The sequence below is a fragment of the Halarchaeum salinum genome, from assembly GCF_039520965.1.
GTDB classification, from domain to species: domain Archaea; phylum Halobacteriota; class Halobacteria; order Halobacteriales; family Halobacteriaceae; genus Halarchaeum; species Halarchaeum salinum.
In genome coordinates this window covers 55,853-103,092 of the sequence record NZ_BAAABL010000059.1, presented here as the reverse complement: position 1 = coordinate 103,092, position 47,240 = coordinate 55,853, and the positions used below count along the sequence as shown (strand labels likewise).

General features: G+C 67.3%; 42 protein-coding genes, 1 tRNA gene, 2 pseudogenes and 1 CRISPR repeat array (1 of these 46 cut by a window edge). Of the genes and pseudogenes, 18 read left to right on the top strand and 27 right to left on the bottom strand.

The features are described 5' to 3' along the window. Positions 1 to 151 precede the first annotated feature (151 nt). Entirely contained in the window at positions 152 to 1,081 is a 930-nt protein-coding gene (locus ABDZ36_RS10545; protein ID WP_211312137.1) for a sulfide-dependent adenosine diphosphate thiazole synthase, read from the bottom strand. Between the two features lie 84 nt (positions 1,082 to 1,165). Between ABDZ36_RS10545 and ABDZ36_RS10540 the strand changes: the two genes are divergently transcribed. Beyond that, complete coding sequence (locus ABDZ36_RS10540) at positions 1,166 to 1,873, top strand: DUF7537 family lipoprotein (RefSeq protein WP_211312138.1); 708 nt, start codon at positions 1,166 to 1,168, stop codon at positions 1,871 to 1,873. A 371-nt stretch (positions 1,874 to 2,244) separates the two neighbouring features. After that, the gene (locus ABDZ36_RS10535) at positions 2,245 to 2,658 is read left to right on the top strand and encodes a hypothetical protein (protein WP_211312139.1); all 414 of its coding nucleotides are present in this window, start codon (positions 2,245 to 2,247) and stop codon (positions 2,656 to 2,658) included. 128 nt (positions 2,659 to 2,786) lie between these two features. Here the strand turns inward: ABDZ36_RS10535 and fba are convergent, their stop codons facing one another. The 9 genes from fba to ABDZ36_RS14900 form a co-directional block, all read right to left on the bottom strand. Continuing rightward, on the bottom strand, positions 2,787 to 3,779 hold the full coding sequence (gene fba / locus ABDZ36_RS10530; protein ID WP_211312140.1) for a class II fructose-bisphosphate aldolase: 993 nt from the start codon (positions 3,777 to 3,779) through the stop codon (positions 2,787 to 2,789). Positions 3,780 to 3,870: 91 nt separating this feature from the next. Then, complete coding sequence (locus tag ABDZ36_RS10525) at positions 3,871 to 4,344, bottom strand: PTS fructose transporter subunit IIB (protein ID WP_211312141.1); 474 nt, start codon at positions 4,342 to 4,344, stop codon at positions 3,871 to 3,873. A 3-nt stretch (positions 4,345 to 4,347) separates the two neighbouring features. Further along, on the bottom strand, positions 4,348 to 6,036 hold the full coding sequence (gene ptsP / locus ABDZ36_RS10520) for a phosphoenolpyruvate--protein phosphotransferase (protein ID WP_211312142.1): 1,689 nt from the start codon (positions 6,034 to 6,036) through the stop codon (positions 4,348 to 4,350). A gap of 4 nt (positions 6,037 to 6,040) precedes the next feature. Further along, positions 6,041 to 6,319 carry an HPr family phosphocarrier protein gene (locus ABDZ36_RS10515; RefSeq protein WP_211312143.1) on the bottom strand — a complete coding sequence of 93 codons (279 nt, stop codon included), beginning with the start codon at positions 6,317 to 6,319 and terminating at the stop codon, positions 6,041 to 6,043. A 1-nt stretch (position 6,320) separates the two neighbouring features. Beyond that, entirely contained in the window at positions 6,321 to 6,785 is a 465-nt protein-coding gene (locus ABDZ36_RS10510; RefSeq protein ID WP_211312144.1) for a PTS sugar transporter subunit IIA, read from the bottom strand. Positions 6,786 to 6,842: 57 nt separating this feature from the next. Next, positions 6,843 to 7,952: a PTS fructose transporter subunit IIC gene (locus ABDZ36_RS10505; protein WP_211312145.1), complete on the bottom strand. Its 1,110-nt coding sequence runs from the start codon at positions 7,950 to 7,952 to the stop codon at positions 6,843 to 6,845. A gap of 73 nt (positions 7,953 to 8,025) precedes the next feature. Beyond that, positions 8,026 to 8,934 carry a 1-phosphofructokinase gene (gene pfkB / locus ABDZ36_RS10500; protein WP_211312146.1) on the bottom strand — a complete coding sequence of 303 codons (909 nt, stop codon included), beginning with the start codon at positions 8,932 to 8,934 and terminating at the stop codon, positions 8,026 to 8,028. Beyond that, positions 8,931 to 9,692 (bottom strand): HTH-type transcriptional regulator GlpR, encoded by a 762-nt coding sequence (glpR, locus tag ABDZ36_RS10495; RefSeq protein ID WP_211312147.1) that lies wholly within the window; start codon positions 9,690 to 9,692, stop codon positions 8,931 to 8,933. Before glpR ends, pfkB begins: the two co-directional genes overlap by 4 nt. Before the next feature lie 49 nt (positions 9,693 to 9,741). Then, positions 9,742 to 10,071 carry an ATPase domain-containing protein gene (locus tag ABDZ36_RS14900; protein WP_425545313.1) on the bottom strand — a complete coding sequence of 110 codons (330 nt, stop codon included), beginning with the start codon at positions 10,069 to 10,071 and terminating at the stop codon, positions 9,742 to 9,744. Between the two features lie 58 nt (positions 10,072 to 10,129). On the opposite strand from ABDZ36_RS14900, the gene ABDZ36_RS10485 reads away from it, so the two are divergent. Both ABDZ36_RS10485 and ABDZ36_RS10480 read left to right on the top strand, forming a co-directional pair. Next, complete coding sequence (locus tag ABDZ36_RS10485) at positions 10,130 to 11,041, top strand: solute carrier family 35 transporter (protein WP_211312149.1); 912 nt, start codon at positions 10,130 to 10,132, stop codon at positions 11,039 to 11,041. An 84-nt stretch (positions 11,042 to 11,125) separates the two neighbouring features. After that, positions 11,126 to 12,301: a glutathione-independent formaldehyde dehydrogenase gene (locus ABDZ36_RS10480; protein ID WP_211312150.1), complete on the top strand. Its 1,176-nt coding sequence runs from the start codon at positions 11,126 to 11,128 to the stop codon at positions 12,299 to 12,301. 114 nt (positions 12,302 to 12,415) lie between these two features. On the opposite strand, the gene ABDZ36_RS10475 is transcribed toward ABDZ36_RS10480, so the two are convergent. Continuing rightward, on the bottom strand, positions 12,416 to 14,296 hold the full coding sequence (locus ABDZ36_RS10475; protein WP_211312151.1) for a sensor histidine kinase: 1,881 nt from the start codon (positions 14,294 to 14,296) through the stop codon (positions 12,416 to 12,418). A gap of 189 nt (positions 14,297 to 14,485) precedes the next feature. On the opposite strand from ABDZ36_RS10475, the gene ABDZ36_RS10470 reads away from it, so the two are divergent. The 5 genes from ABDZ36_RS10470 to ABDZ36_RS10450 all read left to right on the top strand — a co-directional run bounded on the left by ABDZ36_RS10470 (position 14,486) and on the right by ABDZ36_RS10450 (position 20,583). Continuing rightward, on the top strand, positions 14,486 to 15,121 hold the full coding sequence (locus ABDZ36_RS10470) for an FAD-dependent oxidoreductase (protein WP_343749306.1): 636 nt from the start codon (positions 14,486 to 14,488) through the stop codon (positions 15,119 to 15,121). Positions 15,122 to 15,175: 54 nt separating this feature from the next. Continuing rightward, complete coding sequence (locus tag ABDZ36_RS10465) at positions 15,176 to 16,375, top strand: ABC transporter substrate-binding protein (RefSeq protein WP_211312152.1); 1,200 nt, start codon at positions 15,176 to 15,178, stop codon at positions 16,373 to 16,375. A 114-nt stretch (positions 16,376 to 16,489) separates the two neighbouring features. Further along, positions 16,490 to 17,398: an AEC family transporter gene (locus ABDZ36_RS10460; RefSeq protein ID WP_211312153.1), complete on the top strand. Its 909-nt coding sequence runs from the start codon at positions 16,490 to 16,492 to the stop codon at positions 17,396 to 17,398. Between the two features lie 98 nt (positions 17,399 to 17,496). Continuing rightward, positions 17,497 to 19,295: a CRISPR direct-repeat array (repeat unit 30 nt; unit sequence GATTCAGACGAACCCTTGTGGGTTTGAAGC). Positions 19,296 to 19,444: 149 nt separating this feature from the next. Next, positions 19,445 to 19,729, top strand: a complete 285-nt coding sequence (gene eif1A, locus ABDZ36_RS10455) for a translation initiation factor eIF-1A (RefSeq protein WP_211312154.1) — start codon at positions 19,445 to 19,447, stop codon at positions 19,727 to 19,729. 68 nt (positions 19,730 to 19,797) lie between these two features. Beyond that, on the top strand, positions 19,798 to 20,583 hold the full coding sequence (locus ABDZ36_RS10450; protein WP_211312155.1) for an HpcH/HpaI aldolase family protein: 786 nt from the start codon (positions 19,798 to 19,800) through the stop codon (positions 20,581 to 20,583). A gap of 90 nt (positions 20,584 to 20,673) precedes the next feature. On the opposite strand, the gene ABDZ36_RS10445 is transcribed toward ABDZ36_RS10450, so the two are convergent. Beyond that, the gene (locus ABDZ36_RS10445; protein WP_211312156.1) at positions 20,674 to 21,648 is read right to left on the bottom strand and encodes an amino acid kinase family protein; all 975 of its coding nucleotides are present in this window, start codon (positions 21,646 to 21,648) and stop codon (positions 20,674 to 20,676) included. A gap of 199 nt (positions 21,649 to 21,847) precedes the next feature. Next, complete coding sequence (locus ABDZ36_RS10440; RefSeq protein ID WP_211312157.1) at positions 21,848 to 22,951, bottom strand: Gfo/Idh/MocA family protein; 1,104 nt, start codon at positions 22,949 to 22,951, stop codon at positions 21,848 to 21,850. A gap of 160 nt (positions 22,952 to 23,111) precedes the next feature. Here ABDZ36_RS10440 and ABDZ36_RS10435 point away from each other — a divergent pair, with 160 nt between their 5' ends. Further along, positions 23,112 to 24,116, top strand: coding sequence for a zinc-binding dehydrogenase (locus ABDZ36_RS10435; RefSeq protein ID WP_211312158.1), 1,005 nt, complete (start codon positions 23,112 to 23,114; stop codon positions 24,114 to 24,116). 110 nt (positions 24,117 to 24,226) lie between these two features. Here ABDZ36_RS10435 and ABDZ36_RS10430 read toward each other — a convergent pair whose 3' ends face one another. The 4 genes from ABDZ36_RS10430 to ABDZ36_RS10415 all read right to left on the bottom strand — a co-directional run bounded on the left by ABDZ36_RS10430 (position 24,227) and on the right by ABDZ36_RS10415 (position 27,625). Then, positions 24,227 to 24,841: a trimeric intracellular cation channel family protein gene (locus ABDZ36_RS10430; protein ID WP_211312222.1), complete on the bottom strand. Its 615-nt coding sequence runs from the start codon at positions 24,839 to 24,841 to the stop codon at positions 24,227 to 24,229. Between the two features lie 192 nt (positions 24,842 to 25,033). Next, a complete protein-coding gene (mobB, locus tag ABDZ36_RS10425; RefSeq protein WP_211312159.1) occupies positions 25,034 to 26,209 on the bottom strand; it encodes a molybdopterin-guanine dinucleotide biosynthesis protein B in 1,176 nt (391 codons plus the stop codon). Positions 26,210 to 26,266: 57 nt separating this feature from the next. Next, the gene (locus ABDZ36_RS10420) at positions 26,267 to 27,205 is read right to left on the bottom strand and encodes a nucleoside hydrolase (RefSeq protein WP_211312160.1); all 939 of its coding nucleotides are present in this window, start codon (positions 27,203 to 27,205) and stop codon (positions 26,267 to 26,269) included. Then, positions 27,206 to 27,625 (bottom strand): CopG family ribbon-helix-helix protein, encoded by a 420-nt coding sequence (locus ABDZ36_RS10415; protein WP_211312161.1) that lies wholly within the window; start codon positions 27,623 to 27,625, stop codon positions 27,206 to 27,208. A 283-nt stretch (positions 27,626 to 27,908) separates the two neighbouring features. Here ABDZ36_RS10415 and trkA point away from each other — a divergent pair, with 283 nt between their 5' ends. Next, a complete protein-coding gene (gene trkA / locus ABDZ36_RS10410) occupies positions 27,909 to 29,246 on the top strand; it encodes a Trk system potassium transporter TrkA (RefSeq protein WP_211312223.1) in 1,338 nt (445 codons plus the stop codon). After that, positions 29,243 to 30,820, top strand: a complete 1,578-nt coding sequence (locus tag ABDZ36_RS10405) for a TrkH family potassium uptake protein (RefSeq protein ID WP_211312162.1) — start codon at positions 29,243 to 29,245, stop codon at positions 30,818 to 30,820. Before trkA ends, ABDZ36_RS10405 begins: the two co-directional genes overlap by 4 nt. Here the strand turns inward: ABDZ36_RS10405 and ABDZ36_RS10400 are convergent. Further along, positions 30,805 to 31,551, bottom strand: coding sequence for an Lrp/AsnC family transcriptional regulator (locus ABDZ36_RS10400; RefSeq protein WP_211312163.1), 747 nt, complete (start codon positions 31,549 to 31,551; stop codon positions 30,805 to 30,807). The two genes, ABDZ36_RS10405 and ABDZ36_RS10400, sit on opposite strands and share 16 nt — an antisense overlap. Positions 31,552 to 31,739: 188 nt before the next feature. On the opposite strand from ABDZ36_RS10400, the gene ABDZ36_RS14895 reads away from it, so the two are divergent. The 3 genes from ABDZ36_RS14895 to ABDZ36_RS10390 are packed head-to-tail and all read left to right on the top strand — an operon-like array spanning position 31,740 to position 36,594. Further along, entirely contained in the window at positions 31,740 to 32,840 is a 1,101-nt protein-coding gene (locus tag ABDZ36_RS14895) for an APC family permease (RefSeq protein WP_425545312.1), read from the top strand. Then, complete coding sequence (locus ABDZ36_RS14890) at positions 32,791 to 34,164, top strand: universal stress protein (RefSeq protein WP_425545311.1); 1,374 nt, start codon at positions 32,791 to 32,793, stop codon at positions 34,162 to 34,164. Before ABDZ36_RS14895 ends, ABDZ36_RS14890 begins: the two co-directional genes overlap by 50 nt. Before the next feature lie 60 nt (positions 34,165 to 34,224). After that, a complete protein-coding gene (locus ABDZ36_RS10390; RefSeq protein ID WP_343749305.1) occupies positions 34,225 to 36,594 on the top strand; it encodes an amino acid permease in 2,370 nt (789 codons plus the stop codon). A 302-nt stretch (positions 36,595 to 36,896) separates the two neighbouring features. Here the strand turns inward: ABDZ36_RS10390 and ABDZ36_RS10385 are convergent, their stop codons facing one another. From ABDZ36_RS10385 to ABDZ36_RS10375, 3 genes are all read right to left on the bottom strand, one after another. Beyond that, positions 36,897 to 37,973, bottom strand: a complete 1,077-nt coding sequence (locus tag ABDZ36_RS10385) for a DUF7350 domain-containing protein (RefSeq protein WP_211312164.1) — start codon at positions 37,971 to 37,973, stop codon at positions 36,897 to 36,899. After that, positions 37,966 to 39,237 carry a DUF7405 family protein gene (locus ABDZ36_RS10380; protein ID WP_211312165.1) on the bottom strand — a complete coding sequence of 424 codons (1,272 nt, stop codon included), beginning with the start codon at positions 39,235 to 39,237 and terminating at the stop codon, positions 37,966 to 37,968. Before ABDZ36_RS10380 ends, ABDZ36_RS10385 begins: the two co-directional genes overlap by 8 nt. A 64-nt stretch (positions 39,238 to 39,301) precedes the next feature. Beyond that, positions 39,302 to 39,511: a DUF7123 family protein gene (locus tag ABDZ36_RS10375; RefSeq protein ID WP_211312166.1), complete on the bottom strand. Its 210-nt coding sequence runs from the start codon at positions 39,509 to 39,511 to the stop codon at positions 39,302 to 39,304. Positions 39,512 to 39,584: 73 nt separating this feature from the next. On the opposite strand from ABDZ36_RS10375, the pseudogene ABDZ36_RS10370 reads away from it, so the two are divergent. Continuing rightward, positions 39,585 to 39,710, top strand: a pseudogene (locus ABDZ36_RS10370) (RNA-guided endonuclease InsQ/TnpB family protein); the annotation flags it as partial. Between the two features lie 25 nt (positions 39,711 to 39,735). Here ABDZ36_RS10370 and ABDZ36_RS10365 read toward each other — a convergent pair. The 6 genes and pseudogenes from ABDZ36_RS10365 to ABDZ36_RS10340 form a co-directional block, all read right to left on the bottom strand. Then, positions 39,736 to 40,023 (bottom strand): annotated as a pseudogene (locus tag ABDZ36_RS10365) (RNA-guided endonuclease TnpB family protein); the annotation flags it as partial. Positions 40,024 to 40,062: 39 nt separating this feature from the next. Then, positions 40,063 to 41,037, bottom strand: coding sequence for an aldo/keto reductase (locus ABDZ36_RS10360; protein WP_211312167.1), 975 nt, complete (start codon positions 41,035 to 41,037; stop codon positions 40,063 to 40,065). Positions 41,038 to 41,224: 187 nt separating this feature from the next. Next, positions 41,225 to 41,296: transfer RNA gene (locus tag ABDZ36_RS10355), tRNA-Gly, on the bottom strand. A gap of 103 nt (positions 41,297 to 41,399) precedes the next feature. Next, positions 41,400 to 42,053 carry a class I SAM-dependent methyltransferase gene (locus tag ABDZ36_RS10350; protein WP_211312168.1) on the bottom strand — a complete coding sequence of 218 codons (654 nt, stop codon included), beginning with the start codon at positions 42,051 to 42,053 and terminating at the stop codon, positions 41,400 to 41,402. 2 nt (positions 42,054 to 42,055) lie between these two features. Continuing rightward, positions 42,056 to 44,167 carry a type II secretion system F family protein gene (locus tag ABDZ36_RS10345; protein WP_211312169.1) on the bottom strand — a complete coding sequence of 704 codons (2,112 nt, stop codon included), beginning with the start codon at positions 44,165 to 44,167 and terminating at the stop codon, positions 42,056 to 42,058. 3 nt (positions 44,168 to 44,170) lie between these two features. Further along, the gene (locus ABDZ36_RS10340) at positions 44,171 to 45,796 is read right to left on the bottom strand and encodes a type II/IV secretion system ATPase subunit (protein WP_211312170.1); all 1,626 of its coding nucleotides are present in this window, start codon (positions 45,794 to 45,796) and stop codon (positions 44,171 to 44,173) included. 108 nt (positions 45,797 to 45,904) lie between these two features. On the opposite strand from ABDZ36_RS10340, the gene ABDZ36_RS10335 reads away from it, so the two are divergent. After that, the gene (locus ABDZ36_RS10335; protein WP_211312171.1) at positions 45,905 to 46,378 is read left to right on the top strand and encodes a DUF5793 family protein; all 474 of its coding nucleotides are present in this window, start codon (positions 45,905 to 45,907) and stop codon (positions 46,376 to 46,378) included. Positions 46,379 to 46,414: 36 nt separating this feature from the next. Beyond that, positions 46,415 to 47,240: the 5' portion of a phosphohexomutase domain-containing protein gene (locus ABDZ36_RS10330; RefSeq protein ID WP_211312172.1), read on the top strand. The gene runs 533 nt beyond the window's last position; only the first 826 of its 1,359 coding nucleotides appear in the window; its start codon is at positions 46,415 to 46,417; its stop codon lies beyond the right edge, outside the window.

The window sequence follows — 47,240 nt, the reverse complement described above, 5'->3', positions numbered from 1 at the left end:
TCGCGGCTTCGTGGATCGACGAGTATCTTGGCGGATACCTCCAGAAGTTACGCTAGGTACTAAGCGTCTTTCGGGCGCACAAGACCGAAGGTCTTGTGAACGCCCTAAAGAGCGGGATTCTCTCCTCGAAGAAAGGTAGAACGCGAGCGCGCTAGTCGTCCGCGGGCGAGGGCGACGCGCCCGGCACGTCGACGCCGGGGGCCTCGACGCCGAGCTCGTCGATGGCGACCTGGGCGGCGCGCTTGCCCGAGAGGAGCATCGCACCGAACGTCGGCCCCATGCGGGTGAGCCCGTGCGTCGTCGCCGTCGAGAGCCCGCAGGTGAGGAGCCCGTCGTGAATTTTGCCCGTATACTCGACGACCTTGTCCTCGGAGTCGGCGACCCACATCGAATCGTGGCCCGGCGAGTCGTGGCCCGGCGCGCCGTACTCGCCGTCCTCGGTGGTGTCCATGCCGGCCTCGTGTTCGTCGACGTGCTCGATACCGGGTGCGTCGACGACGCCACGCTCCTGGAGTTTGGAGACGACGACGGCGTCGTGACCGGTCGCGTCGATGACGAGGTCGGATTCGACCGCGATGGGATCGACGCACGTCAGTTCGCGCGGGAGGGCGTGGACGGGCGACCAGTTCATGACGATGCCCGACACTTCGTGGTCCTCGCGGACGACGATATCGGTGAACTCGGTCATGTTCTGGATCTTCGCGCCGGCGTCGCAGGCCGCATGGATGAGCGCCGAACACGCGTGCGGGCCGTCGGTGAGTTGGAGTCCGTCGGCTTCCTCGGCCTCCTCGTAGGGGACGCCGAGTTCGTCGAGGACGCGGTGAGCGGGCTCTCGAACGGTGAGCTTGTTCATCAGGAAACCGCCGAGCCAGAACCCGCCGCCCAGATAGTTGTTCTTCTCGACGACCATCACGTCGACGCCGCGCTCGGCGAGCTCCTTCGCGGCGACGAGGCCGGAGGGGCCGCCGCCGACGATGATGACCTCGGTGTCGGTGTAGTCGAGGAACTCGTCGCCCCACGAGCGGGCGATGGCGGTCGTGACCTGTGCTTCCGTCGCGTCGCTGAACCCTTCGAACGACATACAACCTAGTGTTACAACCAAGTATTTAGACGTGGCGATGGCGCGGCCCGAGCGATTTTGTGGCTCGGACGACACCACCGGGGCGTGCCACGACGCACCCTACTCGCCGCCGCGCTCGCCGCCCTCTGCGTCCTCGCCGGCTGTGCCGGCTTCCTTCCCGGCGGGCCCAGTGACGGCGGAGCGAACGCCACACAGCCCTACGAGACGCCGATATCGACGGCCGACGTGCAGACCGCCCTCGACGACGCCGGCAGCTATCGGGGCGTCATCGTCGAGCGCGACCACCGGGAGAACACGACGTTCCCGCGGGCCACGAGTGTCACCCGTCACACCGTCGTCGCGAACACCACCAGCGGCGAACGCCTCGTCCGGACCATCCTGACAAACCACGAGAACGACACGTTCGACAGGACGAGTTACCAGCCCGCCGAGGGCGTCGGCTACGTCAACCGGACCTTCGAGGGTGAGACGGAGTTCCGACTCGCCGGTCCCGACGCCCGCACCCCGGTCCGCGGCACCCTCCGCGCCGTCGGGAACGTCTCCTTCGCCTACAACGGCACCGTCCACCGCGACGGCCGGACGCTCCACCACTATCGCGGCACCGGGACATCGAACCCAGCGCTTCACCGGAACGGCTCCGACCCCCTCCGCTCTGCCAGCCTACTCGTCACGCCCGACGGCGTGCCGGTCGAGTTCCGCTTCGTCTGGGCCACCGACTTCGGCGAACTCACCGTCTCGCTCTCGCTCGCCGACCTCGGGAGCGCGAGCGTCCCCCCCCGTCGTGGGTACTGAACGCGAGCGCCGCCCTTGCCCCGACGACCGCGACAGCTCGCGCGCCGAACGCCTCGGCGACGCTCACCGCGATCGTTCCCGTTGACGACGTCGGGGAACTCAGCGTCGCACGCGCCCGCGGCGAAACCGATTTCGCGCTGTACGCGAACACGACCGTCTCACCCGTCCTGGCCACCAAGGGGACACGGAGCGCCGCGAGCGCGACGCTCACTGCCGGCTATAATGCCACACGCGTCACGAACGAGTCCACGCTCGCCGTCTACACGCCGCGGCGCTGGGGGAGCCTCGTTGCCCTCGACACCACCGTCGACGCGAGCGCGAACACCGTCAGCGCGCAGGTCGCCGGACAAAGCCTGACCGAGTACGCCGTCATGTCCCGGCCCGCCTACGAGCGCCGCCACGACTTCCTCACCGAGAACGTTACGCGGACGCTCCGCACGCCATCGAATGCGACGCTCACGCTCACCGCGCCTCGCTCTGCGTTCCATCCGGCGACGCGCGCACCGCTCCAACCGACCTCGGTTCCCGAACGATACATGAACGCGAGCGTCTCCCCCGCCGTCTTCGTCACTCCCGGTGCAGGGGCGACAACGCTCTCGCTTCCCTACGACGCCTCGCACGTCGCGAACGACTCCGACTTCGCGCTGATCCGGTCGCTCCGCTACGCGAACGATACGCACGTTGACGCGCGAATCGATACCGACGCGAACCGCGTGAATGCCACCGTCACCGAGAGTGGCACCTATCTCGTCATAAACGAGACGGAACGCAGCATGGCTTCCTGAGACGGCGACCGTGTCGAGATCGACATCGTCGCCTCGACGCTGTATTCTCGGCGTCGAAAACAGACGTGACGCGGCCGTCGAACTATTCACTAGGACGGCAGGGTAGAACGAGAAAAGAATCGGGGTCGTTAGGTGTAGCGGCTCTTGCCGGCGCTCCCGGCGAGCTCGGCGAGGTTCGCGTGGACGTCGGCGATGCGCTCGCGGATGTCGCGGCCGGCGACGCGCGGGTCGAAGACGTCCTTGTTCGGCGACCAGTCCGTGTCCTCGAAGAACGTGTCGCGGCTGTCCGGGACGCCCTCCGGCGGGACGATCTCGTCCGTGTGCTCGCGATAGAGGTCGAAGGCCGTCCGCGTGTACTCGTACTGGTAGCGCGTGTCCTTGTTCATCTTGCAGATGCCGTGCTGCATCATCTCCTCGACCTGCGAGGGCTGGAGCCCCGAGGAGCCGTGGAGGACGAGCGGCGTGTCGAGCCCGTGGTCGTCGAGGGCGTCGCGGATGTCGCGTGCGAGGTCCGGGCGGAGTTCGAGATCCTTGCCCTTCGCGACGCCGTGTTGGGTGCCCACGGAGATGGCGAGGAGGTCACAGCCCGTCCGCTCCACGAACTCGACGGCCTGCTCGGGGTCGGTGTAGTAGGCCTCCTCGGCCTCGATCTCGTCCTCGACGCCCTTGATCCGGCCGAGCTCGGCCTCGACGATGACGTCCGATCCCTTCTCCTCCGCCATCTCGACGACGCGCTTCGAGCGCGCGACGTTCTCCTCGAACTCCTCGTGGCTCGCGTCGATCATGATCGAGGAGGGGATGTCGAGGTCCATCTGGGCCTCGATGAACGCCATGTCCGTCTGGTGGTCCATGTTGAGGAAGACGCCGATGTCGCGCTGCTCGGCCATCACCTCGATGTAGTTGCCCATCGCCTTCAGGCCCGCCACCTCGTCGCCGTCCCCGGCGAACCGGCAGGCTCCAGCGCTCATCTGGACGAGGAGGTCCGAGCCGACGCGTTCCGCGCCGTCTAGCAGCCCCAGCAACACGTTCGGTTCCGCGATGTTGCTCGCGACGAGGCCGAAACCGTCCTCCAGCCCGTCGGCGTACACCTTCGAGAGTTCGTCGCCGCCGTAGAAACCCATCTGTGTTACCTCGTTCGGGTGGTTCCTCGCCATCCGTATAATTGATGCGGAAATGCGCAGAGTCGCGCAGAAACGAAAACTCCGAACCGAGTTAGCCGGAGAGCCACCGACGGAGCCGACGGAAGATCCCCTTCTCGGGGTCGCCGCCGCGCTTCGTCGGCTCCTCTGCTTCGCTCGTCGCCGCCGCGTCGCCCTCGTCCGTCTCTGCGTCCGCCTCCGTTTCACTTCCCGATCCCTCGCTGATGACGCCGGATTCGCCGGCCTCGGCGGCCTCGACGGCCCGTTCGACCATCTCCCCCGCGCGGTTGACGCCGGCCTTCACCGGCCCCTGCACGACCGGCTTCCCCTCGAAGCGGTCCGTCTGGACGGCCGTGTCGGCCGTGATAATGACCGCGTCGGCCGCGGCGATGTCGTCGGCGGTGAGCTCGTTCTCCGCGCCCATGGCACCCTGGACCTCGACTTTGATCTCGTGGCCCATCTCTTTGGCCGTCGTCTCGAGGTTCTCCGCCGCCATCTGGCTGTGTGCGATACCCGTCGGACAACTGGTGACTGCGACTAGCTTCATGCGTTACGTTATGAGTTCGATTACTTCGTCTTTACTGGCGGCGTTGAGCGCGCGCTCGGCAAGCGCGCTCGCCGCGTCGGTGTCGATCTCGGTCACCCGCGCTTTCACCGCCGGCACCGTCACTGCGCTCATCGACAGCTCGGTCAGCCCGAGACCGACGAGCAGTTCGGTCAGCTCGGGGTCGCCCGCCATCTCGCCGCACATTCCGACCCAGACGTCCGTCCCCTCGGCGGCGCTCGTCGTCGCGTCGATCGCGCGAAGCACCGCGGGCTGGCGGAAGTCGCCGAGATCCGCGACCGCGTCGTTGCCGCGCTCGGCCGCCATCACGTACTGTGCGAGGTCGTTCGTCCCGATGCTGAAGAAGTCCACGCGCCTGACGAGTTCGTCCGCCATGAAGGCCGTCGCCGGCGTCTCGATCATCACGCCGAACTCGGGGCGCTCCGCGTCGATGCCATCTCTTTTGAGGTCGCCGATGACCCGATCCATGACGGTCTCCGCCGCCACCACCTCTTCGACAGTCGTGACGAGCGGGAGCATTATCGCGAGGCTTCCGACGTCCGTGTCGGCGTCCGCGCGCAGGAGCGCGCGCAGTTGCGTCTCGAAGAGCCCGGCGTCCGGGCCGAGCGAGCGACGGATGCCGCGCTCGCCGAGGAACGGGTTCTCCTCGTCCGGCAGATCGAGGTAGGGGACGGGTTTGTCGCCGCCGATGTCGAGCGTCCGGACGACGACGCGGCCGTCCGGGAACGTCTCGATGGCCTCCGTGTAGGCCTCGTACTGCTCCTCCTCGTCGGGCGCGTCGTCGCGATCGAGGAAGAGGAACTCGGTGCGAAAGAGCCCGACGCCGTCCGCGCCGCGCTCTGCCGCGGGGGCGAGTTCCGCCGGCGTTCCGATGTTCGCCGCGACCTCGATCTCGCGGCCGTCAGCCGTCTCGACGGCCTCCTCGCGCACGTCGGCCTCCGTACTTTCGCTCGCGGCCGCGGCGGTGTCCTCGTCGGGATCGACGACGACCTCGCCCGTGTTCCCGTCGACGACGACCGTTTCACCGTCCGCGACGTCCTCCAGCGCCTCGCCGATACCGACGACCGCGGGGATGGCGAGCGAGCGCGCGAAGATGGCCGCGTGGCTCGTCCGCCCGCCCGTGATCGTCGCGAAGCCGGCGACCCGATCGGGGTCGAGCTGTGCCGTATCGGAGGGCGTGAGCCGTTCGGCGAGCACGATGCTCCCCTCGGGCAGCGCGGAGAGATCGACGCGTTCGCCGTCCGTGAGGAGCCGCAGGAGTCGATCCCGAACGTCCCGGAGGTCGTCCGCGCGTTCGGCCATCTTTCCTTCCATCCCGGCGAACTGGTCGATGAACGACGCGAAGGTCTCCTGGACGGCGTGGGCCGCGGGGAGTCCATCCTCGATGCGCTCGGCGACGCCGTCGGCGATCTGCGGGTCGTTGAGGAACTGAATATGCGCGTCGAACACGGCGGCTTCGTCCTCGCCGACGCGCTCGGCGGTGCGCTCGCGCTCGGCGTCGAGTTCGGCCTCGGCCTCGGCGACGGCGTCCTCGAACGCCGCCTGCTCCGACGCGGTGTCCACGTCTTCGGGGGCGGGCGGCTCCGGCAGGTCGGCGTCCGGCCGGTACCAGACGGCGGTGCCGACGCCGGCGAGCGGCGTGACGTCGATCCCCGTGAGTCGTCGTTCGCTCATGGCTTCAGAGCTCGTCCTCCGGCGTGGAGAGGAGTTCTTCGAGGGCGTCGAGGACGTCCTCGGCGTCCGAGCCCTCCGCGACGACGCGGAGCTTTTCGCCGCCGGCGACGCCGAGGCCGGTGACGGCGAGCATCGAGGACGCGTTCACGAGGTCGTCGTCGGCCGCGCCTTCGGGGCCGATGGTCACCTCGGCGTCGTACTCGTTGACGGTCTCGACGAACAGCGAGGCCGGGCGAGCGTGAAGGCCCTCCTCGGGGACAACCGTGATCACGCGCTCGGGCATCTCAGGCCACCTCCTCGATGATGATCTCTTGGACGCGCTCGGGCGTCTCGGCCTCGTGGAGCTTCTCGCGCGTCTCCTCGTGGACGAGCGAGCGCGAGAGGCTAGAGAGGATCTGCAGGTGGTCGTCGCTGGACGCCTCGGGGACGAGGATCATGAAGAAGAGCGTCGCGGGCTCGTCGTCCATCGAGCCGAAGTCGACGCCTTCGGTGGAGCGCGTGAATGCGAGTGTCGGCTCCTCGACGCCCGTCGTCTTCGCGTGCGGGATGCCGATCCCCATGCCGACGCCCGTCGTCGACTCCTCCTCGCGTTCGAGGAGGTCGGCGAGCGCCTGCTCGCGGTCGGAGACACGGCCGGCCTCGACGGCGAGGTCGAGGAGGTGTTCGATGACCGCTTCCTTCTCCGCCGGCGGTTCGTCGAGCGAGATCAGATCGACGTCGATCAGCGACTTCAGCTCAGTTTCGTTCATCGTTTGTGAGTGATGTTGCGCGGAGGGTAAGCGTTCCGCACTCGGATAATACGTTGGCTATACGTTGCCGACGCGCTCGTCGTACCCCGGCGTGATGACGTACTCGATGACCGCCGTGACGACGGCACCGACCACGAGACAGCCGAGGAAGAGGAACGGCTTGTTCGACAGCGGGATGACGAAGATGCCGCCGTGGGGCGCGGGCATCGTGACGCCGAGGCCCATCGCGGCGGCACCCGCGACGGCGGACCCGGCGACGATGCCGGGGATGACGCGGCCGGGATCGGAGGCACCGTAGGGAATCGCGCCCTCGGTGATGAAGGAGAGACCCAGCGGGATGGCGTTCTTCGCATTCTCGTACATCTCCGCGGGGTATTTCTCGGGGGCGACGAGATTCGCGAGCGCCATGCCGAGCGGCGGCGTCATCCCCGCGATCATCACGGCGGCCATCGGGCCGTAAATCTGCTCGCTGATGAGGCCGGTCGCGAAGACGTACGCGACCTTGTTGATCGGCCCACCCATGTCGAAGGCCATCATGCCGCCCAGGATGGCTCCGACGAGGATCGCCTGTCCGCCCTGCATTCCGCGGAGCCAGCCGGTCAGCGCGGCGTTGAGGATGGAGACGGGGACGCCGACGACGAACAGCATCACGGGGAGGAGCACGAGCGTTGTCGCGACGGGGATGATGAGCACGGGCATCATCGGCTCGATGAACTCGGGGACGGTGCGCTGCTTGAACCACAGCGCGACGTACCCGGTGATCAGGCCGGCGACGAGCGCGCCGAGGTAGCCGGCACCCGCCGCGCCGCCCTGAATCCCGATGATCTTCCCGGCTTCCTGCAGGACGTTCCCCTGCTGGATGAGATACGAGAGGACGAACCCGGGTGCGAGACCGGGTCTGTCCGCGATCGCGTACGAGATGTACGCGCCGAGGATCGGCACCATGATCGTGAGGCCGATGTTCCCAACCTGTGCGAAGAACCATCCGAGGGTCCCTGTCGCCTCGAAGACGTTCGTGACGTCGCCGAAGACGCTCGCGGACGCGTAGCCCAGCGCGAGGAAGATCCCGCCGATGGTGACGAACGGGATCATGTGCGATACCCCCGTCATCAAGTCGTCCTTGATGGAGGTCAGGTAGTCCCGATACGCTGTGGACAGATCTGCCATAGTCTGTCACGATAATTGTTCGACGGTGGTTAAAACCGTTCGGATATGCTCTCTTCTGAGCGACTTTGACCGATCACCGCCGATGGACATGCACGCCGTCGCGGACGTCCTCGATCCCGTCGAGGTCCGGAACGCTCGTCCCCGCCGTCCCGACGACCCGCGAGGAGACCGCGACGCCGGTTGCGAGCGCTGTCGCGTCGTCCGCACCACCGTCGTACGCCGCGAGCACGCCCGCGAGGAGTGAGTCGCCCGCCCCGACCGTGTCCACGACGTCCACGTCTAGTGCGTCCGCGACGAACGCCCCGTTCGGGCCGACGAGCACCGCGCCGTCACCGCCGAGCGAGGCGATCACGCGCTCGTACCCCGTTTCGCGCAGCGCCTCTGCGGCCGCGATGCAGTCGTCCACGTTGTCCGTGGCCATCCCCGTCGCGGCCGCCAACTCCTCGCGATTCGGCTTGCAGAGAGCGTAGTCGCCCGCCAGATCGGCCAACATCTCGCCGCCGACGTCCACCGTTGTCGCCCAGTCGCCGGCCGCCGCGAGCCGGTCGATGTCGTCGGCGCTCACGCCCGGCGGAAGGCTCCCGCCGACGACGAGCGACGGCGGCCCGCGTTCGCTCACGCGTGAGAGCAGGTCGTCGAGGGCGCGTTCGGAGACGTGCGGGCCGTTCTGGTTGATCTTGTACTCGCCGTCCGTCGCGAGGATCGTCTGGTTGAGCCGGGTGGACTCCTCAACCGAGACGAACGCCGTCTCGAAGCCCGACTCGGCGAGCTCGTCCGCCAACACTCGACCGAACGGCTCGCCTAGAAACCCGCTCGCGGCCGTCTCCGAGCCGAGTGCGTGGAGATACTGTGAGACGTTGATCCCCTTTCCACCCGCGTCGACGCGCGCGCCGTCCGTCCGGACGACCGTCCCGGCCTCAAGCGGTTCGTCGAGCTCGACCGTGTAGTCGAGCGCCGGGTTCGGCGTAACGGTGAGGATCACGTCGTCGCCTCCTCGGTGACGCGGACGCCCGCGGCGTCGAGCGTCTCCGCGAGTCGCTTCGGAAGCGCGGCGTCCGTGACGAGGTGATCGATGTCCTCGAACGTCGCGAACTGCACGAAACTCCGCTCGCCGACCTTCGTGGCGTCGCAGACGAGGACGACGCGGTTCGCCTTCTCCACCATCAGCTCCTTCATCCGCGCTTCGTTCTCGTTCGGTGTCGTGAGCCCCGCCTCGACGTCGATCCCGTTCGTCCCGAGGACGAGGAGATCGAAGTTGGTCCGCTCCATGAACGACTCGGCGGTCGGTCCGACGAGCGCGCGCGTGCGCTTGCGGAGCGTCCCGCCGGTGAGCTTCACCTCCTCAACGTTCTCCCCCAACTCGACGGCGAGCGGCGGCGAGTTCGTCACCGCGAGCAGGTCTCCCGGTGCGCGCCGGGCCACCTCGGTCGTCGTCGTCCCCGCGTCGAAGAAGACGACTTCGGTGTCGGCGAGCTCCTCGACGGCACGCGACGCGATGGCCTGCTTCGCCTCCAGGTTCTGGACCTCGCGCTCACCGTACGGCCGCTCGCTGGCGACCGACGACGTCGGTAGCGCCCCACCGTGGCTGCGCTCGATCAGTCCCTCCTCCGCCAGCGCCCGCAGATCGCGCCGGATCGTCGCCTTCGAGTAGTCGAGTTCCTCGGCGAGCTCCGAGACGGACTGGCCGTCGTGCGTCGACACCAGTTCCACTATCTTGCGTTTTCTCGCTTCCGGTAGCATTGCTAAACGTTGTCTCTATCGGGGGAAGACGTGCACCGCGTATAACTATTTATTTCCGACTCTGTTCGTTTCCGCGCGATCGTGGCCGAAACGGGTGTGCGTCGGCACCCGGTCCCGTCACTGCTACTGCCATATGCGGGCGAGCGTGTCCGTCACTTTGTCCCGACGTCGATCCCGAGCCGAGTGCGGCCGCGTTGGCGACGATGTCGTCACGCGACTCCTCACCGTGGATGAAGCGGACGGTCTCGCCGGCGTCGAGCCCCTCGCTGAGGAACTCCATGCCGAGAAGAGTCTTCTCCGTGCCGGGGTTCCCGCGGACGAGATACATTCGTCCGCCGACGACGCCCCCGCGGCCCGCACGGCGGCACCTCGGTTCCACTCCGAAGACGCGACCGGTGCCAGTGGGTCTTTCACCGCGTCGACCCTCGGGATTCCGTGTGGCGCTTTCGACGCCGTCCGTCTACGTGCTCGTCGTGCTCGCGGCCGCGCTCTGGGGGGCGAGCCCGGTCCTCCTCAAGCGCGCGCTGAATCGAGGCGCGCGGCCACGACAAGCGGTGCTGGTCGCGCTCGCCGTCGACACTGCGCTGGTCTCGACCGCGCACGTCATCGTCCACGGTTCCGACGCCCTCCGGGCGCTTCTCACCGCCGACCTGCGCGTTCTCAGCCTATTCGTGCTCACGGGCGCGCTCGGGACGGGGCTCGGTCGGCTGATCGGTCTCATCGGTCTGGAGCGACTCGGTGCGAGCGTCTACAGTGCAGCCCTCAGCGTTCGCCCCGTGTTCGCCACCGTGCTCGGCGTCACCGTACTGGGCGAACCCGTGACGCCCGTTCGGGTCGCCGGAGTCGGCATCCTCGTTGTCGGACTCCTAGTCATCGAACGTGCGCGGTCGCACGGCGGCGGCGAGCGCGGCGGGTGGCACCGGCGGGACCTCGTTCTCCCGTTCGTTGCAGCGGCGACGTACGCGGCGAGTCGGACGCTTCGACGGGCCGGGCTCCACGTCGGTGACGTCGACGTGTTCGCCGCCGTCGCGACGAACGAACTCGCAGGCCTGTTCGTACTCGCGGCCGTCCTCGGCGGCTCCTCCGGAACGGACGTGTTCACACCGCCCCGGGAGAGCGTAGCGTCGCTTGTGGGAAGTGGCTGCTGTATCGCCATCGGAATGGTCGCGGTGTTCGGCGCGCTCGCCGCTCCCGCCGGGCGAGTCGTGGTCGTCGACCCGCTCGTCGCGACCGTCCCCCTCTTCACCGTCGGCTTCGCGGCCCACTTCTTGGACACCGAGCGCATCACGGGCCGCATCGTCCTCGGAACGCTCGTCGTCGTCGCCGGTGCCGCGCTCGTCGTCCGGTGACGGCGGCCGTCCGGAGAAGGGGGCATTCACCGCCGTCAGGGTGCATCTATATCTATCATGGTCGTGTAGTGTGTACTGCGTATCATGAAAGGAGTTGTCTACCACGGAGAGCATCACGTCGAAGTCGACGACGTGGAGGAACCGACGATCCAGAGCCCGACCGACGCGATCCTCGACATCACGACGACGTGCATCTGCGGGTCCGACCTGCACATGTACGAAGGGCGTACGGACGCGGAGCCGGGGATCGTCTTCGGCCACGAGAACATGGGCGTCATCGAGGAGGTCGGTGACGGCGTCGACGGCCTCGAAGTCGGTGATCGCGTCGTCCTCCCGTTCAACGTCGCCTGCGGGCACTGTCAGAACTGCGAGGAGGGCAAGACCGGCTTCTGTACGAACGTCAACCCCTCCGGGGGCGTCCCGGCCGGCGGCGCGTACGGCTACGTCGGCATGGGTCCCTATCAGGGCGGCCAGGCCGAGAAGCTCCGCATCCCCTACGCGGACTTCAACGCACTCACGCTCCCCGGCGAGCCCGAGGACGAGTACGAGGAGTCCTTCGCGCTCCTCGCCGACATCTTCCCGACGGGGTGGCACGGTACCGAACTCGCCGACCTCCAACCCGGCGAGTCGGTCGCGATCTTCGGGGCGGGTCCGGTCGGCCAGATGGCCGCGTACAGCGCGAAGATCAAGGGTGCCTCGAAGATCTACATCGTCGATCGCGTCGGCTCGCGCCTCGACCTCGCGGCCGAACACTCCGATGCCGTCCCCATCAACTTCGAGGAGGGTGACCCGGTCAAGCAGATCGAGAACGACTTCGGCGGCGAAGTCGACAAGGGCGTCGACGCGGTCGGCTACCAAGCACTCGACCCGGACACGGACGTCGGGAGCGACGCCTACGACCCAGCCCGCGAGAACCCCGCCGTCGTCCTGAATCAGCTCATCGACGTCGTGAAGCCGAAGGGCCAGTTGGGGATCGTCGGCCTCTACGTGCCGTCCGATCCGGGCGCGCCGAACGAGATGGCCGCGCAGGGTCGCCTCGGCATCGACTTCGGGAAGCTCTTCGAGAAGGGCCAACAGCTCGGTACCGGCCAGTGCGACGTGAAGAAGTACAACCGCTACCTCCGCGACCTCATCGCCGAGGACGTCGCGGACCCGAGCTTCGTCGTCACCCACGAGACTGGCCTCGACGAGGCACCGGACCTCTACGAGCGCTTCGACAACCGCGACGAGGACGTCCTCAAGGTCCTGTTGAAGCCGTAACGTGGTCTGCGCGGTGGTCACCGGCCGACCCGTTTTTCTCACTGTACGAGAAACGAGCCTCCGCGTGTGTTATGGTCCGGTACTGGCGGATGCCGAGGGGCGCGTCCGGATCGACTACTCGTCTGCGACCGGGAGACGCACGGTGAACGCCGCGCCGCCGAGACCGCCGGGCGCGTCACCGATCGTGATGTCGCCGCCGTAGGAGTCGACGATCCGCTGACAGATGTTTAGGCCGACCCCGGTGCCGCTGCTCGCCTCGCCCTTCTCGCCGAGTTCGAAGACCTCGGCGCGCCGATCGGAGTCGATGCCCGGTCCGTTGTCCGCGACGGTGACGCGGAGGGCGTCGCCGTCGCGTTCGGCGCTCACGCGTACGTGCGGGGCGTCGGCGGTGTTGTGCTCGACGGCGTTCGCGAGCAGGTTCTGGAAGACGTCGGCGAGCAGGTCGTCGGCGAGTACGTCGTCGTCGGGAAGCGGCGTGTCGACCTCGAAGGCGGCGCTCTGATACGTCTCGCGGGCGTCGTCGACCTGCGCCTTCATCACCGCCGCGGCCGACATCGGCGTGAGGTCGTGGTCCTCGCCCTCGACGGCCTTCATCAGCGAGCGCATCGTCTCGATACGTTCGCTCATCTCGTCGGCGCGCTCCGCGACGGTTTCGAGGTATCGTTCGCCCTCCTCGTCGACGTGCTCGTCGAGGAGCGACGCGCGGGCGTCGATGACGTTCGCGTCGTTCATCAGGTCGTGACGGAACGTCCGGTTGAGGAGTTCGAGGCGCTCGCGCTGATCGCGCAGGCGGTCCTCCCGTTCGAGGCGCTGACGGGTCTCGCGGAGATGCGTGCCGAGGAGTTCGGCCGCGGTGATCTGTGAGTCGCGCAGCGTCGATTCGTCCACGCCCGCCTGCAAGACGGCGTCGTCGCCGACCGGAACGGTAAGGACCGTCCGGCCGTCCTCGTCGGTACGCGTGATCGCCCCCCCGTCGGAGGGAACGGCCCCCGTCTGAACTCGCTCGATGCTCTCGCGGTCGAGGGCCGTCTCGGCACCGCGCCCGGCGACGATCTCGCCGTCGACGACGATGCAGGCCTCGTCGAACGCGACGGTCGAACGCAGGGCGTTGAGCGTCCGTTCGTACGCCGAGTCGACGGCGTCGACGGTCGCGAGGTCGGAGGCGATGCGGTGGAGGTGCTCGAGGCGCTCGCGGGCCTCGGCCTCGCGGGCCAGTTCGGTCTGCTCGGTGATGTCGGCGACGCGGAGGTGGACGCGGACGCCCTCGTCGTCGGCGTCGACCGGCGTCACACTGACGCGGTAATCCCGGTCGTCGCCGGCGTCCCACTCGTACTCCAGCGTCCCGTCGATCCCGCTCTCGCGGACGGACTCAGTGCTCAGGGTGCGCGGGGCATCGGCCAGGATGTCGTCGGCGTTCCCGTCGAAGCGCTCGCGGAAGGCGTCGTTGGCGGCCTCGACGGTCGCGTCGCCGTTGAAGCGGACGGTCGCGATCGGGTCGCTACTGTTCTCGTAGAGCGCGGAGAGCCGATCGCGCTCGGCTTCGAGTCGATCTCGGTTTCGCTTGCTCCGGGCGTTGTAGACGCCGACGCCGAGCGCAACATCGGCGCTTAACACGATGCCGTCCATCGCGATGATGTACGGCTTGAGGTCGCCCTGGAGAGAGACCTGCACGAAGAGAATCCAGCCCATGACGACGGCGTGGCCGACGACGATGGCGATGACCCACTCTGCGGCCCCGTAGACGTACTCGTCCTCCCAGTCGCGCCGGTAGAGCCAGACGCCCCCGGCGGCCAGTGTGCCTGCGAGGACGACCCCGATCCCGTTCTCGATCAGCGCCGTCCAGAGCGGCTTGAACGGCGGGTTCGTCCAGTCGTCCCAGATGTCGAAGAGCGGCGGGAGGAGGAGGAGGGCACCGAGGATGGCGACGATCAGGACGGCCGCACGCCGTCGCAGGTTCGAGGTGGCGAGCCACCCCTCCCCCGGTGTCGGTTTCACTACTCTGAGTATTCAGATATAGTTTCAAAAATCTGTTGGGCAACAGTATTGGTCGTGGCGCTCCGTGCTCACTCGTCGCGTCGTCCTTCCTCGCTTCGATCCGTGTACACCGATATCGCGACGGCCGCCGTCTCGGCCCGTCTCGCCCCAGACGCGTCGTTTATCCCGCGCTCGGTCCTACCGCCGATCATGCCAACACTCACGGTCGCGGCCGTCGCCGACGTCGGCCCGCAGACGGTCGCCATCGAACTCGACGCCCCGGCGTCGTTCGACGCCGCCCCCGGCCAGTTCGTCCTCGTTCGCCGTCCCGGCGACGACGACGCCGGCTACTACACGATCTCCTCGCCCGACGTGACCGAGACGTTCGAGATCACCGTCGGCTACCCCGAAGACGAGTCCCCCGAGGAGTCCCTCGGCACATGGCTCGCGCAGCGCGACGTCGACGACGAGATCGAGATCGAGGGACCGCTCGGGAACATCGAATACCGCGGCGAGGGCGACGTCGTCGTCTACGCTGCCGGACCGGGAATCGGTCCCGCGGTCGGCGTTGCTGAGCGCGCAATCGAGGCGGACCACGACGCGACGGTCGTCTTCCGCGGTGAGCACCCGCCGCACCGAGCGCGACTCGACGCTCTCGACGAGGCGGGCGCGACCGTCGTCGTCGTCGACACCCTCGATGAACTCGACACCGACGATCCGAGCGTCCCCACATCCGCGATCTACGTGTTCGGCTTCGACGACTTCGTCGCGGACGTCAAGGCGCTCCTCGACGCCGCCGACCGCGATCCCGCCGAGGCCGCGATCGAGAGCTTCGGCCCTGCCTGACGTCCGCGAGCCGAACCCGGAAACGTTAACCGTTGGTTTAGGCTACCCTAAATTATGGCAGACCGGACGCCACACAGAACGCGGCGCGCGTACCTCGCCGGTGCGGGGGCCGTCGGGAGCGCCCTCCTCGCCGGCTGTATGGGCGGCGAGAACGACGACGCAACGACCGAGACGTCGACGAGTACGAGCACGGCCACCACTACTGGGAGCGGGTCGTACACTGCGAGTATTGCGCCCGTTGGCGAGGTCGAGTTCGACAGCATCCCGGAGAACGTCTTCACCATGTATCCGCAGTACGCGGACATGCTCGTCGCGCTCGGCCACGGCGACACCGTCAACTCGCTGTTCGTCCCCGAGATGTCCGGGACGACGATGAACTACTACTACGAGCACCTCGATGGGGTGTCCTTCGACTGGGAAGGCCTCCCGAACCCCTACGACAACTTCACGAAGGAGTTCTTCTACAAACTCGACAGCGACGTCCACCTCCTCGGGCCCGCGTGGGCGAGCACGCAGAAGAACTGGAGTCGCGACGACGTCGACGACGTCGTCGAGAACGTCGGGCCGTTCTTCGGCAACTTCTACAGCGGCACGCACAACGCGCCCCCGAAGGCGTACGCCGACTCCTACGAGTATTACACGCTCTGGGAGCTCTTCGGGCGCGTCTCGGAGGTCTTCCGGGAGCGCACGCGTTTCGAGCAGTTAAACGCCGTCCACACCGACCTCATCGACCACATCGAGGCGAACCTCCCGCCGAAAGAGGAGCGCCCGACCGCTGTCCGCGTCACCCTCGGCGACGGGCAGTTCTGGACGTACCACCTCAACCGGCCGGGCTTCTGGCTCGCCGACACCCGTCCGCTCGCCGCCATCGACGCCTTCGGCGACGAGGAGTGGGACGGCCTCTGGGGCTCCGTCGGCTACGAGACGATGGTCGAGGCCGACCCCGACGTCATCCTTCACCTCTGGGGGATGACCTCGCGCTACGACATGGCGAACGTCCGCGAGCAGCTCCGCGCCGATCCGGTCGGCAAACAGCTCTCCGCCGTGCAGAACGACCGCGTCTACGCACAGGGGATGCGCTATCAGGGCCCGCTGATGAACCTCTTCCAGATCGAGATGACCGCCAAACAGCTCTACCCCGACGTCTTCGGTGAGTGGCCGGGCTACACCGACGGCGAACCCTATCCGCAGATCCCCGCCGACGAGCAGCTCTTCGATCGCCAGCGCGTCGCCGAGATCGTGACCGCGAACTGATCGACGAAACGGCCGCACTCTGTCCCCGCCTCGGTTCGCATCGCCGTAGCCCGCTCCACCGCCGCAGTCAGGAGAGAGCGAAAACGACAAGCGGCTTCCACGCTACCCCCCCGTATGGGTCTGGCCTCCAATCTACTCTATCTGTTCGGGCTCCTCGGCACCGGGCTCGTGGCCCGTCGCGTCGGGCTTCTCACGCCCACGCGCGCTGACTACCTAACGCGCTTCGCGTTCTATATCGCGCTCCCTGCGCTTATCTTCGACTCGACCGCGACCACCGATATCGCTACCGTCTTCTCGCCCGGTATGATCGCCGCATTCGTCCTCGTCGAGCTTGCCGTCGCCGCCATCGCGTGGGTCGTCCATCGGCGCGTCGACACAGCCGCGAAGCGTAGTGTCGCCATCGTCCAATCCTACCACGGCAACTTCGGGTTTCTCGGTCTCCCGATCGTCGCGATGTCCCTCGGTGCGGCCGCCACGGCGAAAGCCAGCGTTCTCCTCGGTATCGGCTCACTCGTCCAAGTCCCGCTCACCGTCCTCGTCCTCATGACGATCAACGACGCCGACGCCGACCTCCGAGACGAACTCGTCGGGATCGCGCGCAATCCCGTGATCGTCACGCTCGTCCTCGGCCTCGGGTTCGCCGCGTTCGGCCTTCCCGTTCCCGACATCGCCACGACCACCCTCGGGTGGCTCTCCCAACTCGCGCTTCCCGTCGCACTCCTCTCCGTCGCGGCCTCGCTCACCCTTGATCCCGACGGCGTCGACATTCCCACCGTCAGTGCCGTCGTCGCGCTCAAGGTCGTCTGTATGCCCGTCCTCGCGTTCGTCGCGTTCACACTCCTCACGAGCGATCCCATCACCGTCTACACCGGCGTCGTCATGCTCGCCATGCCGACCGCCATCTCGACGTTCATCTACGCGACACAACTCGGCGGCGACACCCGCCTCGCCTCCGCGAACGTCTTCATTACCACGATTACGTCGCTCGTCGCCGTCTTCGCCTTCCTACAGTTCGTCCATTAACCATCGACCCCCCGGGAGATTGGGGTGAATCGCGGGTCGACGGAAACGACTTTGTGAAACCGGCTGTATGAGGACATACACCGCCTGAAATAGGGCGGGATTCAGACGAACCCTTGTGGGTTTGAAGCTCATTCTTGAGTAGTGTCGTGACGGTTCCGGGCGGGATTCAGACGAACCCTTGTGGGTTTGAAGCTGCTTTCGCGGCCAGGGTCATAAATCCTTGCAGGTTGATTCAGACGAACCCTTGTGGGTTTGAAGCCAGGATGCGGACGGCGCGGCCGTGAAGATCGACCCGATTCAGATTCAGACGAACCCTTGTGGGTTTGAAGCTTGTGGCCGGAGGTGGGCTGAATGACTGACTCCGTGATTCAGACGAACCCTTGTGGGTTTGAAGCAGCGACGCCGGGGTGCCGTGTGCGCATCTCTGTGTGATTCAGACGAACCCTTGTGGGTTTGAAGCGGCCAGGTCCAATCGGGCGAACTCGCGCTCAGCGACTTGATTCAGACGAACCCTTGTGGGTTTGAAGCACTTGGTGTCCGGGGGGTGCGGAAGGGGTGGAAGGATTCAGACGAACCCTTGTGGGTTTGAAGCTCGATCTCCTGCTTGAGCGTCTTCGTGACGTCCGGCGATTCAGACGAACCCTTGTGGGTTTGAAGCGTGACAATGGGCTGCGTGTACCCATCTTCCTTGATGGATTCAGACGAACCCTTGTGGGTTTGAAGCCCTGAGACTCGACGCCGAGAATCGAACTCGGCTGATTCAGACGAACCCTTGTGGGTTTGAAGCGCTTCGGCGATCGGCTGTACCGCCGAGGATAGGTCGGATTCAGACGAACCCTTGTGGGTTTGAAGCGGCCTCGACGGTCGCATCGACTGGGTGCCCACCGAGATTCAGACGAACCCTTGTGGGTTTGAAGCGCTCGCCGTCGCCCGGTCCCATCGGCTTGCGAGGATTCAGACGAACCCTTGTGGGTTTGAAGCAGGCTCGTATCCCATGCGCGGTTGCTCTTGTTTGGGATTCAGACGAACCCTTGTGGGTTTGAAGCCCAGTTTGCGTTTGCGGGCGATGCGCCGGCCGCCCGATTCAGACGAACCCTTGTGGGTTTGAAGCTCCGCTCATTGTTGGAACCTCGGTGTGAACGCCGTGATTCAGACGAACCCTTGTGGGTTTGAAGCGCACGCACACAAACACACAAGCAGAAATAGGCGGTCGATTCAGACGAACCCTTGTGGGTTTGAAGCACCAGCTCCTGGAAGCGGGTGTCGAATGGCGATGGATTCAGACGAACCCTTGTGGGTTTGAAGCGTGCCTGCCAATAATGGGATATGGGAGAGACAGGTGGATTCAGACGAACCCTTGTGGGTTTGAAGCACGCTGTCGCTCTTCTCGGACGCGGTCGTCTGCCACGATTCAGACGAACCCTTGTGGGTTTGAAGCGAGCCCAACTTCGAGATGAAGGCCATTCGCGCCTATCACGCTCGATTCAGACGAACCCTTGTGGGTTTGAAGCCTCGTCCCGTGCAAGCTGTCGGGCGGTCGCATCGGATTCAGACGAACCCTTGTGGGTTTGAAGCGTCGTCGACACGGCTGCCGGGACCATACTGCAGGGATTCAGACGAACCCTTGTGGGTTTGAAGCTCGTCAAGTCGCGGGGGATCGCCCAACCCTATCGCAGATTCAGACGAACCCTTGTGGGTTTGAAGCAACGTCACCGATGAGGCCAGTATCACGACGACGGATTCAGACGAACCCTTGTGGGTTTGAAGCCGTGAGTAGCCTTCGAGTCGGCCGCGAGCGGGGAGGATTCAGACGAACCCTTGTGGGTTTGAAGCGTCGACGTGTAGAGGCGCGCGATCGAGACGCCGCGATTCAGACGAACCCTTGTAGGGTTAAATCGATCCGCTACGGCCGATTTCTGCGATCCCGACGGCGTGACTACGGCGTCCCATGTATCCAGGGCTGGCCCGCCCACGACGCTGTGGTATCGTGTCCCGCGCGATGCTCGAAGGGGAATCGTTTAACCGTGTAGCTGGCCTATTGTCTGTATGAGCGACAATCAGGGCCGTCGGAACCTCAGAATGCCCGACGACAACCAGGTCTTCGCGGTCGTCACCGAGATGCTCGGTGGGAGCCGCGTCCAGCTCCGCTGTGCGGACGGCGAGGAACGGATGGGACGCATCCCCGGCCGAATGAAGTTCCGGACGTGGATCTCGGAGGGTGACGTCGTCATCGCGGAACCGTGGGACTGGCAGGACGAGAAGGCGAACGTCGAGTGGCGCTACGACGACGACGCCGCCGAGCAGCTCCGACAGGAAGGCCACATCCAGTAGCGTGGCCGCGTTGCGGTGCGCGCCGCCCCGGCCCGGATCCTTTTGCGATCGCCGTGTGTCGTCCCGACGTGGACCCTCGACACAACGACCTTCGACGGACACTCGACGACGACACGCCGGCGTTCGGCGTTCTCGACAACACGTACAGCCCCGCGGTCGTCGAAGTCGTCGGCGAACTCGGCTTCGACTTCGTGTGGGTCGACTTGGAGCACGGCGGGCCGAGTCCGTGGGACGCCGACGCGCTCGAAGGCCTCCTGCGCGCGGCCGAACTGACCGACACGGAACTCCTCGTCCGCGTCCCCGAGGCGAACCCGGCGATGGTGCGCAAGGCCCTCGACGCCGGGGTTCGGAACCTCTTCCTCTCGCGCGTCGAGGCCGCCGCGGAGGTCCGCGACGCCATCGCGGCGGCGAACTTCGAGTACGACGGCAATCCGGGTCGACGCGGGCTTGCCGGCCCGCGATCCGCGCGCTACGGACTCGCGGACGACTACATCGGGACCGAGGACGAGGAAGTCCTCGTCGGTGTGACGATCGAGACCATCGAGGCGGTCGAGAACATCGACGAGATCCTGTCCGTCCCCGAACTCGGCTTCGCCTTCCTCGGGCCGAACGACTTCTCCGTCGCGTACGGCTCTCCCGGCGACCTCGCCGATCCCGAGGTCGAGGCGGCGGTCGAGACGGTGCGCGACGCCGCGATCGAGCACGACGTGACCCTCGGCGGGCTCACCTTCGGGATGGACGACGCCGTCGCGAAGGTCGCGGACGGCTATCGGCTCCTTCACGTCGGGAGCACGCTCGGCGCGCTCACGGGAACGTTCGGCGACTGGCACGAGCGATACGAGAACGCGCAATAGCGCGTTGTCGGGACCCGCGAACGCTGAACGGAGTGAGGTGTGAGCCGACGGGGAGGCGCGCGACGAGTAGCCGCGCCCTCCTCCTTCGACTCACGCCGGTCGGACGGTCGTGCCAGCCTCGCCGTCCAGCGCGTCGCCGAGCGACGCAGGATCGGTGACGATTGCGCGCCCGCCGGTTTCGTCGACGAAGCGTGCGCACGCGCTTACCTTCGGTCGCATGCTGCCGGCAGGGAACTCGCCCACCTCGCGGAGCGCGCGGAGTTCGTCCGGCGTCGCCTCACGGATCGGCGTCGGGTCGTCGCTCCCGTAGTCCTGATACACCGCCTCGACGTCGGTGAGCATGACGACGGTATCGGCGTCGACGACATCCGCGACGAGCCGCGTCGTGTGGTCTTTGTCGACGACGGCGGGGACGCCCTTGTACTCGCCCGGCTCTCCGTGCTTCCTCTCTGCCGTCCCGCCACTCGCATTCGTCTCCTCGTCGGTCGCCCCGCGCGGAACGACCGGAACGCCACCGCCGCCGCCGCAGATGACGGGCCCGGCATCGTTCGCGACGAGCGCGGCGAGGTGGTCGGCCTCGAGGACCTCGATCGGGTCGGGCGACGGGACGATGCGCCGGTATCGCGTGTCCCCATCCCCGTGGACTGCGGTCGTCCGGAACTCCTTCTCGGCGGCCTCGTCGGCGGTGTAGTACGGCCCGACCGGCTTTGACGGATCGTCGAAATCCGGGTCGTTCGGGTCGACGCGAACGCGTGTGACGAGCGGTGCGGGCGGCCCGCCGAAGGCGTCGCCGAAGCCGGTCTGGAGAAGGTAGCCCACCTGTGCCTGCGTCTCGGCGACGAGGACGTCGAGGGGTTCGGCCTCACCAGTTGATTGCTCCTCGGCGAGGAGTCGGTTGCCGACCTGCGGGCCGTTACCGTGCGTGAAGACGAGGTCGTGCCCGCGCTCGTGGAGGGGCGCGAGGGCGTCGCGTGTCTCGCGGATGCGCGCGCGCTGCTCGGCGACGGTCCCCTCGCCGGAGCGGAGGAGGGCGTTCCCGCCGAGCGCGACGACGAAACGGCTCATACGCGAGTCGGGGGCCGCAAGCAGGAAGGCGGTTGCGGCCGGCGGGACGTAACGTTATGTGCGCCGAGGCGAAAGGCGCGCCTGTGTCCGCCCTCCATCGACGCCCACTGGTCGTCGGCGCGGCCGTCGCGCTCGCGGTCGGCGGCGTCGCCCACTACTGGTTCGCGGACGCCTGGCTCACCGGCGCGCTCACCCTCTGTTACAGCGACACCCACTCCCGGCGCTCGTCGCTCGTCCCGATGGCCTCGATAACGCGCTGGACGTCGCGGCCTGTCCCGAAGTCCGGGTCGTAGTCGTCGCCCGCCGCCGCGGCGGTGAGGAACGCGGCGTTCTCGTGGACGAATGTGTGCTCCCACCCGATAGTGTGGCCGGGCGGCCACCAGTGCTCGATGTAGGGGTCGTCCTCGTCGGTGACGAGCACGCGCTCGAAGCCGCGATCGTCGCCGCGGAGCACGTCGAGTTCGTTGAGCCGTTCGAGGTCGAAGCGGATCGCGCCCGCCGTCCCCTCGATTTCGAGGGCGTTCGTGTTCTTATGCCCGGTCGCACAGCGCGTCGCCTCGAACGTCGCCGTCGCGCCGTTCGCCAGCTCCGCCTGCGCGCTGAACGCGTCCTCGACCGTGACGGGCCGCGACTCCCCGTCCTCATCGGGGCGCTCCTCGACGAACGTCGTGCAGTTCCCGCTGATCGCCGCGATATCATCGACGAGGAACTGGACGAGGTCGATACTGTGCGCGCCGAGGTCGCCCAGCACGCCCGACCCCGCGCTGTCGGCGTCGAGTCGCCACGACCACGGCGCGTTGGGATCGACGAGCCAGTCCTGGAGGTAGCGCGCGCGGACGTGTCTGATCTCGCCGAGGACGCCGTCGGCAATCAGTTGCCGGGCGTACTCGATGGCGGGGACGAACCGGTAGTTGAACGCGGTCGCGGCGACGGCGTCGCTCTCCGCCGCGGCGTCGGCCATCCGCTCGGCGTCCGCGAGCGTCGGCGCGAGCGGTTTCTCGCAGAGGACGTGCACGTCGTGTTCGAGCGCGTAGATCGACGGCTCGACGTGGACGTGGTTCGGCCCGAGATTGTAGAAAACATCGACGCGGTCGATCGTGTCCCGCCAGCCGGTCTCGACGGCGGCGAAGCCGAAGCGATCGGCGGCGTCGCGCGCCGCATCGGCGTCGCGGCCGCAGAGAACGTCGAGAGAGACGTCCGGGGCATCGGGGAAGAACATCGGGAGACGCTGGAGCGCGTTCGCGTGCGCCTTCCCCATGAAGCCGTAGCCGAGGACGCCGACGGAGAGCGTGTCGGTGCTCATGCAGGCTCTTCACCCGGGGGGAGCGTGAAAGTGACGCACGACGAGGGACCGACAGGCGAAACGACATACCCTCGCGGCCGACCCCCGGCACCGGCGGCGAGAACACGCATCGGTCGCCGCGACCGCCGCTTATTCCGCGCGGGCGCTCGAAGCGTGATTCATGTCCACGGAGATGACCGCACACCGGATCGCGGCGTACGGTGACGCGGACGCCTTCAAGACCGAGACGGTTCCAGTCCCGGAGCCGGATCCCGGCGAGATCCGCGTCGAGGTCGCGGCCTCAAGCGTCAACCCCGTCGACTACAAGATTCGACGGGGCGACATTCCGGATTTCGCGCCGGAACTCCCGGCGACGCTCGGCTGTGACGTTTCGGGCGTCGTCGACGCAGTCGGCGAGGGCGTCGAGGCGTTCGACGTTGGCGACGAGGTGTATGGGATGCCCGGCGGGGCGGGTCGACAGGGTGCGCTCGCGGACTACGTCGTCGGCCACTCGGGGACGTTCGCACACGCGCCGTCGTCGATCCCGCTGGCCGACGCCGCGTCGCTCCCGGTCGTCGGGCTGACGGCGTGGGAGATGCTGACCGACAAGGCGGCGGCCGGCCTCGGCGACGAGGTACTCGTCTACGGCGCGGGCGGCGGCGTCGGGCACATCGGCGTCCAGCTCGCCGACTGGCTCGGCTGTGAAGTGACAGCAACCGGCTCGACAGCAGTGAAACGCGACTTCGCGGCGACGCTCGGTGCGGACGCGACCGTCGACTACACGACGACCGACGTCGAGACGTACGTCGCCGAGCACGCGAGCGGCGGCGGTTTCGACGTCGTCTTCGATCCTGTCGGTGATGACCATCTCGCGACGTCGTTCGAAGCCGTCCGCCCGTACGGTGCAGTCGTGACCACGGAGTCCAGCGCCGCGGAATCGCTCTCGCTCGCGCCGATGCACGCGAACTCGCTCGAACTCGGCGTCGTACTCGTCATCCTTCCCGTCCTCCTCGGTGAGGGCCAAGAACGCATCGGCGAGGAACTCGCGGACCTGGCGACGCTCGTCGACGACGGCGCGATTACGCCACACATCGACGAGCGCTTCGCGTTCGCGGACGTGGCCGACGCACACCGCCGCGCGGAGAACGGCGACTTCCGCGGGAAGCTCCTCCTCGTGAACGAATAGCGCCCGGAGAATCACACCGGTCCGTCCGCAGTATCACGGGTCTAATCGGGGATATACTGCTGTTTCCGGGGTTTTCTCTGACAGCGGACGCATCGGCTATTTGGGGTGGCTTAGCGACGCCGCCAGTGACGACCGAGACGCTGTGCGGTCGGGAGGTGCCAGTCGAGCGAGACCGCGAGGAGTCGCGTGCAGACGGTGACACTTGCACAGAGTGCCGCGGCCGGCCCAGGGGAGCCGCCGATGCTCGCGGCCAGCCAGTACGCGACGCCGCCGAGGACCGCACAGCTGGCGTAGAAGTCGTCGAAGAGGACGAACGGCTGGCGACCGAGGAGGAGGTCGGCGAGCGCGCCGCCACCGACGGCGTTGATCGTGGCGACGGCGACGACACCGAATCCCGAGACGCCGACGTTCGTCGCGACGATCGCGCCCGCGGTCGTGAACGCCGCGAGGCCGATCGCGTCCGCGACGAGCGTCGCCGGATGTTCGTCGGCGGCGTCGAGGACGATATGCGCGCAGACGGCGAGCGCGACGCCGAGCAGCGCGAGCGAGATTTCGCCGAACGAACGGAGGACGAGCGGGACGCGTCCGACGAGGACGTCCCGCGTCGCGCCGCCCGCGAACGCCGTCGCGAGGCCGACGACGGTGACGCCGAACAGATCGAACTCCTCGCGGATCGCCTTCGTCGCACCGACGAGCGCGAACGCGACGAGGCCGACGGCGTTCATGACGGCGAACGGGCGGACAGGGACGGCGGCGACGACGTCCGACAGCACGCTCGATCCCACGGCGTCGGTGCTATTGAGGCCACCGTTCGATGGATGTCGGGCACGGTGCGCATCGAGTCCGTCGTGCGTCCGGTCCGTCGTGCGTCCGGTCCGTCGTGCGTCCGGTCCGTCGCGCGTCCGGTCCGTCGTGCGTCAGTCGCGGTAGTCGCGTTCCGCGACTGCCCGAACCGGCGCGCCGTCCGCGTCGATCGCCAGCGGGTACGCCCGAAGGGTGAAGCGCTCCGGGACCGCATCACGGATCGCGAGGTTCTCGAAGACGAGCTGTTCCGCCCCGAGTAGGCGCTCGTGTGCGGGGACGCCGGTCGGTTCGTCCGGTCCGGCGTTCGCCGTCGGTGTCGGATCGGGGCTGAACGTGTCGAGCGCGAGGTGATAGCCGTGCTCGACGCACCACGCCGCGGCGTCGGCGGTAAGGTACGGGTGGTCGGCGTACTCGGGTGTTCCCCATTTCTCGGCCCATCCCGTGTCGAGGACGAGCACGTCCGCGTCGTCGGGCGTGGGGAACCGTTCGGGGCCGATGGCCTCGCGGGCGTCAACATCGAGCGTGACGCGTCGCGCGTCGAGTCGGAAGTCCGCGAGGTCGAACGCGCCGAGCGTCGCCCCGTCGGGATCGACGTGCCGTGGTGCGTCGACGTGCGTACCGGTATGCGTCCCGAACGCGAGTGCGGAGACGCGATAGCCGTCGTCGTCGTGCGTCGCCGCGGCGTCGATCGACACCCCGGGATCGCCCGGATAGACCGGCATCCCCGTCGCGAGTTCGTGCGTGAGATCGGCGGGGGCCGGGGTGGCTCCGTCTCCCGTCGGGGGCATCGCGTCGATGTTCGTCGCGTCGGCGCTTGCCACGTTGTCCCGGTTCGCGCCGGCCGCGAGGACCCGCGCCGCGAGCGCGTCGCTGTCGGCGTCGTCGGGACTCGACACACGTTCGAGGACCGGATCGGCGTACGAGGTCGCTCCCGGGTCGCCGACGACGAGTTTCGGTAGCGTTGACCCCGAAAAGCCCTCGGCGAGCACAGCGTCAACGTCAGCCCCGAACTCGGCGAGCGCGCGGTCGAGAGCGGCGTCCGGTCCGCCGTCGTCCTTTCCGACGGGCTGGAACGACGCAGTGAGATCTGGCGTGACGCCGACGACGCGTGCCGCGCCCGCCGTCCGGTGCCGGTGGGTGTCCTTGCCGGGATCGTCGAGTTCGACGGCATGATGGATGCCCTTGACCGTGCCGACGGTCGCGCCCGCGCGATCGAGCGCCGGGACGAGGCGCTCGACCAGCGTGGTCTTCCCCGCGTCGCTCTCGCCGACGATACTGACGACCTTCATGGCGTCGCGTACGCCGCGGTGACGGGTAAGGCGTTCGTCGCAGGGCGAACGGTGGCGTTACTCCGTCTGTTCAGCGCGCGCGGCATACGCTGACAGCCCCTCGTCGACGACCTCGCGGTAACGCGCGTCGTCGATGTCGAGCGCGACCGCGGTGTTCGGGGCTTCGTCGTAGACGCCGTGTTGGTCGCAGACGACCGAGCCGTGCGAGGGGCCGCCGCTCGTGTCGATCTCGCAGTAGTAGTCCGCAAAGTCGAGTGTGTCGGGATCGACGAGGTCCGCGAGCACGGCGGCGTCGTGGATCGACGGCCCGGTCTCGTCGACGTCGATGGCGTCTGCTGGGTAGCGTAGCCACGCGGCGATCGTCTCGAAGACGCCGCCGCGCTCCTCGTACGACTCGATCCGCTCGAAGGGGATCGTCGCGTCGTTCGTCACGTCGAGGCCGACCATTCGCGGATGGGCATCCTGGACGACGCGGCTCGCTGCCGCCGGGTCGTTGTGGAAGTTCGCCTCCGCGACCGGCGTCACGTTGCCGCCCGCGAGCGCCGCGCCACCCATCACGTAGATGTCGTCGACGATCTCGGGGAGTGTAGGCTCCTTCGCGAGTGCGAGCGCAAGGTTCGTGAGCGGCCCGACAGCCGCGATCGTTAGGTCGTCGCCGTGCTCGCGGGCCTGCCGCACGATGACATCCGCGGCGTGCTCGTCGCCGATGTTGCCGCTCGGATACGGGAGGTCGCCGCGGATACCGCCCCCGCCGTGGATCCACTCGGCAGTCGCGAGTTCGTCGACGAGCGGCCGGGCGCATCCGCGCGCGACGGGGACATCGTAGCCGCCGAGTTCGAGGATCGCGCGGGCATTATGCGTCGTGTTCTCGACGGTCGTGTTCCCGCAGACCGTCGTGACGCCGACGACGTCGATCGCGGCGTGTCCGAGTGCGGCCGCGAGCATCACCGCGTCGTCGCACCCGGGGTCGGTGTCGAAGAGCACTTTCCGTGCCATCTACGCGAACGGGCCGACCTCGTCGACGGGCGTGACGGAGTAGTCGACGGTGAGCGTGTCCTTCGTCGCGCGGATCTTCCCGACAAACGTCGAGATGGTGTCGAGTCGCCCCTCGAGGATGAACAGTTCCATGCAGTGGTGGTCGCCGACGTGGCTGTGGAAGTTCGCGGCGACGATCGACTCGTTCTCGTGGCGTAGGTGCATCATCTTCTCCTCGACGTTCGTCGTTTCGTAGTCGAAGAGGACGGTGACGACGGCCATCAGGTCGCGGTCCTCGAGGCGTTTGTCCTCGAACTCCCCGAGAAGGTTGCGTGCGGCCTCCCGGACGACTTCTGAACGACCCGTGTAGCCGTGTTCGTCCGCGAACTCGTCGATTCGATCGGCGAGTTCGTCGGGCATCGAGATGGAGACGACAGCCATTGTTAGTAACTCAGGTAGTGGTCGGTGATAAGGATTTGTAGACTCCCGTTGGATGAGCAACATCGTCCCGGCGTTCGGAATCACGAGACCGATGGCGAACTACGCGGGGTTCCCCGCCACGAGGACGGCCGTCATGACGATCCTGCTGTGGGTCGATCGCACCGAGATCATTCCGGTGCCCGTCCTGGTGACGCCGTCGTTCTGTCAGTTCGTACCGTCGGTCGAAACCCACTTCTTCCCGGCACGTTTTGGAAGCCGGTATGCATACACGGAGGGGTCGGCGATGCGCGTGCTGATCGTCGGGGCCGGCGAGGTCGGCTCCAGCATCGCCGCGGACCTCAGTGAGTCACACGAGGTCGTCGTCGTCGACGTCGACGCCGACTACGTCGAGCAACTCCAGTACGACCTCGACGTGCTCCCCGTGCAGGGTGACGGGACCGATCCGGACGTCCTGGAGGAAGCCGGGGTCGCTGACGCCGACATCGTCATCGCGTCGACGGACGACGACGAGACGAACCTCGCGATCTGCGGGACGGCGGCGACACTCGCCGACCCATTCACCATCGCGCGCGTCCAGAAAACCGCGTATCTGCGGACGTGGCGACGGACGCAGCGGGCGTTCGACGTCGACTTCATGGTGTGCACCGACCTCCTGACCGCCCAGGCCATCGTCCGCCTCATCGAGTTCCCGACCGCGACGGACGTCGATCCCTTCTCGTCCGGGCGCGTCCAGATGGCGGAGTTCGAAGTGGCCCCCGAGAGCGAGATCGCCGGCCAAACCGTCCAAGAAGCCGATCGGTTCGAGTCGCTGACTTTCGCGGCGATCGTCGAGGACGGCGAGGCCACCATCCCGGCGGGCGAGACAGTGCTCACGGGGGGGTCGAACGTGCTCGTCATCGGGACGCCGGACAGCGTCGAGTCGTTCGCCGCCGCGGTCGCCCCCGCGAGCGCAGCCGCGGGCGTCGACGACATCGTTGTCGTCGGCGGCGGACAGCAGGGATTCCTCGTCGCCGAGCACCTCGAAGAGCGCGGTTTCCGGCCTCGGCTCATCGAGCGGGACGAGACGCGCGCGCGTGACCTCGCCGAGCAGCTGCCGAAGACGACCGTGATGGCACACGACGCGACCGACGCGGACTTCCTCGCCAGTGAGAACGTCGGCGAGGCGGACGTCGTCATCGCCTGTCTGGACAGCGACGAGAAGTGTCTGCTCGTCTCGCTGCTCTCGAAGCGTCTGGGCGCACAGCGGGCGATCGCGTCGATCGAGACACCGGAGTACGTCTCGCTCTTCGAGACGGTCGGGATCGACGTCGCCGTGAACCCCCGCGAGATCACGGCTGAGGAGATCACGCGCTTCACGCGCGAGCGCCGTGCCGAGAACGTCGCAATCGTCGAACCGGGTGGGGCGGAGGTCCTCGAGGTCGAAATCGACGCAGAAAGCGTGCTCGCCGGCCGCCCGATCCGCGAGGCCGTCGCCGACCTTCCGAGCGAGATCGTCGTCGGTGCGATCACGCGCGACGACACCGTTATCACGCCCCGCGGTGACACGGTTGTCGAGGTTGGCGATCACGTCGTCGTCTTCGTGCCGACGGGCGCGCAGGCGGCGATTGCGGAGCAGCTATGACGGGACGCGCAGTCCGCGTCGACTGGCGGGCGAGCCTCGCGCTCGTCGGGAGCGTCCTCACCTACCTCGCCGTCCCGCTCTGTTTCCCGCTCGCCATCGCGCTCTACTACGGCGACGGCGGGCTCGTCGCGTTCGTCGTCACGATCGCGGTGACGCTCCTCGTCGGGTTCGGACTCGGCCGTCTTGACGACGACCCCGACATCGGCGCGCGCGAGGGGTTCTTGATGGTGTCACTGACGTGGCTCGCGGTCGCGATCGTCGGCGCGATCCCGTACCTGATTGAGGCCCACGGGATTCCCGGCGTCGTCGCGGCGACCCACCCCGAATCGGCGCTCGGCAATCCCGCCTATGCGCTCTTCGAGTCGATGAGCGGGTTCACGACGACGGGCGCGACGGTGCTCGGGAGCATCTCGTTCGACGCGCACACGCGCGCGATGATGATGTGGCGACAGGAGACCCAGTGGCTCGGCGGCATGGGGATCGTCGTCCTCGCCGTCGCCATCCTCCCGAAGCTCTCCGTCGGGGGCGCACAGCTGATGGAGGCGGAAGCACCCGGCCCCGGATTGGAGAAGTTCACACCGAAGATCGCGGAGACGGCGCGCGCGCTCTGGGGACTCTACATGGGGCTGACCGCCCTCGAAATCGCCCTCCTCTACGGGCTCCACCTCCTCGGCCCGGTCGTCGACGCGCCGCTCGCGCCGAACATGACGTTCTACAACGCCGTCGCGCACGGCCTGACGACGATGCCGACCGGCGGGTTCTCGCCAATGGCGCGCAGCATCGAGGCGTTCAGCGCCGTCGTTCAGTGGGTCATCGTCCCGTTCATGATCGCGGCCGGCGTCAACTTCGCGCTGTTCTGGCACGTCTGGACCGGCGAGCCCCACCACCTCCGCGAGGACGCCGAGTTCCGCGGGTACGTCGGCCTCCTCGCCGTTGCCACCGCGATCGTCGCCGCGCTCCTCTACACGGACGCCGGCCTCGCGGGGATCGCGGGCGCTATCGAGCCGTCGCTCCGCCACGCCGTCTTCCAGGTCGCGTCGTTCGTCACGACCACGGGCTACGCGAGCATGGACTTCAACGCGTGGGGGACGCCCGCGAAGTACATCCTCCTCGCCCTGCTGTTCGTCGGCGGTTCCGCGGGCAGCACCGGCGGTGGTATCAAGATCGTGCGCTGGCTCGTCGTTCTGAAGTCCGTGCGGCGCGAGCTCTTCACGACCGTCCACCCGGACGCCATCAAGCCCGTTCGACTCGGCGGGATGGTCGTCGACGAGTCCGCCGTGCGGGGCATCCAGGCGTTCACGCTCTTCTATCTCGCCCTCTTCGCCGTCGCCAGCGTCCTCGTTATCGCGAACGGTGCCGCCGTCGACGGCGGGATGACGGTGCTCGAGGGCGTCAGCGCGACCGCCTCCACGCTGGGGAACGTCGGGCCGGGATTCGGCGCGTTCGGCCCGATGGACAGCTATCGGCCGTTCCCGGACTCGACGAAACTCTTCATGGTCGGGCTCATGTGGGTCGGCCGCCTCGAAGTGTTCCCCGTGCTCGTGCTGCTGACGCGCTCCTACTGGACGTCGTGAGCGCCGAAGGCGCGGAGGGTGTCCGTCGGGACGCCCTGCGTGGAGAAGAGACGGACCCGATCACCCGGTTCGAGGGCCGTATCGCCGTTCGGCGTGACGCTCGTCTCGTCGCGTTCGAGCGCGACCACGAGGACATCCTCGCCGACGAGCCCGTCCGCGTTCGCCTCCTTCAGCGTGCGCCCGGCGATCGTGGCCTCGTCCGCGACAGTGACGGTCAACACCTCCTCGTCCGCAGCGACGCCGAGTGTCCCGTCCGCGCCCGTTTCCGCCTCTTCCGGCCCGAACGCGTGGTACGGGTGGTGGCGTTCGGCGCGCATCAGGTCCTCATCCTCGATCTCGACGCCGAGGTTCGTGAGCTTCCGGGAGATCCGTGAAAGGTCCGCAGTGTCCGTCCCGACGGCCTTCACGCGAAGGTTCCCGCGTCCGGTCATGGCCTCGCGCACGCCGATGACGCCGGGCACGCTCAGCACCTGCGCGGCGAGGCGTTCCTGCTCCGCGGCGGTCGTCGTGCAACGTAGGAGGCCTGTGAGCCGCCCGCCGACACGCTCGTAGTCCACATGGGCGTGGTAACCCGTGATGACGTCCGCCTCCTCTAAGCGCTGGATACGGTTGCGCACGGTGCCGGGCGAGACGTCAGCCTCGCGTGCGATATCGGCAGCGGTCGCCCCCCGCGCGTCGCGCGCCAACCGGTAGAGGATCAACTCGTCCAGTTCGTCGAACTCCGAACTCACTCATATACCTCTCTCCGGATTCGGTAAATCCGTTCCGGTCGGACCCACCTGGATTCTGGAAAGCCTAAAATAGACTGCATATAGTACGCTTACAGTAATTTTCCTAGTGCTTTATGAGCTATCGGAAACACCGTGGCGGATATGCAGTTCGCAGCTCCCCGACGTGGCGCACGCCGCGGTGGTACGCGATGAGCGATCCGGCCGGCGACGTCGAGACCGAGCTAAGCCGCGATATCGGACTCGTCGGCGCTGTCGCTATCGGCGTCGGGACGATGATCGCCGCCGGTATCTTTGTCCTCTCCGGCCTCGCCGTCTCGAACGTCGGCGCGGCCGCCATCGTCGCGTTCCTCCTCGCGGCCGTCGTCGCGTCGTTCACCGCGTTCGCGTACGCCGAGTTCGCCTCCATCTACCCCGAGTCGGGCGGGGGCTACATGTACGTCGCGAACGTCTTCGACACCGACCTCACCTACATCGTCGGCTGGTCGATGATCCTCGGCTACCCCGCGTCAGCGGCGTTCTACCTCGCGAGCTTCTCCGACTGGTTCTACCGCTTCATGTACCCCGCACTCAGTATTCCGGATGCGCTGCCATTCTGGATCCCCGGCCTTCTCATCCTCGCGCTCCTCGTCGGCGTCAATCTCAAAGGCACCGAGGAGACGGGTATGTTCCAGATCGCCATCACGGGCTTGAAGGTCGCGCTCATCGGACTCTTCCTCTACGGCGGCTTGCAGGCGTTCGACGCGAGCGCCATTACGGTCTCGCTCGCCGAGAACATCACGCACGTTCGGGACATCGGGATGACGAGCGCGCTCGTCTTCATCACGTTCTTCGGCTTCGAGGCGATCGCGACCAACGCCGAGGAGATCAAGAATCCCGGCAAGACCGTTCCGCGCGCGATCTTCTTCAGCATGGGCTTCGTGACGGTCGTCTACGCGCTCGTCGTCCTCGTCATCGTCATCGCCATCCACGACCCGCAGTTCCTCTCCTTCCTCGCCGAGAAGGCCGGCCTCGGGAGTGCGGCGGCCGCTGAGCAGTTCATCGCCTCGAACGGCGAGATCGCGATGGGGCGCGCCGCCCAATACTACCTCGGCGACGTCGGTTTCTACGTCATCATCGTCGGCGCGCTCCTGTCGATGCTCTCCGCCGCGAACGCCACCATCCTCGCCGGCTCACGCGTCAAGCTCGCGATGGCGCGCCGCGACCACCACCATCCTCGCCGGCTCACGCGTCAAGCTCGCGATGGCGCGCCGCGACCACCTCCCCAGCCAGTTCGAGGACCTCCACCCTAGTCTGAACACGCCCTACAAGTCCGTCCTCCTCACCGGTGGGCTCATCCTCTTCTACGTCGTCGTCTTCACCGTCCTCTTCGGCGCGCCGCCCGGCACCGAGGGCGACGCGAGCACCGTCCACGTCGCCGGCTTTACCCTCCACCTCGGACTGGAGGCGCTGACGCACTTCGCGGACTTCATGCTCCTCGGCGGGCTCGTCGTCGTGAACCTCGCCGTCGTGCGCTCCCGGCGGAAACACCCCGACATCGACCGGGGCTTCGAGGTGCCGTTCGTCCCGTGGGTGCCCGCCGTCGCCGTCGTCGCGAACCTCGTCCTCCTGTTGAACGTCAGCCCGACGAGCTTCGTTATTGGCGTCCTCGCGGAAGTCGTCGGCGTCGCCTTCTGGTTCACTGTCCTCTCCGGAAGGTCGGGCGAGCACGCGGAGCGCGAGACGCCCACCGTCGTCAGCGAGCGCCAACCCGCCGAGCGCGACTACCGCATCGTCGTTCCCGTGGCGAACCCCGCGCACACCGAGCAGCTCGTCGGAACCGCCGATGACATCGCGACGGCGCGCGACGGTGAAGTCATCGTGATGTCCGCCGTCGTCCTCCCCGATCAGACGCCGCTCTCCGAGGGACGGCAGTTCGTCGACGAAAAACGTGCTGTGCTCGATAACGCGATGGCCATCGCTGAGGACGCCGACGTCCCCGTCTCCGGCGTCGTCCGCATCGCCCACGACCCCGCGGACGCCATCCTCAACACGCTCGAACAGCACGACGCCGACGCCGTCCTCATGGGGTGGAGCGGCACCGCGAATCGGCAGCGCGATGTCGTCTTCGGGAGTACCGTGGACGACGTCGCCGAGCAGGCCCCCTGTGACGTGCTCGTCGAGGAGACGACCGGATTCCGCGAGGACATCGACGAGATACTGCTCCCGGCGGCCGGCGGCGCGAACGCCGCGCTCTCCGCGGACGTCGCAAGCGCTGTCGCCCACACCGACGACGCCACCGTCCGCGTCGTCCACGTCGTCGCACCGGACGCCGACGAGGCGGCCCGCCGGGAGGGGGACGCGCGACTCGAAGCTGCTCTCGATCTGCTCGGTGACGGCGTCACGACCGAGGCAGCGCTCCTCGAAGGCGATGACGTCGCGGACACCATCGTCGCCGCGACCGCCGAGGCGGACCTCACCGTCCTCGGCGCAACCCGCGAGGGCGCTGTCGAGCAGTTCCTCTTCGGGTCGATTCCCGAGACGGTCGCCCGGCGTGCCGAGAGCCCCGTCATCGTGACGAAGCGCTCCGAGGGGATTCGCGGCTGGGCTCGACGGCTCCGTGACGTCCTCCGGTAAGCGCTGCGCGCTATCCACAGGTCAGTAGCCTTTTGCCGTCGACACTCGACGCCACGAGTAATGAGTGAAGACGCCAGCGGGGGCAACGTCGAGACGGAGCTCTCCCGGGACATGGGACTGCTCCCCATCACCTTCATCGGCGTCGGAGCGATGATCGGTGCGGGGGTCTTTGCCCTCACCGGTCAGGCGGCCGGCCTCGCCGGCCCCGCGCTCCTCCTCGCGTTCCTTCTCAACGGTATCGTCGCCTCGTTCACCGCGATGAGCTACGCCGAACTCGGCGCGGCCTTCCCGCGCTCGGGCGGCGCGTACAACTGGGTGAGCGAGGCGCTCCCGCGTCCATGGGGCTTCTTCACTGGATGGGCGAACTGGTTCGCGCAGGCCGTCGCCTGTGCGCTCTACTCCGTCACGTTCGGTGTCTTCTTCATGGCGTTCGTCAGCATCATCATCACGGGCGGTGCGACCACCGAGGGCGCGCACTTCCTCGGGATCGCCCAACACCTCTGGGCGAAGGGCCTCGCCGCCGTCGTCGTGGGGTTCTTCGGCTACATCAACTACCGGGGTGCCGAGGAGACCGGCACGATCGGCATCGTCGTCACCAGCGCGAAGATCGTCATCCTTGCGGTCTTCGTGCTCTTCGGCGCGTTCGCCACGTTCGAGAACCCGAACTGGACCGCGAAGTTCATCGGCGAACACGGCTTCTTCGCCACGGGCGCGTCCGGCGTGATGGCCGCGATGGGCTTCACCTACGTCGCCTTTGAGGGGTACGACATCATCGTGCAGTCCGGTGAGGAGGTCATCGACCCCGGGGTAAACATCCCGAAGGCCATCTTCTACTCAATCGTCGTCGTCATCCCGATCTACATCCTCGTCGCGTTCGCCGCCATCGGCGGTATCGACGTCACGCAGCACATCCTCGAACTGGCCGGCCTTACGGACCCGAACACGCCGACGTACCTCATTCTCGGGAACCTCGGCGAGCTCGGCATCATTCAGGCCGCCGGTCAGTTCGTTCCCTACGGGCTGCCGCTGCTCCTGATCGCCGGGCTCGCGGCGACGATGAGCGCGCTGAACGCGACGCTCTACGCCTCCTCGCGCATCGCGTACTCGATGAGCCGCGATAAGCTCCTGCCGGACCCGCTCTCCGACATTCACCCGGAGACGCGCTCGCCGTACTACGCCATCGCGGCGTCCGCGGTCCTCATCGCCATCATGGCGCTCTCGTTGCCGATCAACTCCGTCGCGTCCTCGTCGTCCGTGATGTTCCTTCTGCTGTTCTCGATGGTGAACATCGCGCTGATCTTCATGCGGCGCAACCGCCCCGACCTCGAACGCCCCTTCGAGGTGCCGGGCTTCCCGTACACGCCCGCACTCGGTATCGCCTTCCAGCTCATTCTCGCGCCGTTCCTCCTGCAGTCGCTCGGCCTCGGGTTCGGCGAGGAGGGGTTCATCTCCCTCGTCACGATAGCCATCTGGTTCGCCATCGGGATCGCCGTCTACTACGGGTACAGCGAGGCGCGCGAACGCGAGCGCATGGAGGAGGAGGCACCGGCGGTCGTCCACGAGCGGACGCCGACCGGCCGCGAGTCACAGATCCTCGTGCCGATTGCGAACCCCGAGCACGCAGAGCAGTTCATGCGCACCGCCGTCGACGTCGCGACGGACCGTGACGCCGAGATCCTCGTGATGAGCGTCGTCACCGTCCCCCAGCAGACGCCGCTCGAGAAGGGCCGCCAGTTCGTCGACGACAAACGCGCGGTGTTGGAGGAGGCGATGACGGTCGCGGAGGACGCGGATGTCCCCGTCAACGGCACCGTCCGCATCGGCCACGATGTCTCGCAGGCAATCCTCAACACGATCGAACAAGAGGAGAGCGACGCCGTCCTCCTGGGGTGGCGCGGGCGCTCGCGTCGGCGTGACTTCGTGCTCGGGAGCAACCTCGACACGGTCGTCACCGACGCCGACTGTGACGTCCTCGTCGAGAAGGTCGGCGAGAGCGCTGACGGCGACGTCGACTCGATCTTCCTCCCGACGGCGGGTGGCCCGCACGCCGAACTCGCTGCGGAGGTCGCACGGGCCGTCGCGCGCACCGAAGCCGCGACCGTCGAGGTCGCACACGTCATCGCGCCGGATGCGACCGAGGACGAGCGCGCCGACGCCGAGGAGCGCATCGAGAGCACGATGGCCGTCCTCGAAGACGTCGATGCGGAGCGCGCACTCCTCGATGGTTCGGACGTCGCGGACACGATCGTCGATCGTTCGAGCGCACACGACCTGACGATCGTCGGCGCGACCCGCGAGAGCCTGCTCCAACAGCTCACCTTCGGCGCGATCCCCGAAGAGGTCGGCCGCCGCATCTCGACGCCGGTCGTGATGACCAAGCGGAACCTCGGAATCGGGAGCCGGGTTCAGCGGTGGTTCTCGCGAACGTAAGTGAGGGAGAACTCAACGGAGCGTCGCTCCGCGTTAGTTCAGTCGGACGTAGCCCGACTGAACCCAGTATCCGGTGGGTTACGCTGGTTCTCGCGAACGTAAGTGAGGGAGAACTCAGCGGAGCGTTGCTCCGCGTTAGTTCAGTCGGACGTAGCCCGACTGAACCCAGCGGGACGAAGTCTCGCGTTGGTTTTCGCGAGCGGACGCGAGCGAAGTGCGTGGCCGGTCCGAACGTAAGTGAGGGAGAACCAAATGCTGTTTTCCGCTCACCACATCGGGCGGGAATGTGTTCTGTGAGCGCGTCACGCGCCGAGCGTGACGCTCGCTGTGTCGAAGAACGCGGTCTCGTAGCCCTCGTGGCGCGAGATCTGGGGCGGGAGGTCGAGGCTGACGGTCGCGCGTTCGATGTCGCCGCCGATCGTGACGCCGTAATGATGGCCGAGGTCGGCGTCGGTGGTCTCCGTGAGGTCGTATCGCTCGCCGTCGACGCGAGCGCTGAATCCCGCCATCGGGAGTGGGTAGCGGTTGTACGGCGTGCGTGGGGAGACGGCGAGATAGGTGTCGCTCTCATCGCCGCTGAATCGGGTGGCGTCGTCGAGGACGGTCGCGACGACGGCCGCGTCACCCACCGTCCCGGTCCCGAGGGGGCGGCCGGGGAGCGCGTCGGGCTTCGGGAGGGTCGAGTCGGGGAGCATCTCCATGTTCATCGGGTCGACAGCGCCGCGTTCGCCCGCGCGGTCGAGCGTTCGATAGGCGATGGCGTCGAGTTCGGCGGCGGAGTAGGCGAGCGAGAAGTCGAACGTCGCGGAATCGGGGGCTGCGACGCCGCCGGTACGCCGGACGGCGGGCGCACCGACGCGGACGGAGACATCGTACGTCCCGCCGCCGGGGAGCGCGACGTTGTCGCCGAAGTGGAAGCCCATTCGCTGGGAAAGCATCGGCCACGGGGCGTTCGACGTGACGACGGCTCCGTCGTCGGCGAACCGGAGCATCGGGCTCAGATCGGTGAGTCGCTGGCCGGTCTTCGTGTCCCAGACGACCGGCATGACGTGGATCTCGTCGCCGGCCGTGGGGGACGCTTTGGGCGTCTCGTCGCCGGTGACGAGCCAGAACGTCTCCGGCACCGTGTACGTGAGCGCGCAGGCGTAGCCGTTCGCCTTTTGCATGCCGCTCATCGCCATTCCGTCGACGTGCGTCGGGTAGTAGACGGCGTCGGGGCGATCGCTGAGTGGCGTGCTCGTACGTGACCCGCCGTTCTGCGTCTCCTCGTTGGTGAGGTTCAGCGAGGAGCAGCCGGCGAGGCCGGCGAGCGCGCCCGCCCCGAGCGTCGCGAGGAACGCCCGCCGGGACCCGGACGCATGGCGTGCACGCCTACGCATCGCCACGGGGGGTCGGGAGGGCGCGTTTCGAGCGTGGGGGAACGAGGTAGTTTCCGCGGTTCGCGATGTCCATGTACTGGAGGATGCCGTTGTTGGTGCGTCGCCCGACCGGCGTGTCGCCGGCGAGTTCGTCCCCAGTCATGGCGTCGCGGGTGGCGACGAAGTCGTCGATGGCGCGCTGGAAACTGACGAAGTGGAGGCCGGCGTGGTCACCGTCCGTCGAGTCGAAGTCGCGTCGGAGGATGATTGGACGGCCGTCCTCGCGGACGTCGACCATCTTCTGGTTGTGCCCGACGACGCCGTCCTCGCTGGCGGCTTGTGCGGCAGGTTTGGCCTTCGACATCGCCGCGTCGGTGCCGAGGTTGTCGCCCGTCCCCTCGACGATGTCGTTCTCGGCGTGATACGGACAGAACATTTTCCCGACGCGGGCCTCGCGGTCGTCCTGCTCGTACCACTGTTCGAGGTTCAAGCGCATGTAGGAGGCGTGCTGTGTGGTGCCGCCGGCGAACGGGCCATTCCGGATGGTGACGCGCTCCTCGGTGGCCTGCGTCTTCGTGAACCCGGATTTGAACCCCATGTAGAGTGGCGCGTCCTCGGGGACCGGTTCGGACGTCGGCACGCCGTTCGCGTCCTGGTGCTCCGCGGGGAGGCCGTCGCCCTTGAAGCCGGTGCGACGCTGCGCGACGTCGAGCACGCCGTTGAAGCCGGCCGTAACGTCGACACCGTTGAGGGTATCTTTCTCGCCGGTGAGGGCCTGCTCGGCGGCGAGCAGGACGTGTGCGTGGTCGCTCGCGAGGTAGAGGAGGGCGTCGGGTGTGTCGAGGGTCGGATCCTCAAAGGACGCAAGCGCGCGTGGGTCGGGTAGCGGGGTCGATTCGGGGAGCGACGCGTCGAAGCGCGCGAAGTACGCCGGGGAGTACGCCATCGTCGAGAGGAGCCCGTCGTGGCTCCACGCGTACGCGCGATCGAGCGTCGAGAGCGCGGTCGCGACCGCTTCGCGCTCGCCCACCGTCGGCGTGCCGTTGCCCTCGTAGTCGAGGAGGAGGAGGAGGCGATGGGGCGGTTCGACAGCGTTGCCGTGGTCGTCGCGCGCGAGCGCGTCGTTCCACGCGTGCTGGCGCTCCGGCGGACTCTCGCTCCCCGTCGGGACATCGCCGCTGTCCGTCCGGTTCAGACACGCGGAAAGGGCGCTCGCACCGCCGATCGCCAGCGCCGACTTTACGAACGCGCGCCGGTCGATCCCGCGGTTCGGTCCGTCACTCATGCGCGTCGGTTGGGGACGCGGAGGGATATGCGCTCCTGGTTCGATCGGACGCCACGTCGCGGCGCTACTCGTCATCCGCTGGGCGGACGTACCAGCGCGTCCCGCTCGAGTGCGCCCAGCGCTCGGCGACGACCCCGATTTCCTCGCCGTCGAAGCGCCCGAGGAACTGCCCGATCTGGCTCGCGGAGAGCGTGAGGCCCGCGGCGAGGTCCTTACTCTTGCAGTGAACCGTCTCGGGGTCAAGTGGTTCGAGAGAGCTTCGCTCTCTCGTCATCACGAGACGGCTTCGCCGTCTCGGACGACCCCGAGGCTTCCCGTAGTTCACTCGGACACACCGATTCGACCCTGACAGTCAGCTTGCCTTCAAGTCTGGAACGGTGAAGCCGAACGCCGGATTTACCGGCTACCCTGCTGGGTTCGAGGCCGAGTTCACGGACAACCCCCACCCGCCACGAGCGAACCCGTCAGGGTGAGCGAAGTAGGGTGGGGTAGTTGACAGACGGTACACGGTTTCTCAAACTGACGGCTCCACTCTACGATGTGACGACTCACCTTGTGGAGCCGGTCGCGGACGAACCGTTCCTCACGGCTCTTCGAGCGTGTCGTGAATACTTTCCCCGCGTTCTACACGCGCTTCCGCATCTTGAACTTGATTTCGGGGAAGTCGATGACCAACGTATCTTCGACACCATCCGCTGAGAGTGCGGTCAGGGCCACGTTGTCCTCGTTCACGTCCACACCGACAACCGTCCGCGATTCCTGCTTGACTCGAACGGTCTGTTCGGTTTACGACGCGCGCATGCGTGCGCGGCGATAGCCCCCAGCCTACTCGTGTCCGAACACCCGTACCGGCTCGTAGGGTTCCTCCAGATACGCCATCTCGGAGTCGGAGAGGTCGATCTCGGTGGCCTCGACGGCGTCCTCCAAGTGCTCGACACTCGTCGTCCCGACGATCGGTGCGGTCACGGTCTCCTTGTGGAGGAGCCACGCGAGCGCGATCTGCGCCATCTTCACGCCCTTCTCGTCGGCGAGCTCCTGGACGCGCTCGTTGATCTCGATGCCCCCACCCTCGAAGTACGGCGTGTCGAACGTGTCGGCCTCCGCCTCGCCGCGCGTCGTTGCCCGTGACTCCTCGTGCGGACGCGTCAGCTGTCCGCCCGCCATCGGGCTCCACGGGATGACGCCGACCTCCTCGCGCTCGCAGAGCGGCAGCATCTCGCGCTCCTCCTCCCGATAGGCGAGGTTGTAGAGGTTCTGCATCGTCTCGAAGGACACCAGCCCTTCGCGCTCGCTCGTTCGGAGGGCGTCGGCGAACTGATGCGCCCACATCGACGACGCGCCGATGTGTCGGACCTGCCCGCGACGTACCGCGTCGTCGAGCGCGCGCAGCGTCGTCTCGATCGGCGTCTCGTCGTCCCAGCGGTGGATCTGGTAGAGATCGAGGGTGTCCATCCCGAGGCGATCGAGGGTGTTTTCGAGCTCCTGCTCGATCGTCTTCCGCGAGAGCCCGCCCGCGTTCGGGTGCGGGTCCTCCTCCGCCGGGAAGAAGACTTTCGAGGCGACGACCTGCTCGTCGCGTTCGTACTCGTCGAGCACGCCGCCGAGGATCTCCTCCGACTCCCCGTTCGAGTACGTGTTCGCCGTATCGAAGAAGTTGATCCCGAGGTCGATCGCGCGCTCGATGACCTCGCGGCTCTCCGCTTCGTCGAGCATCCAGTCCGCACCGCTCCCGAAGCTCATACAGCCCAGACAGAGTTCGCTGACCTCGACGCCCGTCGACCCGAGTGTCGTGTACTCCATGTGAGCGGACGGTCGGCGGCGAGCGGCAAGTAGGTTCAGGTGGCGGCACGCGTCGCCCGTCCCGACCGCCCGGTTCGCCACTCGCCGCCGCGGGGCGCGGGCACCTGATTTCGGTCCGCGTCAGTCGTCGGCAGTGTACGCGCCGCCGCGACGCACGAAGATGTCTTCAGAGGGTAATCGGGAGAAATGCACCGACCGGGATTTGAACCCGGGCCATGAGCTTGGAAGGCTCAGGTCCTAGCCACTAGACCATCGGTGCTCTCACTACGGTCGATCACCTGGCCCGACATCGCTGCGCTCTGTCGGACATCGGTGCTGGCTGCATCTGCTGTTTCTCGTCGGTCGCTAAAGACGGTTTCCTTTCACGACGCGACGACGGCGTAGGCGTTCCCCCGTGACTCGTACACCTCGACGACGTCGAGGTCGGAGTCATCGAGGTCCGTACGGAACTCGGCGGGGTCGTAGATGTGGTAGAAGCGGTCTTCGGTGTCGCCGCCGGGGAGCGTCCACTCGACGGTGGTGTCGAAGCCCGTTTCGGGGTCGAAGCGATCGTGCGTCGTGCTCCAGACGCTGATGAGCGCCTCGCCGTCGGGCGCGAGGACGCGCGCGAGGTCGTCGAGGCTGTCGACGCGGGCACTCCGACTGGGGAGGTGGTGGAGCGTCGCGACGTAGACGGCGAGGTCGACCGTGTCGTCACACAGCGGGATGCGCTGGGCGTCGCCTCGAACGAGCCCGAGCGCGTCGTCGTACCCGTTCTCGACGGCGCGTGCGCGTGCTTCGGCGAGGAGGCCGATACTGGCGTCGACGCCGACGGCGGTATCACAGGACTCAGCGAGGAGTTCGGCGTGTCGACCGTTGCCACAGCCGAGGTCGAGGCCGCGCGTGCCCGTCCGAGTCTCGATGAAGTCGGCGACGTCGGGCCACGGGTGTGCGCGGGTCTCCGAGAAGTGTGCGGCGATGCGGTCGTAGACGCGGTGCGGTGCGGGATCGCCGGTCGGGGTGGGGGTGTCGGTCATGATCAGGCGAGGAAGAGGAAGATTCCGTAGGCGATGGTGAGCATGATGAAGGCGTGTTTCGCGCCCGAGCGGATGTCCGTCTCGCTCATCTGCCCGGCGACGAACCCCGAGCAGACGGCCTGCACGAGGGCGGTGTGGAAGAAGAGGAGGCTGTACGCGGCCTTCTTCGCCTCTGTGAGTTGGCCGATGTTCCCGATGGACTGGCCGGCCGCGCCCGCGAACTGGTCGGCGGTCGGGATTGCGGGGACGAAGATGGTGTCGAGTGCGACGATGATCGCGATGAAGACGAAGAAGGCGAGGTAGATGACGACGAGGTAGGTGACGAGTTCGTTCCGGCGCTTTTGCTTGAGCCGCCGGGTCGATTGGGCCTCGTCGGCGGCGATGCGGAGGACGGGAGCGAGGTCACTCGTCGCGCTCATCGCGTTCGTCGTGAGTGTTACGACGCGCGTGATCATCGGCGTGCGAACGCGCTCCTCGAAGCGCGTGAGCGCGGCCTCGACGGGCGCACCCCAGCGGACGTCGGTCCACGTTCGATCGACCTCCTCGTTCAGGCCGCCGAGGTCGCCGCGTGCGACGCGCTCGATGCTGGCGACGATCGGCATGCCGGCCTCGTTCGTGCTGGCGAGGCGATCGAGGAAGTCGGGTACGGCGCGCTCGACGGCCTCCAAGCGGCGTTTGCGGATCTCCCAGACGACGGCGAACGTGCCAATGAGGAAGAGGAGGGCCTGAATGACCGGGTCGTCGAGCGTGGGGAGAAGCAGTTCGAGGCGTTCCGGTCGGACGAGTGCGAGGATCGAGAGCCCGCGCTCGCTGAGCGTGAGCCCCCAGCGGACGGCGATCGAGAGCACGGCGAGCGGTGCGGTCACGACGAGGAGCCAGACCGGCCGCTCGGTGATCGTCTCGAGTGGGTGTGTGAGCGCGTAGCGTGCCGGCGCGAGGTCGTTGTAGGCGCGGAGTCGCGCGCGATTGCGTTCGTCCGTCGCGACGGCGTCCGTGTCGAGCGCGCGGGACGGCGTGCCGCCGTCCGCCGCCGTGCTCACTTCGTCGGGTGTCTGTGTGACGTAGTCGTAGCGGACCTCCGCTTCGTGCTCGCCGTCCCCGCCCTGTGTGTCGCTCGTGATCGTGTCGAGGTAGACGATGAACCCCAGCGTCCCCAGCGGGAGGATCGCGTAGGCGAACGCCCGGAGGAAGCCGAGCGTGCCGCCGGAGACGAGGCCGATGACGACGAGGATGGTGATGAGGAAGAGCGGCCCGGCGACGAAGACGGTGACGTACCCCTCTGCGAGCGTCGAGAGGAGTTCGAGGAAGCGCTCCTGTTCGCTCTCCGCCTCCTCCTTGTACTGGTCGTATTCGTTGCGGAGGAAGACGCTCACGCTCTGTCCGGACTGGAGGACGCTCGTCAGGTTCTCGACGAACTCCTGAAAGTCCTCGCTGGGCGTCCGTCGGCCGGTCCGACGGAGGGCGTTGATGACGTCCGCGCCGAAGAGGTCGATGTCGCGGACCGTGACGCCGAACTCGGCCGCGCTCTCCCCGTAGACATGCTGGTTCTGCGAGAGGATCCGCAGGATCTTCGTGAACCCCATCCCGGAGCGTGAGAGGGCGAACATGAACGCGACGTTGCGCTGGAGGGTGTTCTCGATGAACCGCTCGCGCTCGCCCGCCTTATACTGCGGGAGGAGCCAGCGGTACTCGTAGGCGGCCACGCCCGCGAGCAGGCCGATGATGGCGCTCGCTCCCGCGACGACGGCGAACAGCTCGATCGGGGCGAGCGACGACGTGGTCGGGATCGCCACACGGGAGACATGGGGGGGAAGCAGGTCGAGGAGGAGCAGGCCGGCGACGCCGAGGTAGAGCCCGAAGATGCTGCCGACGACGACGGCGATCCCCGTGTAGAGGTAGGTGACGGCGGCGTACGCGGCGTACGGCCGGGAGATGTGGGCGGCCCGGAGCGACTGGGCGTGTCCGCGGTTCGCGCTCGCGCGCGAGCGAGCGAGCGAGTCGAACAGCGCGATCGCGAGGCGTCGCACCACCCGTTCGAGCCCGCTATTGAGCGGGACGCAGGCGAGACAGACGACCAGGACGCCGCCGACGACGAGCGGGAGGTATTCGAACACGGGTCACTCGGCGTCGCCGTCGAGGTGGCGATCGACGCGCTCGACGACCCGTTCGGGGTCCGCGTAATACTCGTTGATCAGCGCGGTGAACTCCCGGTAGTCCGTGACGTCGCGTTCGACGAGATAGCGGAGGACGCGCTTGCGGTTGCGCAGCTCTCGGAGGAGCTCGGCGCGCCCCCACCCGCGGTCGTCGCGGATCTCGTCGAGGACGGCGCTGTCCTGCTGGACGAAGCGATCCCTGCCCGGTTCCCACTCGAACGCCGTCGAGTAGTCGAGGTCGCCCGTCCGCTGATCGATCCCCTCGATCTCGGCGATGACGCGGTTGCGCCGGACGCGCTCGTCGCCGACGTACGTCAACGTCTGCACGCAGAGGATGTCGAGGCTCTGGATCATCGCCCGCGGGACGTTGATCGGGTCGTTTTCCAACCGATTGATCGCCGTCTGGACGCTGTCGGCGTGCATCGTCGAGTACGTCGTGTGCCCCGTGTTCATCGCCTGGAACAGCGTCATCGCTTCCTCCCCGCGCACCTCGCCGACGATGATGTACTCGGGGCGGTGTCGTAGCGCGGAACGGAGCAGGTCGTACATGGTGATGTCCGAGCTGTCCCCGAGGCTCTCGCGCGTCACGGAGGAGAGCCAGTTGTCGTGATAGAGGGTGAGCTCGCGGGTGTCCTCGATGGTGAGCACCTTCGAGCGCGGCGGCACGAACATCGAGACGGCGTTCATCGAGGTGGTCTTCCCCGAGGCGGTGCCGCCCGCGAACAACAGGCTCTTGTTGGACTCGATGGCGAGCCAGAGATACGCCATCTGGTCGAGGTCGAACGTCTCGTAGTCGACGAGCGTCGCGGGCGTGAAGGGTTCCTCCGAGTATTGGCGGATGGTGAACGCAGAGCCGCGCGGGGTGACCTCCTCGCCGAGGGCGAGTTCGGCGCGCGAGCCGTCCGGGAGCGTCGTCTCCGTCATGGGGTCCCCGACGCTGATGTGTCGTCCCGACTGCTGGGCGAGGCGGACGATGAAGTTGTCGAGCTCGTCGCGCTCGTAGGAGATGTTCGTCTCGATGTCCGTGTAGCGGTCGTGGTAGACGAACAGCGGGATCTCGTAGCCGTCACAGGAGATGTCCTCGACGTGGTCGTCGTGCATCACCGGATCGAGCTGTTCGTACCCTTCGAACGCCCGGTAGAGGTAGTAAAAGAGGCGGTGGAAGGTCTCCGGGGAGACGTCCGCGCCGTACTCCGCTAAGAGCTCGCTGGTCTGCTCTCTGAGGACGGATTCTGCTTCCTCGGGGTCGTATTCGGCGTCGTAGACGAGCGTGTCGCGGACGTCGGCGAAGAGGTTCGAGAGCAGTTCGCGCTCGACGTCGTCCAACGCCGGCTCGACGACGTGATAGCGGTGTTCGTTCTCCGCGTCGTTGTACCCAACCCAGACGAATGCGTACGGGGCGTTGACCCAGTAGCGATCCACCTCCTCGTACCCGTCGAGGCCGTCGAACGTGACCAATGGATCGTGGACCGACGGGCGATAGTCCTCGGCCGGGACCGTCGAACCGCGCAGCATCTCGACCGTTCGAGCGAGACGCCACCGGAACCGTTCGACGCGGCCCGAGACCGAGTCGGGAAGCTGGCTGGACATCGGGACTCTACCCGACAAACACACCGCCATCGGGTAAAAAGCTGTCCGCACGGGGACTCGCGGCGTCACGTTCAAGTCGTGGGATACCGTACCGTAGAACGTACTCAGATGCGGCGCGAGGATTTCACGCTCGACGTCAGCGACGTGGAGTGGGTGGAGACGGGCGGCGACCCGAAACGGCCGACGGTCACCATCGACTTCGACGGCTCACGCACCGATCTCGACGAACGCCTCACCGGCCCCGAAGACGTGGCTCTCGATGCCGACGAGACCGACGTGACGCTCCGCCTCCAAGGCAACCCGGACGATCCCGCGACGACCGGCGTCGTCGCCGTCACCGACCGCGTCACGGGCGGTCTCCTCCTCGAACTCGACGAGGACGCCGACGACGTGCTCCGGTTCGTTCGAGCCGCACGCGCGTACGGCGAACGCACCGACGCGGCCGAAGGCGGCTATCGCGTCGTCATCGCCGTCGACGGCGAGCCCGTGCGCACCTACGCGAAGGAGACCTTCCTCGTCTACAGCGAGGACGGCGACCTCCTTCGCAGCCGCAGCCTCATCCCCGGCGGCGTCGAGCTCTGACGGTAATTCTTTCTTCACGGCACCACCACGTCCGCTATGGACCTCTTCGGCACCGCGGGCATCCGCGGGAGCGCACGGAGCCGCGTGACGCCGGATCTCGCCCTCACCGTCGGTCGCGCCGCCGGTCTGCACGCCGACACCGCCGAGTTCGTCGTCGGCCGCGACGGTCGCGAGACGGGCGACGCCCTCGAAGCCGCGATGGCCGCCGGCCTCGAATCCGCCGGTGTCGACGTCCGACTCGTCGGGCAGGTTCCGACGCCCGCGCTCGCGTGGGCCTCGCGCGGCCGCCACGGCGTCATGCTCACCGCCTCGCACAACCCGCCGGCGGACAACGGCATCAAACTCTTCGCGGACGGCGTCGAGTACGGCGACGCGGCCGAAACGGCGATCGAGGCGCGCGTCGATGACGAGGAGCTCCCCGTCGCGTGGGACGCGTGGGGGGCGCGCGAGCGTCTCGACGTCATCGACGACTACCGCGGAGCCGTCGTGGACTACGCGCGCGGACACGGTGCGCCCCCCGACGGCCTGCGTATCGCGTGCGACTGCGGGAACGGGATGGCCGCGCGCGCGGTCCCGCAGACCCTCCGCGAACTCGGCGCGGACGTCGTCGCGCTGAACGCCAACGTGGACGGGCATTTCTCGGGCCGACCGAGCAAGCCGACGCCGGAGACGGTGCGCGATCTCCGGGCGTTCGTGGCCGATACCGACGACGTCGACGTCGGGCTCGCGCACGACGGCGACGCGGACCGGATCGTCGTCGTGGACGGCGATGGCGAGGTCGTCCACGAGGACACCGTGCTCGCGGTGCTCGCCGAACACTACACGCGGGCGAGCGACGTCGCCGATCCCATGGTCGTGACGA

Coding starts and splice junctions, on each gene's coding strand:
- ABDZ36_RS10545 (WP_211312137.1), bottom strand. CDS start 1,081: ATGTCGTTCGAAGGGTTCAGCGACGCGACGGAAGCACAGGTCACGACC.
- ABDZ36_RS10535 (WP_211312139.1), top strand. CDS start 2,245: ATGTCCCGGCCCGCCTACGAGCGCCGCCACGACTTCCTCACCGAGAAC.
- fba (WP_211312140.1), bottom strand. CDS start 3,779: ATGGGTTTCTACGGCGGCGACGAACTCTCGAAGGTGTACGCCGACGGG.
- ABDZ36_RS10525 (WP_211312141.1), bottom strand. CDS start 4,344: ATGAAGCTAGTCGCAGTCACCAGTTGTCCGACGGGTATCGCACACAGC.
- ptsP (WP_211312142.1), bottom strand. CDS start 6,036: ATGAGCGAACGACGACTCACGGGGATCGACGTCACGCCGCTCGCCGGC.
- ABDZ36_RS10515 (WP_211312143.1), bottom strand. CDS start 6,319: ATGCCCGAGCGCGTGATCACGGTTGTCCCCGAGGAGGGCCTTCACGCT.
- ABDZ36_RS10510 (WP_211312144.1), bottom strand. CDS start 6,785: ATGAACGAAACTGAGCTGAAGTCGCTGATCGACGTCGATCTGATCTCG.
- ABDZ36_RS10505 (WP_211312145.1), bottom strand. CDS start 7,952: ATGGCAGATCTGTCCACAGCGTATCGGGACTACCTGACCTCCATCAAG.
- glpR (WP_211312147.1), bottom strand. CDS start 9,692: ATGCTACCGGAAGCGAGAAAACGCAAGATAGTGGAACTGGTGTCGACG.
- ABDZ36_RS10480 (WP_211312150.1), top strand. CDS start 11,126: ATGAAAGGAGTTGTCTACCACGGAGAGCATCACGTCGAAGTCGACGAC.
- ABDZ36_RS10470 (WP_343749306.1), top strand. CDS start 14,486: ATGCCAACACTCACGGTCGCGGCCGTCGCCGACGTCGGCCCGCAGACG.
- ABDZ36_RS10465 (WP_211312152.1), top strand. CDS start 15,176: ATGGCAGACCGGACGCCACACAGAACGCGGCGCGCGTACCTCGCCGGT.
- ABDZ36_RS10460 (WP_211312153.1), top strand. CDS start 16,490: ATGGGTCTGGCCTCCAATCTACTCTATCTGTTCGGGCTCCTCGGCACC.
- eif1A (WP_211312154.1), top strand. CDS start 19,445: ATGAGCGACAATCAGGGCCGTCGGAACCTCAGAATGCCCGACGACAAC.
- ABDZ36_RS10445 (WP_211312156.1), bottom strand. CDS start 21,648: ATGAGCCGTTTCGTCGTCGCGCTCGGCGGGAACGCCCTCCTCCGCTCC.
- ABDZ36_RS10440 (WP_211312157.1), bottom strand. CDS start 22,951: ATGAGCACCGACACGCTCTCCGTCGGCGTCCTCGGCTACGGCTTCATG.
- ABDZ36_RS10435 (WP_211312158.1), top strand. CDS start 23,112: ATGTCCACGGAGATGACCGCACACCGGATCGCGGCGTACGGTGACGCG.
- ABDZ36_RS10430 (WP_211312222.1), bottom strand. CDS start 24,841: ATGAACGCCGTCGGCCTCGTCGCGTTCGCGCTCGTCGGTGCGACGAAG.
- mobB (WP_211312159.1), bottom strand. CDS start 26,209: ATGAAGGTCGTCAGTATCGTCGGCGAGAGCGACGCGGGGAAGACCACG.
- ABDZ36_RS10420 (WP_211312160.1), bottom strand. CDS start 27,205: ATGGCACGGAAAGTGCTCTTCGACACCGACCCCGGGTGCGACGACGCG.
- ABDZ36_RS10415 (WP_211312161.1), bottom strand. CDS start 27,625: ATGGCTGTCGTCTCCATCTCGATGCCCGACGAACTCGCCGATCGAATC.
- trkA (WP_211312223.1), top strand. CDS start 27,909: ATGCGCGTGCTGATCGTCGGGGCCGGCGAGGTCGGCTCCAGCATCGCC.
- ABDZ36_RS10405 (WP_211312162.1), top strand. CDS start 29,243: ATGACGGGACGCGCAGTCCGCGTCGACTGGCGGGCGAGCCTCGCGCTC.
- ABDZ36_RS14895 (WP_425545312.1), top strand. CDS start 31,740: ATGAGCGATCCGGCCGGCGACGTCGAGACCGAGCTAAGCCGCGATATC.
- ABDZ36_RS14890 (WP_425545311.1), top strand. CDS start 32,791: ATGGCGCGCCGCGACCACCTCCCCAGCCAGTTCGAGGACCTCCACCCT.
- ABDZ36_RS10390 (WP_343749305.1), top strand. CDS start 34,225: ATGAGTGAAGACGCCAGCGGGGGCAACGTCGAGACGGAGCTCTCCCGG.
- ABDZ36_RS10385 (WP_211312164.1), bottom strand. CDS start 37,973: ATGCGTAGGCGTGCACGCCATGCGTCCGGGTCCCGGCGGGCGTTCCTC.
- ABDZ36_RS10380 (WP_211312165.1), bottom strand. CDS start 39,237: ATGAGTGACGGACCGAACCGCGGGATCGACCGGCGCGCGTTCGTAAAG.
- ABDZ36_RS10375 (WP_211312166.1), bottom strand. CDS start 39,511: ATGACGAGAGAGCGAAGCTCTCTCGAACCACTTGACCCCGAGACGGTT.
- ABDZ36_RS10360 (WP_211312167.1), bottom strand. CDS start 41,037: ATGGAGTACACGACACTCGGGTCGACGGGCGTCGAGGTCAGCGAACTC.
- ABDZ36_RS10350 (WP_211312168.1), bottom strand. CDS start 42,053: ATGACCGACACCCCCACCCCGACCGGCGATCCCGCACCGCACCGCGTC.
- ABDZ36_RS10340 (WP_211312170.1), bottom strand. CDS start 45,796: ATGTCCAGCCAGCTTCCCGACTCGGTCTCGGGCCGCGTCGAACGGTTC.
- ABDZ36_RS10335 (WP_211312171.1), top strand. CDS start 45,905: ATGCGGCGCGAGGATTTCACGCTCGACGTCAGCGACGTGGAGTGGGTG.